Origin of the sequence: Myxococcus sp. AM011 (assembly GCF_013372595.1) — a bacterium.
Classification (GTDB): domain Bacteria; phylum Myxococcota; class Myxococcia; order Myxococcales; family Myxococcaceae; genus Myxococcus; species Myxococcus eversor.
The window spans coordinates 1-48,127 of sequence record NZ_JABXEM010000054.1 but is presented as its reverse complement, the minus strand read 5'-3'; the positions used below and the strand labels follow the sequence as shown (position 1 = coordinate 48,127).

The following is a 48,127-nucleotide window of genomic DNA, read 5'->3' as shown; positions in this document are numbered from 1 at the left end:
GCCCCCACGCCGCGCCCGGCCTCCGAGCGCCCCACCACCACGAACGGCGCGACGCCGACGAACCTCAACGACACCGAGCGCGTCGCGGCGAGCACCGACCGCGCGGCGGTGCAGACGCGCACCCCGTGGATCAGCCAGTACGACGCCGGCCAGGTGGAGCGCGCCGGTGACAAGGCGTGCTTCCGCGCCGCCACCGCGATGGCCCGCCAGGGTGGCGCCACCGTGACGGACCCCTCCCGTCGCATCCAGGTCGCCACGAACGAGGGCCCCAACGGCATCACCGTGGACCGCCAGGCGGCGGAGCGCGGCCGCAACTACATCGACCAGCAGCTCGCCGCGGGCAAGCCGGTCGTCGTGGGCGTCAACCACCGCTCGGACCGCAACGTGGGCAACGCCGACGGCATCACCGACCACTTCGTCGTCATCACCGGTCGTGGCGTGGACCAGCAGGGCCGCGCCTACTACACGTTCAACGACCCGGCGACGCGCAACCAGAGCCGTGGCGCGGACACCAACCCGAACAACCGCTTCTACGTGGACGAGAACACCGGCGGCCTCAACCGCCCGGGGCCCCGCACGGGCAACGTCGTCGGCCGCCAGTTCGACGTGTCGATGATTCGCCCCAACGCGTAGTCGTCACCTGACCTCGCGGAAGAAGCCCGGCGGCCCTCATGGCCGACCGGGCTTCTTCACGTCTGGTGCCCTGAACGAAGTACCTGTCCGTGGGGCTCGACGCGAGGGATGCACCCATCCGCGCGAAGCGTGGGCGTGGGCCCGTTCGGGCGAAGCGCTTCGTGGGATGCACCTGTCCGCGCGAAGCGTGGTGCAGGGGCTCGGCTGACGCCCCCGACTCACGCCCTCGCGCGGGTGCGGCTCACGACGCCCGAGGTGTCACGCGCGCCGCCGACTCGCCCGACGCCAGCGCGCCTCGCAGCGCGCGCACCTCGGTCAGCAGCTCCTGGGCCGCCTCCAGCGTCGACGGTGCCGCCGCTCCGGACTCCGGGCGCGTGGCGAGCTCCGAGGGCTCTCCCAGGCCGGTGTCCCGGTGCCGCCGCACGCACTCCATGATGGCGTCGCGAATCGCCTCGGGGTTGCTCACGCCCCGGAAGCGGGCCTCATGCAGGTGCTCTTGCGTGTCCGTGTCCGATTCGCTGGAGCGAGAGCCGCTGCCTCCGCCCGCTGTCTCCACCTTCACGTCGGCGATGCCCAGCACCCGCTGGATGGGGTTCTGATGGATGGAGACCTGCTGGATGTTGGCGAAGGTCATCGTCTTCTCCCTCAGCGACATGACGCCCTCGCGCACGCGCAGGCTCCGGTCCGTCAGCGCGTACCAGCGCAGCTCGTAGTCGAGCCGGACGACGAAGAAGCTCACCGGCACCACCAGCACCAGGAAGCCCAGCCACGCCACGACCTCCACCGCGAAGAGGATGCTCGTCACGAGCGCCGTGGCGGGAAGGCCGCGCAGGACGTTGGCGAAAATCCGGCCCAGGAAGACCCAGGCCATCACCGCGCCCACGATGGCGAGCACGTGCTTGAAGCCGAGCAACACCCGTCGGTAGCTCAGATACTGGGGCGCCGCGCGGAACACGCGCACAGTGCCCTCCGGAAGCTGGGGTTCGGAGTCCACCTTCAGGAACCGCAGGAGCCACGCGTGGGGCACGTCACTCATCCGCCTGCTCCTTCGCAGTGCGCGCGCCCAACTCCTGCCGGAGCGCGCGGACCTCGGCGGCGACCTCGCGCAACGCGGACGTCAGCGCCTCGGACTCGCCCGACGCCAGCGCGGAGGACTTCGCCTCGGCGGTGCCCCTGTCTCGCGTGCCCCGCATCTTGGAGTAGAGCAAGTCCCTCATCGCCTCGAAGTCCTGGATGCCCTCGATGGTGATTTCCGCCTGCGCGCTGCCGCTCGCCGTCTGAATCTGGATGCGTGCGAGCCCCAGCCACCGCTCCACGACATGGCTGGACAGGTGGATGTCCTGGATGCGCGCATAGGTGAGGGACACCTCGCGCCGGAAGAGGATGCCCCACCGCATGGTGATGCCCTCCTCGTCCAACTCGTAGCGCAGGGTGTGGAACTTGAAGTAGCGCAGCAGCGCGAGGATGGGGAACCCCGGCCCCGCCAGCAGCGAGCCGAGCAGGTAGTTGGTGAGCAGGCTCGAGTGCGGCTGCAGCACGGTGGGCAGCTTCCACTGCGAGGCGGGGCGCGCGGGGACGAGCGCGGGCTTGGGGCCGGGCGAGGAAGTCACGGGTCCGCCGAGAGTCATGAGGGGCTCACCTGGGTATTCCTACAAGAATCGCTCCCTGTCCCCAACGGGTGGGCGCGACACCCATTTCATACGTCGGTCCGCTCCCTCGCGTCATGTCCCCGCCCGGGCACGGTCGCCACCCCGCCTGCCCGAAGGAGCGGTGTCCACGTCCGACAGGCCACGTGGGGCCCTCCTTCCCGGGCAGGGCCCCGTGAGGCACGGTGCCCGTCGACCCGACGACAGCCCTCCGCGCGACGAATCGGCCTGGCTCCACGGGTGCCCACTCCGCGACGTGCGGCCTGTGGAGCACGCCACGGTTCAAAGCCACCGCTGCTTCCTCAAAAACAGACGCGCTGCGTTTGCGCCGTGCAGGCCCTTTGCTCCGTTGCCGCGCACCCTACCGTGGCGCGCATGGACCTGATGCGCTGGCGGAGTCTCGAGGAGATGTTGTCGGGGATTGAAACACCGGAGGGCTGCTCCGCGGAGCAGCTCGCGCGGGAGGACCTCCCTCGGCTGACGGCCCTGCTGGAGAGCTGGTACCCGGACATCCGGGTCGGCACGGAGAGCCGTCACCTGGAGCCCTCGTTCTACGAGCGGGAGTTCTTCCTGCGAGGCGGGTCTCCGGACCGCTCGCTGTACGGCATCCTCGTGCGGGACCGCGCGAGCGGGGACATCATCGGCCTGCTGACGATGGAGCGGAACGTGCGCGGGTTGCAGCTCTCCGCGGCCCTGGGCGTCTTGGAGCCCTCGCGGCGCGGGCTGGGCATCGGCTTCCTGGGCACCGCGGCGCTGGAGGTCGTGGGCCGCAACATCGGCGCGGAGGTGGTGCTCTACTACTCCACGCTGAAGACGGCGCGCGCGCAGCGCAACGCGGAGAACCAGGGCTTCAAGCTGGTGGGCCTGGTGCCCGCCTTCGACGTGGATGCCATCGCCCCCGGCAAGGTGAAGCGCGTCTACGAGGCGCTCTACTCCAAGGTCCTCGTGGCGGAGGAGCGCATCCACCTCCCCGAATGGGAAGCGCTGACGCCCTCCACCCGCGCGCTCTACACGCACCTGTTCGGTCCACATCCGGCGCAGCCCGCCGCCGTCCCCGCTCCGCCGGAGCGCCTGCATGGTTGAGGTGCGGACCTACGAGGGGGACGCGGTGGATGCGTCCCGTTTCGTCAACCGCGTCTGGGGCACGTACTACGCGGCGCGGGGGCCGCTGACGGACTTCCAGCCTCGCATGCTGGACTGGTTTCTCTTCGGCAACAGGCTCGCGACGCGGGAATACCGCCTGGCTGCGTACTCGGGCGGGAAGCTGGCGGGGGTCCTGTTCGCGGAGCCCATCCGGCTCCGGCTGGGGACTCGCGCCGTGGAGGGCACGTACGGAAGCTGGTTCAGCGTGGACCCCGCGTTCCGTGGCATGGACGTCGGGAAGAAGCTGGCGGAGACGATGGCCTCGCGTCAGCGCGAGCGCGGGGCCGCGATGATGCTGGGCTGTCTGGCGGATGGCAGCGCGGGGGAGCGCTTCTGGAAGAAGACCGCCGGCACGCGAACCTTTGGCGCATTGGGCCTGTGGCTTCACGTCTTCGACGCGGCGGCGGTGGCGCGCTGGTCGACGACAGCGGCCGAGCGCGCGCTCTTCACGCTCGCGCGGCCGTGGCTGCGCGGCGGCGCTCCGTCCGTGGACACGGAGGAAGGTGTCCGGCCCTATCGCCCGGGGGACCTGCCGGCGTGCATGGCGCTGGTGGAGCGGATGACGGAGCCGGTGAGCCTGGGGTACGGCTACACTCCCGAGCGGCTCGCGCATCAGCTCCAGTACCGGGACGTGCCCCACACCCTCGTCCTGGAGCGGGACGGCGTGGTGCGGGGATTGGTCAACTACTACACGCTCCAGATGAATGCCCGGGGGCCGCTGACCATCGCCATGGTGGACCTGCTCGCCTTCCACGACTCGGTGCCTCGCGTGGAGCAGAAGCGCCTCTTGCGCGTGGCCATGGGGGACATGGTGAGGCAAGGCGCGGGCTGCGCGGCGATGCTCCGAGGGCCGTGTGTGTCCAGTCGGCTGATGCTCGGCACGGGGTGGGTGCCCTGGGCGGGAGGCACCCGCGCGATGTGCGTGCTGCCGGCTCCGGACGTGGAGTGGCCCACGTCCCCTCGCGTCTTCACGCACCTGCGCTGAAGGGGGCCTCCCTCGTGGGGGTGCCCGCTCCGGGTCCAGGCTGGGGTCCGGCGGGCACCTCCTGGGGAGGGCAGGGGGCCCGTGACAAGGAACTGGGCGCGGGCGCGCATCGCGCTATGGTCCATGGGTACCGGGACTGTCGCCCCGAGGAGCCATGAACTTCGTCTTCATCTCTCCGCACTTCCCGTCCCACTTCTTCCACTTCGTCACCGCGCTGCGCGAGCGGGGTGTCACGGTGCTGGGCATCGGCGACGCGGCCTACGAGTCGCTGCGCCCCGAGCTGCGCGACAACCTGCGCGAGTACTACTTCGTCCCCAGCCTGCATGACGAAGACTCCCTCACGCGCGCGGCCGGCTACCTCACGTGGCGACATGGCCGGCTGGAGCGCATCGACTCGCTCAACGAGTCCTGGCTGGAGGTGGAGGCCCGGCTGCGCGAGGACTTCCACGTCCCTGGCCTCCAGCCGGCGGACATCCACCGCATGCGCTCGAAGTCAGGCATGGCGCAGGTCTTCCATCAGGCGGGCGTGCCCCACCCGGACCTCATCCGCGTGCGCGACGCCGCGCAGGTGAAGGAGTTCGCCAGCCGCGTGGGCTATCCGCTGGTGCTCAAGCCCGACGTGGGCGTGGGCGCGGCCAACACCTTCAAGGTCTCCAGCGACGCGGACGTGGACACCGCCCTGGCCCACCCGCTGCCCACCACGTATGTCGCGCAGCCCTTCGTGCGCGGCACCATCGTCACCTACGACGGCATCGTCGACCGGCACGGCGTCATCGTCTTCACCCTCAGCCACGAGTACAGCGACGGAGGCATGGAGACGGTGGTGGAGCGGCGGGACATCTCCTTCTGGAGTCACCTGGAGATTCCCCCCGCGCTGGACGTGCTCGGACGGCAGGTGGTGGCCGCCTTCGGGCTGCGCGAGCGCTGGTTCCACCTGGAGTTCTTCCGGTTGCCGGATGGCCGCTTCGTCGTGCTGGAGGCCAACCTGCGGCCTCCCGGTGGCTTCATGCCGGACATGATGAACTACACGTGCGACATCGACGTGTACCGGCTCTGGGCGCGGGTGGTGACGGGGGACCCGGTGGCGGACTTCCGCTACACGCCGCGCTACCACATCTGTCACAGCGCGCGCCGTCACGGCCGTCGCTACAAACACACGCACGAGGAGGTCGTGAAGCGGCTCGGGTCCGCGTTCATCCTCCACCGCGAGCTGCCGCCCATCTACCACAGCCTCCTGGGCGAGGAGATGTACCTCAGCCGCCACACGGACCAGGATGCGATGCGGGACTCGGTGCGCTTCATCCAGGCCACGGCCTAGCCGCCGTCAGCGCTCCGTCCACGTGAGCAGGTACGTGGTGTGGCCGTCCTCCACGGACAGCGTCGTCACCTGGGGGGACTCGCCGCCGCCCACGCGAATCATGTGCTCGAAGAGCGACTCCGAATAGCCGGGGCAGTCGAGCACGGAGTTCATCCGCATCTCGTACGTGGTGGGGCCCTTCTCGACGAGCTCCACCTCCGTGTAGTTGTCCGTGCCGCGCAACGTCTGCGGCATCCGCTGCACCAGCCGGCGCGGGCCGAGCAGCCGCATGACGCCATACACGGCGCGCCCGATGAGGGTGCGGCCGTAGCCCTCCACGTGCGCGGCGGCCAGGCGACGGAAGGACTCCTCCAGGGACATGCCGGGCCAGGTCTCCTCGGCGATGACGCGCAGGCACTGCTGCCACATGAGCACGGAGTAGGCGGGCAGCAGGGGTCGGTCCACGTCGAGGCCGACCTGACTCAGCCGCGTCTTGAGGCGAGGGGAGATGCGGCCCTGGAGGCCGTGCTGGATGAGGCCCTCGACGACCTGGACGTAGACCAACCGGTGTTCGAGCGGGACGTGCTTGCCGGCCGTCACGTCAGCAGCCATCGCATCGCGGTGGGCAGTCTGCGCTGCCAGTCCTTCTCGTGGTGCTCGCCCCCGGGCTCCAGCACGAGGGACACCTCGTGGTCGGCGTAGCCCAGGCCCTTGAGGTGCTCGTAGAAGGCGCGCGTGGCCTCGCCGTAGTTGAGCGGGAGGCCATCCGCGTGGATGAACTCCTGGGCGCCGGCGTCCAGGTAGATGCGCGTCCAGCGGCGGGGGTGGGTGCCCCACTCGGAGAAGAGGCGGCCGTCGCTCCACATGACGGTGGGGGACAAGGCGCCGATGCGGCCGAACACCTGGGGGTAGCGGCAGCCCAGGTACAGCGAGATGAGGCCGCCCAGGGAGGAGCCCATGGCCCCGGTCCACTCGGCGCCCTCGCGCGTGCGGTAGTTCTGGTCCACCAGCGGCTTGAGGTGCTCCACCAGGAAGCGGCCATAGGCCTCGCCGCGCGCCTTCACCTTGCCGTGGGAGTCGTCCCAGGGCGAGTACTCCTGGAGGCGCCCGGTGCCGGAGTCCACCGCGACGATGATCCACGGCTCCAGGTGGCCTTCGTCCACGCCCTGCTCGAGCGCGAGGTTGGCGCACCAGGTGTCGAAGAGCGCGGACTCGGGATGCGCGAAGACGTTCTGCCCGTCGTGCATGTAGAGCACGGGGAAGCGATGCCAGGGCATCGAGTCATACGCATCCGGCGTGTAGATGCGCACGGTGCGGGAGAAGCCCTCTTGCGGAGAGGGAAGGTCTCGGACGATGTGGACGTGGCCCATGGATGCGGGGTGGAGCATACATGGATGTCCCCCTGTGTCTCCGCTCCTGGCTGGCCGGTGGTTCTGGAGCCCACACAGTGAGGGAATGAGGGTGGGGCGCCCGTACCGGGAGCGAGCGGGCTGGCGGGAAACAGGAGGCTGTCGGTGGCTGCTGCCATACTGACGATGCAGCGGGCCGCCCCCCTCCGGAGTCCCCTCGATGGAACTGAACCGACTGCGCCTCTCCGCGTTGCTGATGTCGACCGAGGCCGACGTGCGTCGCGCGCGGGCCGCCTTGGATGGAAGCGAGGAGGCGCGCTTGAGGTATGCCGCCGCCCAGGCTCGCGCGGTGGCGGCGAGGTCCGTCACGGAGGAGCTGTTGCTGGCGGCCCCACCCTTCGTCCAGGTGTGACGCGGTTGCGTCTGGCCCGTGGACGGCCGGTCCGGGGCTCGGACGGCGTCGGGGTGGGGTGTGCCTGTAGGGAACGGTGGTCTCTGGCGTGCAGAGCCGGCGCCGCGTGCCTCGGTTCCTCGTGTGGTGTCTCCATGGGTGGTTGGGTTGCTGGCTCCTCGGCGCGTGGCCGGTGTGGGCCGCGCCCTACGAGGTGGAGCCCGAAGTCGACGGTGAGTTGGAGCTGCTCGCGCTGCTGGAGGATGGGACGCTCTCCGCCGAGACGTGGGCCGCGCTGGTGTCGCTGCGGCGAGCGGGCGTGGAGCCCGAGCAGGCGACGCGGGCCGCGCTCTATGCGCTGCCCGGACTGACCTATGCGGAGGTCGATGCCCGGTTGGAGCGCCGGAGTGCCTGGCCCGGGGTCCTCACGGACGAGGAGCGGCGTCGCCTCGCGCCCTTCCTGGTGGGCCGTGCACCAGGGACGCTGTCGGGGGATGCGAGGCTGCTGACGGCCTTCGCTCTCTCGGACTCGATGCTTCCTCCCATGGCCTTGCAGGTCCTGGCGGGTGGGCTCGCGGGGCTTCGCGTGGGCGTGCTCGCGACGTGGGCCCGTCGGAGGTTGGGAACACTTCGACGAGACACTCGCACGCGCTCGCTCGTGGTGGACGCGCCCGGCTCGGCGGTGTTGCTGCCCAAGTTCCACGCGCAATGGACAGGCGCTCGAGCCTCCGTGCTGGTGGGAACCTATCGGCTCGGCTTCGGACAACGTCTCACGCTGGACACGACGGCGCTTCCTTCACCAGAGGGCTTCCTCCCGGACGACGGCGTGAGCCCTCCCGGAACACTGGAGCGGGAGTGCCTGCTGGCGAGCGCCTCCTGTTCAGAGGCCGAGCGCGAGGCGGACGTCACCCCTGACTTCCGCTGGGACGAGGGCTTCCGTGGCGTGGCGGGCACCGTGCGAGGCACCGTGAGTCCTGGCCTGGAGTTGTCGCTCACGGGCTTCGGCTCCTATCAGAGCCGTTCCCTCCAACGGTCCGCGGTCCTGGACCGGGCGACGTGCGGGGCGTCGCGAACGGGCGCGTCGGGCTGCGAGGCTCCAGAGGTGCTCGTCCCCCTGTCGCGCGCTCGGTTGGAGCCGCTCCGGGCGCGCACGTTGCCCGGTGTCTTCCGCGAGTGGGCCGGTGGTGGCAACGCGGCGCTCACCCTGTCGCCGCGAGCGCGAATCGGTGTGACGGGTTGGGCCGCGAGGCCCGTGTGGCCGGTGAAGGGCGCCACGCTCGACTTCCAGTCTGGCGCTCGCTACCCGACGGGCGGTGGCTTCGGCGCGGTGGGACTCGATGCCGCCTGGGGGCTGGGCGCGGTGGACCTCTTCTTCGAGGGCTCGCGCAGCTTCGACTCGGCGCCTGGGGGCGGCGGGAGCTGGGCCGCCCTTCAGCGCACGGTGCTCTCCGGCACGGGGCAGGAGGTGGAGCTGGCGCTGCGCTACTACGGACGCGGGTTCGCCAATCCCTACAGCGGTGCCACCTCGGGACCGGACCTGCTCGAAGGTCAGCGGGTTCGCAACGAGCTGGGTGCGCGGCTGCGCTACCTGTATCGGAACGTGGAGCGCTGGCGGTTTCGCGCGCAGGTGGATGGCTGGACGCTGCCCGCCGATGGCGCGGTGAAGGGCACGGCGGGGCTGACGCAGCTCCGTGCCTCCGCGCGAGTGGACTGGCTGGCCTGGCCATGGCTGCGCCCCGCGCTGCAACTGGAGGCGCGTGAGGCGGGGCTGGGGCAGGCCCTCGCCTGCTCCGACATGGAAGACAGCGCGGAGCTGGAGGAGGTGCCCGCGTGTTCCCGAGGGAGCCGTTGGGGCGTCACCGCGCGGGTCCGCTCGGAGCTCTCGGAGTCCGTCTCCGTGGCGGCGCAGTCCGGTTACGCGCGGGTGGTCGAGCCTGGGAGCCCGAGGGCTCGCGATGACGGACGGGCACTCGTGGAGCTGAAGCTGCGTCCCGTGGAGTCGTTGCGACTGGGAGCCCGCTTGCAGTGGAAGGACGAGGACCTCGCCGAGCGCACCCGGCTTCGACAGGAGGTCCGCACCACGGTGGACCTGGGCTGGACGCTCCTGTCCTCGACGACGGCGCGGGGCCGGTATGCCTGGGTGGTGGACCTGAAGGACGCGCGAGCGGCGAAGACTCCGCCGGACGCGCCGCGACACCTGTTCCACCTGGAAGTGGAGACGCGCTTCTGACGCGTGTCCGTGGAATGAAGTGAATCGAGAGGGGAGGACATCGACGTGAGGGGTTGGGGATGGAGGCTGGGGTGGATGTGTTGGTTGGGGATGGTCGCGTGTGGAGTGCCGTTGGAGGAAGGGGCGGAGGACGCGTGCGCGGAGGTATTGCCGGGGGACCTGGTCATCACCGAGTACCTGAATGACCCCGAGGGCACCGACACGGGGCGGGAGTACGTGGAGCTTCACAATCCCCTCCAGGTGCCGGTGAGCCTGGAGTCGATGACGCTCTATGCGGCGCGCTCGGATGGCTCGCAGGAGAAGGGGTTCTTCTTCGCGGAGCCGCTGTCGGTGTCACCCGGGGACTACCTGGTGCTGGGGGATGTTCGTGAAGGGCCCGTGCCCGCGCATGTGGACCTGTCCTATGGCGAGGCGCTGGGAGCGCTGGGCAACACGTCGGGACGGCTGGGCGTGCGTTGTGGCGAGCGGGTGATTGACGAAGTGCCCCTCACCGCGCCCGCGAAGAGCGGAGCCGCCCGTGGGTATGACGGGCGGCTCGTCCCGGACTCCGCTGGCAACGATGACCCGGCGCGGTGGTGTGACGGCGCGGCCTCCGTGGATGCGGGGGCGTCGCGGGGAAGCCCTGGCGCGGCGAATGCGCCCTGTGCGCCGACGGAAGGCGCGTCCGAACCGAATGGGAGCAAAGAGACCTGTGTCCCCGTGGGCTCCCAGGTTCCTCGGGACGTGAAGCGGCCCCGCGCCGGTGAGCTGGTCATCACGGAGTTGATGGCGAATCCGCTCGGGGACGACACGGTGGGCGAGTGGGTGGAGGTCCTGGCCACCGTGCCCGTGGACCTCAATGGGCTGACGCTGGGCACCGACACCACGGGCACGAAGGTGCAGGGGCCGAACTGTCTGTCGCTGCCGGCGGGAGGGTACGCGGTGCTCGCCCGACGCATGGAGGCCGTGCTCAACGGTGGGCTGCCCATGCCCGTGGCCACGTTCAACGTGGACCTGCGCAACACGGGCGGCGTCGTGCAGGTGCGGTCCGGTGACCTGCTCGTGGATGCCGTTGCTCACGGAGCCGCGGAGGAAGGCGTGGCGACCCAGGTGTCCGTGGGGAAGGCGAACGCGTCCGGCAATGACTCGGCGGAGGCGTGGTGCCGGGCCTCGGAGACGTATGGCTCGCGCGGCAACCTGGGGACGCCGGGGCGTGCGAACCGGGACTGCGCGTCTGGCGAGGGTGGAGGGCCGGAGGGTGGCGCTTCCGAAGGAGGACGCGACGCGGGTGGAGTCACTCCGGATGCCGGGCGTGGTGGTGGCACCGACGCGGGCTCCCCGGATGGAGGAACCCGTGACGCTGGAGGTCTGGACGGTGGAATTCGAGACGCGGGTGCTACGGACGGCGGAGCCCGAGACGCGGGGAGCCCGGTGCCCACGTGCATCGACCGGGTGACGGGCATCCCGCGTCCAGTCCGGTTACCGGAGGTGGGCTCGCTCGTGCTCACCGAGTTCATGGCGGACCCGAGCGCCGTGGCGGACAGCGTGGGCGAATGGGTGGAGGTCCTCGCGACGCGCGAAGTGGACCTCAATGGCGTCACGCTGATGAACGAGGGCGGAGCGAACACGCTGCTCGACGCGACGCTGTGTCTGTCCTTGAAGGCCGGGGCCCGAGGGGTGCTCGCGCGCAGCGCGGAGACGGCGCTCAACGGCGGGCTTCCCTCGGTGCTCGCCACGTTCTCCTTCAACCTGTCCAACGCCACGGGCAATCACTCGCTCCGCCTCGCATTGGGCAGCCGGATGCTGGATGTCATCACTTGGACGAGCGCCGCGACGTCCGGCGTGTCCTGGCAGGTGAGCCCCATGAGCAGCGACCCTCAGCGCAATGACGCGCCAGGGAGCTTCTGCCTCGCGCCCGCGTCGGCGCGTTATGGGCTGGGAGACAGGGGAACGCCGGGACTGGAGAACCGCGCATGCGCGCCCTGAGTCTCGCGTTCGTCCTGGTGGGGCTGCTCGGGGCCTCCTGTGGCCATGAGGCGGGGCCCGGGTGTGGACCGCACACGGGCCGCGTGGCGGAGGTCATCGATGGCGACACGTTGGTTCTCGAGGGCGGGGAGCGCATCCGCTACGTGCTCGCGGACACTCCGGAGAGCACGGCGGGACGTCACGACTGCTTCGGGCGGGAGGCCCTGGCCTTCAACCGGAGTCTCGTGGAGGGCAGGCAGGTGACGCTCGTGGACGCGGAGGCGTGCGAGGACCGCTTCGGTCGGCGGCTCGCCTACGTCGCCGTCGATGGCCATGACGTGAGCGCGCTGCTGGTGGAGCGAGGCTTTGCCTGCGTGCTCCATGTTCCACCCGCCGGCGACTCACGGCGCGCGGAGCTGGAGGCGCTGGAGCTCCAGGCTCGACGGGCGCGGCGGGGCCTGTGGGGCGCCTGCTCGCCGGTGCCCTGTTCGTGATGAGGCACTTCGAGCCCGCTTCCCGGGCGAGGCGCCGCCCAGGCGGCCCGAGAGGGCGGGGAGCCTGGACGACCCGGGCGCCCTATTCCATTCCTGACGGCCATGCCTACGCGCCAATCATCCAGACCGGTCCGCTTTCAGCAGCGGCCGGCGAAGGGCGGGCCAGCGGAAGCGCGCACCCGAGTGGGCGTGCGCTGTCCGACTGGGACGTGCGTGCCATGGTCGCGCGCTTCCGAGGACGTTCACCTTTCCCGGGTGGGGAGGGCGCTCGCGTGAACCCTTGTCCCGAGCCCATCGGTCCCCTGGCGGACCTGCTGACCTCCCGCCGCGAGGAGATCGCCCGGCGCTGGGAGGAGCGGGCGGGGACGCGGCGCGGAGAGGGGCTGCTGCGGCTCCCCACGCAGGCGACGGGCTCGCTGGAGTGGGTGGACTCCGTGATGGACCTGCTGCGGCTGTTCGGTGTCTCGGCCGAGGAGGAGGTCCAGCTCCCTCCACGAGGGCATGGTGCCGAGCGCAACCGGGCTGGCGCGGACATCGCCGCGGTGGTCCGTGAGTACGGCCTGCTCCGGGATGTGCTCGTCGAGGTGTTGGAGGAGTCGGGGTGGGCGCCGGACTTCGAGGGGCTGCGCGCGCTCAATCGCGCCATCGACGCGAGCATCGCGGACGCGGTGGCCCGGCATGCGGAGGGGCATGAGCGGACCCTGCGCGCCACGGAGGCGAAGCTGCACGACATCCTGGAGCACGCGCCGGCAGTCATCTTCGCGAAGGACAAAGCGGGCCGGTATCTCTTCATCAACCGCGCCTTCGAGCGCACCGCGGACGTGAGTCGCGTCGACGTGGTGGGCCACACGGACCGCGAGCTGTTCCCAGCGGTGGTGGCGGACGAGTTCGAAGCGGCTGACCGCTGGGTCCTCGAGACGGGACAGCCCCTGGAGTCCGACGAGCACGTCCAGTGGGCGGACGGCATGCACATCTATCAGTCGCTCAAGTTTCCGCTGCCCGGCCCCGGAGGGAGCGTGGATGCCGTGTGCGGCTTCTCCACGGATGTGACGGAGACGCGGCGCGCCCAACGCGAGCGGGACCAGGCCCGTGAGCGCCTGCGCCGCGTCCTCACCGAGCTGCCCGTGGTGCTGTGGGCCACGGACCCGGAGGGCAACATCACCCTCTTCGAGGGCAAGGGCCTGCCCGCCATGGGCGTGAGCACGAGCGAGGTGGTGGGCCGGAACACCTCGGACGTGTACGCGGGCCGGCCGGAGCTGCTGGACGCCGCGCGCCGCGCGCAGGAGGGAGAGACCTTCTCCCTGGAGCTGGAGATGGGGGGCTCCTGGTTCATGGCCTACGTCTCCCCGGAGCTGGGCCCGGACGGGCGCGTGGTGGGCGTGTCGGGCGTGTCCCTGGACATCACCGAGCGCCGCCGCGCCGAGGAGGTGCTGCGCCAGTCGGAGACGCGCTACCGGCTGGCCACGCTGGCCACGCGCGACGTCATCTACGACTGGGACCTGGCCACCGGCGACATCCAGTGGAGCGAGCTGGCCGCGCGGCAGTTCCTCCTGAGCACGGAGGGGCTGGAGATGGGCATCGACTGGTGGACCCGGTCCATCCATCCAGAGGACCGGGGGCGCGTCGCCGGGAAGATGCAGCAGGTCATCGAGGAGGGCGTGGACCACTGGCGTGACGAGTACCGCTTCCAACGGGGGGACGGCTCGTGGGCCATCGTCGAGGACCGGGGACAGGTGGTCCGGGACGCCGAGGGCCGGGCCCTGCGAATGGTGGGCGCCATGCATGACGTCACCGAGCGGAGGGTCGCCGAGGAGGAGGCCCGGCGTCGCGCGGAGTTCGAGCAGTTGCTCATCGGCATCGTCGGACATGATTTGCGCAACCCCCTCTCCGCCATCACCATGGCGTCCACCACCCTGCTGCGGCGGGACACCCTGGATGAGCGGCAGCGCAAGGTCATCGACCGCATCCTCTCCAGCGCCGAGCGCGCCACGCGCATGCTGCGCGACGTGCTGGACTTCACCCAGGCTCGACTGGGCGGTGGAATCCCCATGCAGCCCCGGCCGTTGGATTTGCACGAGCTGACGCGGCAGGTGTTGGACGAGGTGCGGCTGGCCCACCCCGAGCGCATCCTGGAGCTGGAGTCCGGCGGGGACGGCGCGGGCCTGTGGGACCCGGACCGGCTGGCCCAGGTCATCACCAACCTGGTGAACAACGCCCTCAGCTACAGCCCCATCCACTGCCCGGTGCTGGTGCGCACGCATGGCGCGCGCGGCGCGGTGATGCTCTGTGTCCACAACATGGGGATGCCGATTCCCCCAGAGCTGCTCCCGCGCCTGTTCGAGCCCATGAAGCGCGCCGAGCGCCCGGAGGCGAAGGACGGACGGGGCGGCCTGGGCCTGGGCCTCTTCATCGTCAAACACATCGTGGACGCGCACGGCGGCCGACTGCGCGTGCGCTCGTCGGAGGAGGGAGGCACCCTCTTCATGGTGCGGCTGCCCCGCGTGCTCTCTTCCCCACCGCCCATGAATTCGTGACCTCGAGGGCCCGCCCCCCGCGAGCCGCTCGTGAAGAAGATGTCCAGGAGCGACCTGGCAGGCATCGGCCACTTGCTCCCGGGGGCGCACCCGGCTAGCACGGGGGGTTCAGGCTCAAATCCCTCGGAGGGGTGCATGAAGAAGGTCCTCATCGGGCTCGGTATCGGTTGTGGCGTCATCATCCTCGGCGTCATCGCCACGGTGGTCGTCGGCGGCATGTGGTTCGCGAAGAAGGCGGGCGGCAGCCTCGAGGCCGTCAAGCAGATGCAGGTGCAGCAGGAGGAGCTGGCGAAGCTGAACAAGAGCCACCCCTTCACGGCTCCGGCCGACGGTGAAGTGCTGCCCCTGAAGGAAGAGCGCCTGCTGACCTATCTCTCCGTGCGCGAGTCCGCGCTGCCCGTCTTCAAGACCTACGAGGAGAAGTCGACGGCGTTCCAGGAGAAGCACGACACGAAGAACGAGAACGCGAACCCGTCCTTCGACTCCGCGATGGAGGCCGCCAACCTCATGATGTCGATGATGGCGGACGTGCGCACCGCGTACATCGCCAGCCTGAAGCAGCACGGCATGTCGCCCAACGAGTTCCAGACCATCACCGGCACCGTCTACGCGTCGATGGTGGCGCAGGGCACGGAGGCGATGAAGGGCATGAGCGCCAAGGCCCTGGAGGCCATGGAGAAGCAGCTCAAGGTGGTGGAAGCAAAGCTGGGGAACGACAAGCTGTCCGCCGAGGAGCGCGCGGACCTCGAGGCGTCCCAGGCCGAGCTCCAGGAGCAGATTGGCGCCATGTCCGAAATCGAGGACGGCGCGGGTGACCCGCCCGCGTCCGAGGCGTCGAAGCAGGCCACCGCCGCCAACATGGTGCTGCTCAAGAAGCACGAGGAGCGCGTCAAGGTCATGGCCAACCCGGCCTTCGACGGCTTCGTGCTCGGCGGCGCCACCGACGAGCTGAGCGGCGCGGGCGCCGGCGCGGACGGAGAGCTCGCGGACTAGCGTCGCGTGGGGACTTCCGGCTCCGGCCCCTTCCCGTCGGAAGCGGTCGGACCGGGGTGTTCCCGGGCGTCCCGACGCCGGGCCTTGATGCTCGCGACGACGGAGACGCCCACCAGCGTGGCGATGATGGCCACCGACGGCAGGGGCGGGACGTGGAGCCAGGGCTCCACCACCATCTTCAGGCCCGCGAAGCCGAGCACCCCCGCCAGTCCGTAGTGCAGGTAGCGCAGCTGGCCCAGCGTGCCGGCCAGCACCAGGTACAGCGCCCGCAGCCCCAGAATCGCGAAGGCGTTGGAGCTGTAGAGGATGAAGGTGTCCTTCGTCACGGAGAAGGCGGCCGGCACCGAGTCCACCGCGAAGAGGATGTCCGTCAGCTCCAGGCCCATGAGCGCCAGGAGGAGCGGCGTGGCCACGCGGTGGCCGTCCGCGCGCCGGACGATGAACTTCTTCTCATGCACTTCCTGCGTCACCGGCAGGTGCTTGGACAGCCAGCGCACCGCCCCGTTGTCCTTCTGCTTCGCCGGGTCCTCGCGCGCCACGCGCAGCGCGGTGACGAGCAGGATGGCGCCGAAGACGTAGGACACCCAGCCCCAGCGCTCCAGCGCGGCGGCCCCCACGAAGATGAAGAGCGCGCGGAAGACGAGCGCTCCGAAGATGCCGAAGAAGAGCACCTGGTGCTGCGCTCGCAGGGGCACCGACAGGCTCTGGAAGATGACGAGGAAGACGAAGGCGTTGTCCAGGCTGAGGCTCTTCTCAATCAGCCACGCCGCCACGTACTCCTGGGCCGCGTGCCCCCCGAGCACCGCCCACACCAGCCCGCCGAAGCTCAGGCCCGCGGCAACCCACACACCGCTCCAAATCCAGGCGGCCCGGCGGGACTCGCCGTGGTGCCCCCGGTGCGACAGCAGGTCCACCACGAGCAGCGTCAGCACCGCCGCCCAGAAGACCCCCCAGAGCCATGTGGGAATCGCATGCATGTTCGTCGGCTGAACTTAGGCATCCTCCTCGCGGACGGGGGGAGTTTCCCGCACGCGTCGCGTCAGGAATGGGGTGGGCCAGACACCCCCGGGCAGGGGGATGTGGGCTGACCAACCCATACGGGCAGGCAGGGGGCTTTTCGCTCTCTTTGCGAGCTTCCCTTCACGGGATGTGTCAGCGTCCGCGCGGGGCGGCCCGTGAGGGGAAGCCCGTGACTGTCGCGTGGGGAGGGGCGCGACGAGCCGAAGGAACTGGAGGAGTGGTACCGATGAACAAGGTCATCTTCGCCTGCGTGCGCAACGCTGGCCGCTCGCAAATGGCGGCGGCGTTCTTCAACGTGCTGGCGGACCCGGAGAAGGCGCGCGCCATCTCCGCGGGGACGCAGCCCGGCGAGAGCGTGCATCCGGAGGTCCTCGAGGCGATGCGTGACGCGGGCCTGGATTTGAAGGACGCCCGGCCCCAGCAGCTCACGGAGGAGCTGGCGCGGGACGCCCACTGGCTCATCACCCTGGGCTGTGGCGAGGCGTGTCCTCACGTCACGGGGCTCCAGCGTGAGGACTGGCCGCTGGACGACCCGAAGGGCAAGTCGGAGGTGCTGGTGCACCGCATCCGCGACGAGGTGGCCGCGCGAGTGGCGGGCCTGCTGGAGCGCGAGGGCTGGATGCGCGCCGGCTGAAGCACCGGCCGGTCAGCCGGGCAGGGGAGCCGGCTGGGGTGGAGAGCCGACCGCTCGCCCGCTCCGGCCGTACGGCCCCCGGCCCCCGGCGCATCCTGCGGACGTTTCGAGCCGACGTCCGTCCGAGGTGCGCCGTCATGTCTTCGACTTTTCCGTCCACGCCCGTCATGGCCGCGCCGACCGCGCCGCCGTCCCTGCCGCTGGCCACGCCGCCGTCCCTTCCGCTGGCCACGCCATGGCTGCCCCAGTCGCGCGCGCCGCGCCTCACGCTGGGGGCCGCCCTGGCGCTGGGGGTGCTGGCGGAGGTGCTGTTGGACAGGGCCCTGTGGGGCGTGTCCTTTCCGTTGATGGTGCTGGCGCTGGTGGCGATGCTCGTGGGCCTGGGCGGACGCGAGGGCTGGCAGCGCGCGCGGCCCAATGCGTGGCTGCTCTTGCCGCTGCTGGCGGTGTCGGGCTTCGTGGCGGTGCGCGACAGCCCGTGGCTCACGGTGCTCAACGTGCTGACGGCGGGGACGCTGCTGCTCCTGCTGGCGCACTTCTGGGGCGCGGGCCGCGTGCAGCGGCTGGGGCTGTGGGGCTATCCCCGGGTGGTGCTGGGCAGTGCCTTTCGCGGCATGCTCCATCCGCCCGCGCTGGTGCGCGACTCGGTGGACCTGAGCGCGGCGAAGCGGCACGCGCCCAGCCTCCTCCCCTTCGTGCGGGGGTTGCTCCTCGCGCTGCCGGTGCTGGCGGTGTTCGCCTTGTTGCTGTCGTCCGCGGACGTGGTGTTCGCGTCGGCCGTGCAGCGGGTGTGGGACGTGGACCTGGGCGCGCTGCTGGGCACGTCGGTGGCCCGGGCGGTGGGCGTCGGCTTCTCGGCGGCCGTGGCCGCGAGCGTGCTGGGCCACGCCCTGCGCCGGCGCAAGGGGCGCGAGGCGGGAGAGGAGGAAGTGGCGTCCGCGTCGCCGAGGCTGGGGCTCACCGAGGCGCTGACGCTCATCCTCGCGGTGGACGCGCTGTTCCTCGCCTTCGCGGGCTTCCAGGTGGCGTACCTCTTCATCGGTGACGCGTCGTCTCCGGCGCCCGGGTACTCGTATGCGACGTACGCGCGCCGGGGCTTCTTCGAGCTGATGGTCGTCTCCATGCTGACGCTGGGGCTGGTCATGGCGCTGGCGCGGTGGACCCGTCGCGAGTCACCGCTGGCGAGGGCTGTCTTCCATGCGGGGGCCTCGCTCATGGTGGCGCTGACGCTGGTCATCGTCGCCTCGGCGGTGAAGCGCATGGCGCTCTACGAGGAGGCGTTCGGCTACACGCGGCTGCGCGTCTTCACCCACGTCTTCATGTTCGCTCTGGGTGGGGTGCTCGCGTGGCGCGGGGTGACGCTGTGGTGGCGGCCGGAGCGCTTCGCCGTGGGGGCTTTCGTCGCGGCTCTGGGCGCGGTGCTGGCGGTGAATGTCATCAACCCCGACGCGCTCATCGTCCGCCACAACATCGCGCGGGTGGCCGAGGTGCCGCACGTGGATGATGACTACCTGTACTCGCTCTCCGCGGATGCCATTCCGGAGCTGGCGCGGGGGTTCGCCTCGGGGCAGCTCACGGACTCGGTGGGCCTGGGCCACATCGACCTGGGGAATGCGTGCGAGGGCGCGTCCTGGCCGGAGTGGAACCTGTCGCGCTGGCGGGCGTGTCGGACGCTGGAGTCAGCGACCAGCTCCCGCGTCAGCGCAGGTGGTAGTTGAAGGGCAGCTCCACCGTGACACGCGGGCCGAGCGCGGCGGGCGGAGGCGGGAAGGGGGCCGCCGCGCGCACCGCCGCCTGGGCCGCGTCGCACAGGACGTAGTGAGGACAGGAGCCCACGACGGACAGCTCCAGCAACTGGCCCCGGGCTCCGACGGTGATGCGCAGCGAGAAGCGCCCTTCGATTCCGGCCATGGCGGCCTGGTGCGGGTAGCGCACGTTCTCGAAGCGGTCCCTGAACATCACCTCGAAGTACTCCTCTTCCCAGGCGGTGCGCTCCTCGTGGGAGGGCGGCGGCTGGGCGACGGGGAGCAGCCCCGCGCTGCTCGCGGCGAGGACGCTGTTCACCACGCCGCCGATGACTCCTCCGGCCACGCCCCCGGAGACACCGCCTGAAGAGGCCGTCGCGTGGGCCTCGATGATGGAGTCCGGAGCGGCTGTTTCCGTCGGAGGTGATGCCTCGGGAGTCGGGAGTGGACGAGGCTCCTCCGAGGGCCGGCTGAAGGCCCTGGATGGGCCAGGCTTCGGGAAGGGGCGGGCGCGCCGCGCGGAGGCCCGATGCGGCACGGACGGCGCGCTGGCCGCGGGGGCGGGAGGTGGCGGCGGAGGCGCGGCGAGCAGGCGCAGGACGAGCACGTCGTCGTCCTTCGTGGCGAGCCGGGGAGCGTGGGTGGAGCCGTGCCAGATGGCGTCCAGGCCCACGAGGACGAGCACGTGGATGGCCACCGCGAGGGGGGCGACCCAGAAGATGCGCGTCGTGTGCGCGGCGCCGCGTGAGCGCGCGTGGGCGACGGAGGCGAAAAGCGGCGCCTCGGCGTGGCCGTCCTTCGGACTTTCGTCCGGCATGTCCAGACCCCCTTTCCTCTCGCTTGGAACCGCAGTCTAGCGAGAGGCCCCATCCACCTGACACTGGGGTAGTGCCTGTCTTCGTCGCGGTGAAGGGGACCTGCCCCGGAGCGCCGGGTGATGGTGCTGATTTCCCGCCGGATTCATGAGCGTTCCATGAGGAACGTGTCCACCGGACCTCACTTCAGGACCCGTGAGGGTGGCCGCAGTTCTTGCACTGCATCGCATTGCCGAAGGTGGGGTCGAACTGGCGGCAGTCACAGTTCATGACGAAGCAACCGTGCTGGTTGTCATAGCGCCCGCCAAAGGGGTGCGGGGCGAGCGTCTGCACGGAGACCTTGGGGATGCTGAAGGTCGTCGACCCAGAGGTGTTCGAGTAGCCCACGAAGAGCGGGGTGGGGATGGGGTCTTTCTTCAGGGGTTTGGCGCCCTGACTGCGAGGACCCGGCCAGAACAGGAGCTTCACCTGCACCGCGTCCGTCGTCCCCGCGTCGGGCTGGAAGTACAGCGCCCGCTTCGTCCAATCCTCCTGGCTCTGGAAGTCCCAGAACAGCTCGTTGAGCATGCCGCGGCAGCCTCGGAGGGGCAGGCACACCTCGGTGATGCGCGCGCGAGGTGTGACTCCCGGTGTCCCACTCCGCGAAGCAAGGCATGTACCAGGGACCCGAGGCGGACGGGTCTCGACGCCAGGAGGAAGGGCCCGCGTTCGCGCGAGACGCGCCCGCGTCACGCCGAGGCGCGTGGGGCTTCAGCCCTCCGCCGCGGGGTGTGGTGTCCACGCACTGACGTGGCTCTGTCCCGAGTCATCCCGGGTGACGGTGTACAGGGTGCGAGCCTGCTTGCCGGTGGCCGCGTCGAGCGCATGGTGGACGATGAGCGGAGTGATGGGGACCTCGGGCAGGGCTTCGTGGAGCTTCGCGAGGACGGCCTCGGGGCTCTGCGCCTCGAGGACGAAGACGGTGCCGTGGCCGGTGAGCGCGGAGTTGATGAGCAACTGGAGGTCCTGCGCGCCGCGAGGCTCGTCCGCCAGAATCACATCCGGGTCCTGGCGCAGGAACGAGCGGACCACCTGCGCGAGCGGCGTGGTGTCATTCACCCGCACCACGCCGAGCCGCGCATCCACGGCGCGCGGGTGCTCCAGCGCGGCGAGGACGTTGGTGAAGTCCGGGAGCGCCGCCATCGCCGCGTGGAGCGACGTGGTGCGCCCGGTGCCGCGCGCGCCCGAGAACACCACCGGCCGTCCCTGGAACAGCGTGTCGAGCCGCAGGAAGCGCTCGGTGAGGAACGCGGCCTCGCTCGCGCCCAGGTTCAGCGACGCGAAGTCCGGCTGCGCGGCGCGGAGCTGACGGTCTCTCGCGTATGCGGTGACGCTGGGGGCCAGGGGCCCGTCCTGGAACGTCACCCAGAAGAGGACGTCCGGGTCGCTGGCGTCGGGCGGATGCGCGACGGTGCCACGCGCGGGACGCTCGGCGTCGTGGCCTCGTCGGGACAGGGCGTGGATGGCCTGACTCAGTGACGCATGCAGCGCGGGCGCGAAGGGCTGACGTACCGGCAGCCTGTCCTGTCCGAGCATGCCCGGGTGCTCGGGCCCATCGGCGCGGACGATGAAGAACGAGGCTCCGGCCGTGAGCACGTCTCCGTCCTCGTCGGCCCACACGGAGAAGACGAGGGTGCGCGTCTGCGCGGCGATGGAGAACAGGGCCGCCGCGGCGTCCTCGGCCGAGGTGGGGAGGGGCGGTGGCCTGGGAACGGAGATGCCTTCGGCGGCGAACTGTTCAAGCAGCCCGGCAATCAGCTCGGAGGGGGTCGTGGCGAGTGTGCTCAGGTGGTGGTCTCCCGTGGGGCGCGGATGATGGCATGCGTCACGAGGCTTTGTGGTGACGACAATGAGGCTCGGAGCTACGAAGTGGGCATGAGCCAGGACTGGAATGCGACGAACGCGCCCACGGCGGACTTCGACCCGGGCGCGGAGCATGCGGTGTTGACCCGGTGGGTGGGAGCCTGGGAGGGGCCGACGCGCACGTGGTTCGACCCGTCTGGGGCGCCCGAGGAGTCGCGCACCCATGCGAACATCGAGTCGCTGCTTGGCGGGCGCTTCGTGCGCATCGACTACCACTCCACCGCGATGGGCAAGCCGCACGCGGGCCAGCTCATCGTCGGCTTCGACGGCACGGAGGGGCTCTACACCGCGGCCTGGGTGGACAGCTTCCACATGAGCGCGAACATGATGGTCTCCACCGGCGCGCCGCGGGACGACGGACGCGTGTCCATGCTCGGGAGCTACACGGCGAGCATGTGCGACGAGCAGGGTGTCACGCAGAAGCAGAAGTGGGGCTGGCGCACGGTGATTCACCAGCCAGACGCGGACACCGTGGTGCTCGAGTCCTTCAACATCTCCCCCGAGGGACAAGAGGACCGCGCGGTGGAGACGCGGCTGACGCGGCGTCGTTAGGGTTGGTCGCCAGTCCATTGCCACCCCGCGTTGGACGAGCGCGTCAGCCCGCAGGGCGTGGGCGGAGGTGAGGGCGATGGACAATTGCAGGAAGAGGCGCGCCCATCGGGCGTTGCGCATGGGATAACCCTGTCGGGCGGACGGCGCGCGCGACCGGAGGGACACGCGCGCGGGGGGCCCAGGGCCCGGTGAGAGGACGTGCATGAAGCTGGATGACCTGGTGCTGGCGTTGACCGTCTCGTTGCTGCGCGTGGAGCGCGAGCGGTGGCTGGACGTCCTGACGCGGCTGGAGACGGAGCTGGGGTCGGGGTGGACGCTGCGCCTCTTGGAGGTGCCAGGGACGTACTCGGTGGGCGCGCGCACGCGGGAAGGGCGCGAGCTGCCGCTGGAGGCCTGGCGCGAGGTGCTGGACGAAGAGGAGCTGGTGAGCGTCCGCGCCATGGACCTGGGCGGCCTGGGGCCCGGCGAGCTGCCGGACCATGTGGCCGCGGCCTTCGTCAACTCGGAGGCCCTGGTGTTGGACGTGCGCACGAAGCAGGGCAACAACCTGTACCGGCTGGAGGTCGTCTTCAGCAGCTCCTCGCTCATCGCCCCCCGGCAGTTCGTGGACTTCGCCAGGGCGCAGCCGAACGCGGAGCGCGTGCTGGAGGCACTCTCACGTGTCATCACGGACTCCAATACGTTGAACCAGCGTCCCGCCGTGTCGCCGTCCCAGGTGGCGGACTACCTGTGCTCGCGCGAGGGGGCCTCGCTGTTCGACCTGCTCGGTGGAGACCTGCTCAAGGAGCTCCAGTCCACTGTGCTGCGCACGGGGGGAGCGATGGTGGTGTCCGAGGACTTCCGCCCCTTCTTCCAGACGCTGGACCCGGACGACTTCGAGCGCGGCCTGCTGCCGCCGGAGCGACTGGCGGAGTTCGTGCCGTCGGACGAGCGGGTGTACCTGTCGGGCGACGACTTCGGACGGGACTTCGTGTCGCTGGTGGAGGCGCAGCCCTTCGCGGAGGAGGTCTGGGCGCGCTCGGCGGAGAACCTCAACCGGTTCATCGCGCCGGACGCGACGCCATACACGGCCCCATCGCTGCGGGAGCTGCTCGCGACGGGGGAGCCCGCGGCGGTGCAAGGGGTTCCCGCCGGCAACCTGATGGAGGAGCTGCAGATGTGCTGCAAGGCGCACGGCGCGGAGCTCCTCATCCCGGAGCCGCTGCGCGAGCGCGTGCGGGCGCAGGGCCACACGAAGGAGGAGCGCGCGAAGGACCCGGGACTGATTCCGGAGCGCGAGCGGCTGCGGCTGGTGCCCAATGACTCGCGCTACCAGATGTATCTGTTCAACGCGTTGAAGGTGGCGCGCTCGCCGCTCCTGTCGCCGCGCGCGACGACGGACACGCGGGCGGAGCTGCTGTCGAGCCTGAAGGACGCGGAGGAGTTCGCCAATCGCAAGGGCTCGCCGTTCGCGGAGGCCTTCGGGCTGGCGCGCCTTGTCCTGGAGAACACCGGCTTCCAGCTCCGCGACGCTTCGCCGGCGCGACTGGCGGCCGTGCGCGAGGCGCTGAAGGGCGCGGGGTTGAGCGAGCGGGCGTGGGATGCGTTCGAGCGTCGCTTCTCGCTCGTGACGCTGTTCCAGGTGTTCCCCTCGTCGGAGGAGCGGCTGCGGGGCCTGTTGGCCTGCTCGGTGGCGGATGTCTTTGGAGGCATGGGCTCGTGGAACGACGAGTTCTTCGAGTCCGACGAGGACCAGGCCTGGTACGAGCGGGTGACGCAGCGGCTGTTCCGCGCGCTGCGCGAATTCTTCGTGACGATGGTGAACGCGCGCTGAAGGGGTGCGTCAGGCGTCGCGGTGGACGGTGCCGGGGGAGAAGGCGGGGAGGCAGATGGCGACGTACTCGGCGCCCTCGGGCTCGGGGGTGCTGTAGCGGACCCACTCGCCGGGCTCGCAGATGACGGCCTGTCCGCCGCGCACGTCGAGAAACCCGCCCTTGTGCTCGACGCGCAGGACGCCGGCGAGGACGAGGGTGATCTCCTTGAACTCGGGCTTCTGGCCCGGCTCCTCCCAGCCGCCCGGGCTGTTCATGTGGGCGACGCTGACGTCGGAGGTCTTGGTGGTGGCCCGGCCGACGAACTCATGGATGAGCTTCGGTTTGTTGCCCACGGCTGTCACGCGCATGGGAGCGGGAATCAGGGTTGGCATCGAGGGCTCGGTGAGACCGCGGGGTGGTGTGTCTGGGTCGGGCAGGTTACAGCACGCGGCCCCTGACACCCACCCCTCCCGGTGAATGGCGACTCGACTCCGCGAGGGAATCCAGTCCCGGCGCATCCGTGCAGCGAGAGCAGCGCGATGGCGTTCGTGGACGCGGGCGCGCTCCCTCGGAGCCTCGGAGAAAGACGGTGAGGTAAAGTCTCAGCGCGAAGTTCCGGCGTCGAGGGCGCCGCCATCGAGCCAACTTGCCGGCGTCGTGTCGGAAGGCGCGCCCCAGGTCGAGCCGACAGGCACGTCAACCGTCAACGATCCCGCGTCTTCGAGTGTGCCCGCGTCCGAGGGCTCGAGGTTCAGCCCTGAGCCCGGCTCTCCATCGAAGATGCGACGAAGGATTCGACCATCTACATGGATGGCGTAGGCCGCGCCCGAGTCCAATGGAAGGACCTTGCCGTCACAGGCCGCAGGGTCCACGTCCATCCGGACGAAGACGATGTCGCCCTCTCGGATGAAACGATAGAGGCGAGCATCTTGTCGCTCCCAGCAATGCCCAGGCTGGGTTCTCGAGGGCAGGAGGTCATTGGCCGCGACCATCAGGGCCTTGAGCACCGCTCCATCCAGTTCGACGGGGACGCCCGAGCCGGCCATCCTGTGTGCTGTCTGGGCGAAGAACTCCGGAAAGCGAAGTGATGGGTCCACATCGATGGGGCGAGAGGGCGTGGCTCGCGGACAGCCCGTGACGAGCAGAAGCCATGGAATGAGCAATCGTCTCATCGGACTCTACCGAGTGGGCTCACCACGGACCGAAGTGCGACGCGAGCCCTCACGACGGCAATCCCCACACATCGAGCGAGATATCCGGCGGAGGCCGGTAGTCCTCGAGCCGAGGCATGGGCACGGGCTCGCCCGGTCCACCGGCGATATCCGCGTACGTCAGCCAGCGTCCATCCGGCGCGGTGACGCGCGAGATGTAGTCCCACTCGCAAGAGTCGTTGAAGATGACGAAGCACCACCCGTTGGAGCAGAGAATCGGCGTGTCGCCACCGCCAGAGTCCTCCACGAGCTGGAGCTGCCGCGTCGAAATCGTCACCTCGCCCCGCTCCAGCGCGTACAGCACTTCGAGCACCTCGTCCTCCGTCAGCTTGTGCTCGCTCGGCTGCTCCTGGAACTCCAGCCGGTTCCCGAACGGGTCCTCACCGTGGAACCGCCGCACCTCCGGAACCTCGAAGCTCCACCTCACCGGATGCTTCGCTTCGAGAAACAGTGAGACCAGCGCATCCAACGTCGTCACCCGGAAGGCCGGGTGCGCCTTCTTCGCCGGCAGGAACGGCTCCTCCACGCCAAGGTGCAGCCCTCGCCCGTCCGGCAGCTCGAACCAGAGCCCGCCTCGCTTCGCGAGTTCTGGGGGTTTGGGAATCTCTCGCAGCCCGAGCAGCTCGCCATAGAAAGCACGGCCCCGGGCCTCCTCGCCTCGGGGCATCGCGAGCTGGATGTGATCAATCCCTTGAATCATGTTCGCCGCTCCCCCTGTCGTGGCGCGTGAGTCTGCCGGGACTCCTGGTGCGGCAGAAGGGCCTCGTGCTTGCCCACCAACGTGTCCGGGCGCCCGCGCCGCGAAACGCGCATGGCCGTGATTCCGCGAGGTTCCGCCCTATTGACGATTGGCAGGCGACTTGAAATGGAAGGCGGAGCGGGCGCAGTGTGCCCATCACCGACGCCTCTGTCGGACCCCTTTCCCTTAAGGACGCGCGATGCTTCCCGTCATCCTCGCCCTGCTCCTGTCGCAGACGCCGCCCGCAGCCAACCCGCGCCAGCAGGGCGTGCCCATCGGCAAGGGCAAGACGCTGCCCACCGTGCGCCTCAGCGCCCCTTCCGGCGGCTGGACGGTGGACCGGATGCTGCTCATCGAGGGCACCGTCAGCGACACCACCATCGACCCCATCGTCGTGTCCCTCAACGGCGACCGCTACCTGATGCGCACCTTCAACGGGCGCTTCAGCCGCAAGTTCCCCGCGGCCAGCGGGAAGAATGTCGTCACGGTGATGGCCACCAACCAGGCCGGCACCGCGCGCACCCAGGCCACCAGCTACGCGCAGGTGCCGCCCGTCCCGTTCAAGGTCATCCTCACCAGCGACACCGATGGCGTGTACACCGACCTGCACGTCTACGAGCCCACCGACACCAGCGAGAAGGACGGCCAGCTCGTCATCGGCTCCATGGCCCACGTGTACTGGGCGGACACCTCCAGCCCGTCCGGCGGCACCTTCTTCCTCAACTCGCAGGGCGGTGACTTCGACCAGCCCGCGTACGGCCCGTACCTCTACATCCACCGCGCGCCGCCCAAGGGCGTGTACCTGGTGGCGACCAACTACTGGCCCAGCGGCGACAAGGCCCACACCCTGGCCACGCTCAACCTCGCGCTCTTCGAGGGTACGCCCAACGAGGTCCGCCGCATGGTGCGCATCCCCCTGGCCACGCCAGGCACCACGCGCGTGCTCGCGTGGGTGAACATCCTCGGCGACGGACAGGCGGAGGTCTACGTCCCCTCGCAGGACCCGAAGCCCACGCGCAAGGGCTGGCCCACCAACCTGGACGCCGCCCTCAAGGAGCTCCAGACGAACGGCGACGGCGGCGGCGAGGGCGACTACTGACCCGCGCCGTCTGACGCGCTCCGGTCCACCACGCCATGCTCGCCCTGTCCCTGCTGCTGTTGCTGGAGGCCACCGCGCCCGCCGCGCCAGCTCCCGAGTCGCGCGAGGTGCTGCTGCGTCGGCAGGTGGCGCAGGTCGCGCTCGCGCAGTTGAAGCAGCAGGACGCCGCCTGGCATCCGGACCAGCGCGACTGCGCGGGCCTCATCCGCTTCGCCTTCCGCACGGCCTACAAGCACGTCGCTCCCGAGCGCCTCGCCACGCCGCTGTGGCAGGACGCGCGCGGCAAGCCGTCTGACTTCGCGGACGCGGAGACGTTGCTGCACCACAGCCTGGTGTTCCTGGGCCGTGACGAGGCCACGCGCGACGCGGTGCGCACCGGCGACGTGCTCGCGTTCCGTCAGGAGCAGGACTCGGGCCCCCACTTCCATCTCATGCTGGTGGTGCGCCCGGAGGACCGGGCCCATGCACCGGCGCGCGTCGTCTACCACCCGGGGGAGAAGGGCGCCGCGGTGCGCACCGGGCTCCTCCACAACCTCGCCGACGAGGCGCCACGTGAGTGGCGTCCGGTGCCTGGCAACGGCGCCTTCCTCGGCTTCTTCCGTTTCAAGGAGTGGATGCCATGACATCTCCGTCGAGCCCTCCTCCGGGCACGCCGTCACCGGTGAGCCCACCGCCCAAGCGGGGCGGTCCTCCCAAGGGCCTGTTGATTGGACTGGGCACTGTCTTTGTCGGCGCCGCGGTGGCGGGGGCCTTCGTCCTCGGCCGTCGCACCAGCGGGCCCTCGTTGGGTGGTGGCGACGGCAGCAGTTCGCCTCCGCTCATCAGCAGCGGCGCGAGCGGCACCTCCGCTCCCCCCGCGCAGGTGGAAGGGCTGCCCGAGCCCACCAGCACGGAGCTGGAGGTGCCCGGTGCGAGCGCGCCCATGGCGGTGTGGCTGGACGTGCTCCATCCGCCCAAGGTGCGTGAGGCGCTGTCGCGCAATGCGTGGCTTCGCGCGCAGCTTTCGCAGCCGCTGGGGCAGGGCTTCGTTGGAGGCTGGGCCGGATTCTTCGGCTCCACCGGAGAGGACCTGAAGGCCGACTTCAAGGGCGCGGTGCTGGACCTGCTGGTGGGCCGCGCGGCCAACACGCCGTTCCGCGTGGCGTGGTTCGCCGGTGTCGCGCGCGCGAGCACGCCCGCGTTCATCCTGCCCAAGGCGACGGCGTCCGCGACGGCGGCCTACAACGCGTTGGACGCGGTGGCGAGCCGAGGCACGCTCACGGCGAAGACGTGCCCGGGTGGCACGCCCACCGCCGTCGCCGAGGGGCTGGAGTTGAAGCGCTGGCTGGTGGCGGAGCAGACGCTGTGGGCGGGCAGGACGCCGGACCGGCTCGTCGTGGCGCGGCACCCCATCGCGGTGCTCCAGGGCCTGTGCGCGGAGGTGCCGGAGCTGCGCGGCGAGGACAACGTGGACGTGGAGCTGGGTTTCCAGCCCGAGGCGTTCGGCCGCGACGCGCAGTTGTTCACGCACGTGCTGGGACTGTCGCCGGACACGCGCCTCCAGTTCGGCGTGGAGGGGGACCGTTTGGTGGGGCGGGGCATCGCTGGCGAGCTGATGGAGGGCACCGCGCGCCTGGACAAGGCGCCGCTGTCCGACGACTTGCTGAAGCTGGTGCCGGAGGAGACGCCGGTGCTGCTGGCCATGCAGCTCAAGCTGCCGGAGACGCTGACGGCCGAGTCGCTCAAGGCCTTCTGGAAGTCAGGCGGCGCGGGCGCGACGCGCACGCGGCAGGTGGCGGTGGTGTGGACGCCGCGCGGGGACTCAGCGCTGTTCCAGGAGGTGGCGGTGCTGTGGGGCCGGCCCGAGGACGGGCCCGCGCTGGAGGGCTTCTTCTCCGGAGGCAGCAGCACGCTGATCAAGGAGACGGTGTGCAATCACGTGGTGCTGGCGTCGAGCAGTGAGGAGCTGAAGGCGCTGCGCATGTCGTGCTCGGGCGGCAAGCCGAACATGCTCGCCGCGCCAGGGCCCGTGGTGGCGGGGCTTCGCGAGCCCACCTCGTTGGCCTTCGGGGTGAATCTGGGACGGCTGCTCAGCGGCCTCACCATGGACGGCTTCCTGTCCGAGTCCCGAGTGGGGCGCAACGCGCCGATTCCGAAGTCGGCGCCCCCTGAAATCGAAGCGGCGCGGCGCGACCTGGAGTCGCTGCCGTACCTGGGCCTGCGCGGCACCGTGCAAGGCGATTCGCTGGTTCCTGGAGGTTTCGGGTCATGAGGATGATTGCTCGACTCGCGGTACTGACGGCGGTGGCGCTGTCCGGCGTGGCGATGGCCAAGCCGCTCTACATCACCGTGCCGCGCTCCTATGGCAGCGGCGAGCCGGTGGCGGTGGACGTGGCCTTCGAGGACAAGGGGCCGGTGGAGCTTCGCGTCCTCAAGCCCGACAACGTGGATGCGTTCATCCGCGCGCAGGGCGACTTGCGGCGCGCGTACCAGACGCCTCCGACGATGAACAACCCGGGCCGCGCGCTCAGCCGCGGTGTCAACGCGATGGCCCTGCCGGGCCGGTGGCTGCTCGACGCGCTCGACCAGAACTTCCGCCAGGACGCGCTGAGCGTCCTGCCGCCCGCGCCGGACGTGCCTTTCACCTACGAGCCGTTGGCCAAGGTGGCGGAGGGGCCCAAGAAGCTCGTCGGCGTGCCCCCGGGCTTCACCGTGGCGCGCAGCCAGTGGCTCAACCTGGACCTGGGCGGCGCGGAGCGTGACTTCAGCGTGCCCGGCTTCAACGCGAGCGGTGGCTACGGTTTCCAGGAGCGTCGAGTGCTGTTGGCGCCGCTGCCGGCCGGCACCTACGTCCTCCAGCTCGTGCAGGGGCTCGTCGAGGGCCAGGTGGTGCTCGTCGTCAGTGATTTGACGGTGCAGCTCAAGCAGACGGATGGTGAGGTGTTGGTGCGCGTGGCCGGCAAGGACCAGAAGCCGGCGGTGGGCGCGCAGGTGCAGGTGTACCTGCCCAAGGGCAAGGGCCCGACGGGGAAGACGGACGCCAAGGGCGAGGTGCGGCTGGACGTGACGGAGCCGCGCATCATCGCCACCGCGTCGGTGGGCGGCGACACGGCGATTGTCGACACGGACTTCTACTCCACGCTGGCGGTGGCGCCGGACGTGTTCATCTACAGCGACCGGCCCATCTACAAGCCGGGCCACGAGGTGAGGTTCCGCGGCGTGCTGCGCCAGCCGGACACCTTCCTCGCGCGGCTGTTCACGCCGAAGAAGAAGGACGTGAATGTGAAGCTCGTCTCGCAGGAGGGCCGTGCGCTCACCACGCGCGTGTCCGTGGACGAGTTCGGCGCCTTCCACGGCACGCTCAAGGTGCCCGACGACTTGGGCACGGGCGTGCTGCGCGTGGAGGCGGAGCTGGACGGCCAGCCGCACCAGGGCGAGGCGCGCGTGCAGGACTACGTGAAGCCGACCTTCTACCTGGAGGCGGAGCCCGAGTCGGAGACGGTCGTGCCCGGCCAGGCGCTGCGCGTGAAGGTGCGCGCGCGTCGCTACGCGGGTGGCGTGCCCGCCGGTGCGAAGTACGAGGTGTTCCTGTACCGCAGCCTGCTGGACGCACCCGCGTGGGTGGATGACTCCGGCAAGGGTGGCCAGGGCAGCGACGTGACGTACGGCTCGCAGTCCAGCAACGAGGGCAAGCTGAGCGTGCCCGAGCGGCTGTACTCCTCCGTGGCGGAGCGCGGTGCGAGCGAGGACCCGTGGGCCAGCGCGACCGGCTTCGATGCGAGCGGCGAGGCGGCGATTGAAGTCGCGGTGCCGGAGCTGAAGGCGGGGGAGGAGCGGCTGCCGTATCGCTACTCGCTCACCGTGCGCGCGCGGGATGACCAGGAGACGTTCGCCAACTCGACGACGTCGTTCTTCCTGTCGAAGGTGGAGGTGCTGGGCACGGCGCGCTACTCGGACGCGGTGGTGGCCAAGGGTGGCGAAGCGCAGCTGTCGGTGCGCGCGACGACGCTGTCGGGCAAGGCGTATGGCGTCACGCAGGGCGAGGTGGAGTTCGTGCTGCGCAAGGCGGACGGCGCGGAGAAGAGCCTGGGCAAGCGCTCGTTCACCACGGCGGCGGACGGGACGCACCGCGAGAAGGTGCCCACGTCGGACGTGGGCGCGGTGCTGGCGCGCGTCGTCGTGAAGGACAAGCGCGGCGAGACGTGGCAGGGCGAGGAGTCGCTGCTCGTCATCGGCTCGGCGGACGAGGCCGTGGCGCAGGTGCCCAACCTCACGCTGGCGTCGCTGTCGGGCACGCTGGAGCCCGGGGACTCGGCGCGGCTGGTGGCGCTCCTGCCGGACGGTTGGGGCGCGGGTGGCCGAGACGCGGGCCCGGTGTGGGTGACGCTGGCGGGCGCCAGCCTCTATGACACGCAGGTGGTGGAGCTGACGGGCCGCACGCTGGTGCACAGCTTCAGCGTGGAGAAGCGCTTCGGCGGCGCGGTGTATGCGTCCGTGGCGTACCCCACGTCGACGGGCCGCTGGGAGGAGCGCACGGTGGCGTTCCGCGTGATTCCGCGCGAGCGCACGCTCACCGTGGAGTTGCAGCCGCGTCGCGCCGAGGCCACGCCGCTGACCGAGCAGACCATCGACGTGCGCGTCGTGGACCACGAGGGCAAGGGCGTCGTCGCGCAGTTGTCGCTGGGCGTGGTGGACAAGGCCGTCTACGCCATCCAGTCCGAGTTCCGTCCCAAGGTGCTCGACTTCTTCTACCCGCCGGCGCGCAACAACGTGTCCAACTTCTACTCCTCGGAGTTCCAGGGGTACGGGTACGGCGAGGCGCTGGCGCGGAAGATGGCGGGGCTGCCGGACCACGCCTTCGCGTCCATCAAGCCGCCCAGCCGTCAGGCGAAGGATTTGGAGAAGGACACGGCGCACTGGGACCCGACGGTGGTGACGGACCGTGACGGCCGCGCCACGGTGCGCTTCACGCTGCCGTCCAACCAGACGCTGTGGGTGGTGACGGCGGTGGCGGCGGACACGTCCGGCCGTTTCGGCGAGAGCACGTCCGAGTTCGCCTCGCGCGGCGGCCTCAACCTGTATGCGGCGCTGCCGCAGTTCCTGCGCGAGGGTGACGAGGCGCTGGCGTCCATCCGGCTGTCCGCGGGGGAGAAGTCGCCGGGGAGCCAGTTGCTCCAGGTGAAGCTCGCGTCGCTGGGCGCGCTGAAGGCGGACCAGTCGCAGCACAAGGTGGAGCTGGCGAAGGGCGGCGAGCAGGTGGTGCCGCTGACGCTGCGCGCCGCCTCGACGGGTGATGCGCAGCTCATGGTGGACGTGTCGGGTGGCAAGGACCCGCTGAAGGACCGCAAGCTGTTCCAGGTGGAGTCGGCGGCGGTGGAGGACGTCGTCAAGGTGAGCGCCTGGGGTGGTGGCGCGCTGGAGGTGCCGGCGGCGAAGGAGGCGACGCTGACGCGCGTGGAGCTGGTGCTCCAGCCGTCCATCGTCGACGCGGCGCTGTCCAACGTGCGCGAACTGCTCACGTACCCGTACGGGTGCCTGGAGCAGCTCGTGTCGACGACGGTGCCCAACGTGGCGGTGTACCAGGTGCTCCAGAAGGCGGGCGCGCTGGCGAAGCTGGACACGGACACGCAGGCGCTGCTGGCGGAGGCTCGCAGCCGCTCCGTGCAGGGCACCGCGCGCATCCTCAACCTGTCGGTGAAGGGCGGCGGCTTCACCTGGTTCGGTGGCTACAGCACGCCGAGCCTGCCGCTCACCCTCATCGCGCTGGACGGCCTGGCGTACGCGGCCGAGGCGGGCCTGGTGGACCGCGCGGACCCGCGTCTGGTCGAGAGCGCGCGCTGGTTGGAGGCGCAGGAGGGGCTGCCGCCCGAGTACGAGGCCACGCGGGCCTATGTGCTGGCGCGGCTGGAGGGGCCGAAGCAGGCGGCGCGCGTGCGTGCGCTGGTGGAGGCCTCCGAGTCCGGTGAGCTGTACTCGTTGGCGCTGGCGGTGCTCGCGGCGGAGAAGGCGGGCGTCATCAAGGAGCCGGAGCTCCAGGCGCGCATCAACGCGCTGGTGAAGCGCAGCTCGGAGGGGTTCACGACGCTGGCCGCGTACAAGCCGGGCCAGGAGCTGGAGCTGTCGGAGGCGTTCTTCCGCTTCCCGCTGCGGCGCGTGGGCATGACGGCGATTGCCGCGCACGCGGCGTCGTTCGGCACGCTGGATGTCACCCGCGCTCGCAAGCGCATCCTGGAGATGCTGTCCGAGCCGGACCTGTCCACGTTCGACCGGAGCACCGCGCTGTTGCACTCGCTGTGGCTGTTGGAGCGCGACGCGAAGGCGTTCAAGGGCATGACTCCGCCGGAGGTGAAGGGCACCCAGGGCGCGGTGAAGTTCTCTCCGCGCGGCATGGGCCTCGTCGCGACGCTGGAGCCGGGGACTCGCACGGTGGACGTGGGTGGCTTCGACGGCGTGGCGACGCTTCAGGCCACCGCGCTCACGCCGCTGTCCGCGGTGCGCGCGCAGGCAGAGGGCATGTCGCTCTCGCGTGCGTACTACGCGCTGCGCGAGGGCGGGAAGGTGAAGCTCGGCGCGGGGGACACGGTGTCGCAGGGCGAAGAGGTCTACGTGGAGCTGACGATGGACGCGCGCGGGAGCAACAAGGTGCGTTCGGCGTACTACGTGGTGGAGGACGCGGTGCCCGCGGGCTTCGTGGCGCTCCAGGAGGACAAGGCGTTCCGCGGTCCTCCGCACTCGCTGCCGTTGGTGCCGGAGGCGCTGAAGCGCCGGGTGTTGAGCCCGGAGCGCGCGACGTTCTTCTTCGAGGAGCCGGCGTGGTGGAGCGACAGCCCGCGCACGGTGGGCTACGTGCTGCGCGCGCAGTTCCCCGGCACGTTCTCCGCGCCTCCCGCGAGCATCGAGGACATGTACGCCGCGAGCATCCACGGCCGCACGGCCGCGGACTCGCTGAAGGTGGTTCCGTCGAAGAAGGGCACGGGAGACCTGTAGTCGATGGGGTGGGCCTCCGTGGTGGCCGTGTTGCTGACGGCCACCCCCACCTTCGTCACGCGAGGTGACGTGACGCCCGAGTCGGACCTTCGTCGCGAGGCGGAGGCCGGCTGGGCGGCGTTGGAATCGGTGTACGCGGCGGAGGCGGGTGGGGCGCCGGTGAAGGCCCCTGCCTCCATCATCCTCCAGCGCGGCGTGGCCCTGTCGCCCGAGCGCAACGCGCAGGGCCGGCCGGGACTCGTGGAGCTGCGGCAGAACACGCCGGGCGTGTTGGACGAGCGGTTGCGCGTGGCGTTGCGGCACGAGCTGGCCCATCAGCTCCTGTGGTGGGCTTGTCCGCAGTCGAGCGAGGACCGGCTCTTTCACGAAGCCTTCGCGGTGGCGCTGAGCGGCGAGCTGCCCGCGTGGCGCGAGGGCCCGTATCAATCCCTGTCGCGCGCGGCCTCGGAGCTGGCGGCGGCGCCAGCGGTGGACTCGTCGCGGGCGCGGCGGGCGCTGGCGCGGCTGTTGAGCGAGACGGTGGGGTTTCCCAAGGCGCTGTCGCGGCGGCTGCGCCAGTGTCACGATGGGGCGCGGTGGGTGGTGCCGCTGTCCATCGACGAGCTGGCGGACGTGCAGGTGCGCGCGGCGGGGCCGGCCACGGTGGTGGTGAGTCGTCACTCGGGCGAGGTGCTGTTGTCGGAGGGCGAGGTGCGGCGCGCGCTGCCTTATGGCTCCGTGCTGAAGCCCTTCGTCTACGCGGCGGGTAGCGGGCATCCAGTGTTGGCGCCGCGCGTGGACGTGCAGGAGTGGGCGTGTGGCCCGGGGCTGCCGGCGAAGGTGGACGCGCGCACGGCGCTGCTGCGCTCGTGCAACGGGTACTTCCTGGACTGGGAGACGCAGGGCTCGGCGCCGAAGGGGTTTGGTGCGTGGGAGCCGGTGCTGTCGGTGCTGGGTCTGACGGGGACGCCGGTGGACATGGCGGACGTGGTCGGCCTGCGCTCCACGTTGGCGCTGAGTCCGTGGGGGATGGCGCAGGCCTATCGGTTGTTGGCGGAGGCTCGGCCGGACGTGGTGGGGCTGCTGGCGGACAACGCGGCGCGAGGGACGCTGGCGGAGCTGCCCGCGTCGAAGGCGCTGGTGGGCGTGGCGACGAAGACGGGCACGGTGCGCGACGCGGCGAGCCGTCCGCAGTACGGCTGGATTGCGGCGGTGGACGGGGACCTGGTGGTGGTGGCGGTGCGGCCGGGGAAGATGCCGCGCCAGTTCGCGGAGGAGATTCCGGCGGCGCTGGCGAAGGCGCGCAAGCAGGCGGGGGTGGAGGCGGCGCGGGTGCAGGTGTTGGGGTTGGTGCCCGCGCGCGAGGTGGAAGCGCGTTGCGCGGGTGCGGGCTTCACGGTGGACAACGGGCTGCCGAAGGTGGCGCCGGTGGAGTGGGCCCGGCTGGAGGGATTGACGGCGCGAGGGGCGGCGGTGTGCCTGGGTGCGCCGTGGCGGGTGCGCTTTCCGAAGGGGCCGGAGGAGGGACGGGACTACGCGGGAGTCTTCACGTGGTCGCCACCGCCCGCGTACCGGCCACCCGCGGGAGTGCCCACGTCGCCCAGCGCATTGAAGGCGCGGCGAGGCTCGGACTTCGTGTTCCGCACGACGCGGTTGCAGTACACGGCGGGCGTGGTGTCGGCGGAGGACGTGACGTTGAAGGGCGAAGCGCGGCTGGCGTTGGCGCGGGTGGTGGCGCACAACGAGCAGCACAGCCGTCACCCGGGCCGGGCCGTCTGCGACACGACACACTGTCAGGCCTTTCGAGGCACGGTGCGGGTGCCGCGAGACGATGCGAAGGCGCTGAGACTTCCGGCGCTCAAGTGGCGGGAGTGGTTGTTGTTCTCCCAGGGGGGACAAGAGCCCTGGACTCAGGAGCGGCCGCGAGTGGACGTGGAGCGGCTGCTGGGCAAGGGCCTGGTGTCGCTGCGCTTCGAGGCGGGACGCGTCCAATACCTGCTCACGGAGAAGGAGGGCGCGTCGACCTTCGAGAGCGGGCGCTCACTGCCATGTGAGTTGCTGCGCTCGGGCTTGAAGCTGCCGTCATGTCCCCGCACGGCGTCGTTCAACGGGGACGCGCTGGTGTTCGAGGGACGCGGGCGCGGGCACGGCGAGGGTCTGGACGTCGAGGCGGCGAAGTCGAGTGGACTCCGCAGTGACGCGATTCTCGAGAACGCCTACGGACAGAGCCGCCCCGAGCCTCGGGACGTGGATTAGGGCTTCGCGAGGGGAAGCACGAGCCGGGCGCGGGTTCCTCCCTCGGTGACCCCTTGGAGGGACAACGTGCCTCCGTGGGCCTCGACGATGCGGCGCACGAGCGTCAACCCGAGGCCGGTGCCTCCCGTCTCCCTCGCTCGGCTGCGGTCGGTGCGGAAGAACGGCGTGGTGAGCTTCGGCAGGTCCTCGTCGCTGATGCCGATGCCCCGGTCCTCCACTTCCAGGTGCACCGCGTCGGCTTCCACCTGGGCCCGCAGCGTCACCGGACTGCCGGGCTCCGAGTACTTGCGCGCGTTGTCGAGCAGGTTGTGCAGCGCCCGCCGCACCAGCACCGGGTCGGCCTCCAACGGCGGCAGTTGCTCGGCCAGCTCCAATTGGAGAGGGCACTCGGGCGCGCTCTTCTGGAAGCGCTCGGCGGCGTCCTTCAGGAACTCCGTCAGCCGCAGCGTCGCCCGTTGGATGCGAGGACCCGGCTGTCCCGCCTGATTCGCCTCCAGGTCGAGCCGGGCCATCTGCAACACACCATCCACGAGCTGCTGAAGTTCCCCGATGTCCCGCCGCAGCTCCGGCAATCGCATCGCCAGCTCTTCTGGTTGTCCGTCCTCCACCAGGTCCAGCGTCACGCCCAGCCGCGCCAGGGGCGTGCGCAGCTCGTGCGACACGTTGGCCAGCAACTCCTTCTGGCCTCGGATGAGCGACTCCGTCTGTGCGGCCATCGTGTCGAAGGTGTTCCCCAGCACCGCCACTTCGTTCCGGCCCTTCAGCCGCACGCGCGCGGACAGGTTCCCTCGGCCAAACTCTCCCACCGCGGTGGTCAGTTGCTCCAGCGGGGAGACAATCGCGCGCGCCAGGGGCACGGAGATTCCCGCCAGGAAGAAGAGCACGGCGGCCAGACTGACACTCAGCGCCACGTAGACCCAACGATGGGTGACGGTCCGGTAGATCAGCACGCCTGTCACGACGTCGCCGCGCCACGTGGGGGCGGCCCAGAAGTTGAGTTCGTCCCTCTCGAACCAGTTATTGGCCCTGCGAACTTGTTGCCACTCCGCTTCGTTGAGCGGTCTCAGCGGGGGGTGCGCCGAAGTCAGCTTCACGTTGCCCTGAAGGTCATACAGGGTGGCCTGGACGTTCTTCTTCGCGTTGAGGGACTCAATCATTCGCCCGAGGTCCGGGGAGTCCGAGTTGGCCAGGTCCACCAGCTCCGTGAAGTGGTTGTTGTTGGGTTGGTTGCCATGGAGCTGCAGGAGTTTGGTGATGAGGGAGAAGGACAAGACGGCGCCCCCCAGCATCAACAGGCCATACAGATAGATGCGCCAGAACATCCGACGGGGGCGGAGCCGCTCACTGAGCTTCATGACTCGTCGCCTCGCTCCAGCACATACCCCACGCCTCGTACCGTCTTGAGCATCCGGGGATTGCGAGCGTCGTCCCCCAGCTTCTGGCGCAGCCGGGACACATGCACGTCGATGGCGCGGTCCACGGGGCCGTCCGGGTCGCTGCCCTTCGCCAGCTCCAGCAACTGCTCGCGCGACAGCACCCGTCCCGCGCGCTCCGCGAGCCCGAGCAGCAGCGCGAACTCGTGTCGCGTCAGCGACAACACCTGCCCATCCAGCGACGCCCGCATGTCACCCCGGTTCAGCGTGAGCGCGCCCACACGCACCACCTCGCGCGAGGGCCCCAGCAGTCCCCGGCTGCGCCGCACCAGCGCCTGGATGCGCGCCAGCAACTCCCGTGAGGAGAAGGGCTTGGGCAGATAGTCGTCCGCGCCCAGCTCCAAGCCCATCACCCGGTCCGCCTCCTCGCCGCGCGCGGTGAGCATGAGGATGGGCACCGCCGAGCGCTCCCGCAGCTCGCGGCACACGGTGAGCCCATCCTTCCGGGGCAGCATGATGTCGATGAGGATGGCGTCGAAGGCGCGGCGCGAGGCTTCAAGCAGACCCAGCTCGCCATCCCGCGCGACGCAGGTGCGCACGCCCTGGCGCTCCAGGTACTCGGCCGTGAGGCGCGCCAGGTGCGCGTCGTCCTCGATGAGGAGCACCTCGATGCCAGGTGACGGTGTGGCGGTTCCCATCATGTCTCCCAGTCTAGTGGGACTGGCCCGCGGCGGGCTCGCCGTTGAACCACGGGAGCGCATCACCCACCAGTTGCCTCCTCCAGTTGAGCAGGAGCCTGCCTGTCGTGCAGGCGCCCCCAGGCGTCATGAGCTGCCTCACCCATTCCTGGGGATTCAGCCGGCGCACCTGCCACACGCCGACATCGACGAGGAGCTGTCCGAGCTCCACCACGTCTGTCGTTCGAAGGCTGGACCTCATGTCGAGGCTCGGCGGCATCGCGGCCCGCGACGCGAAGGCGAGCAGCAACAGGACTTGGACGACGAGCGGGGCAACCGCGCGGAAACGTCGGATGGGGCGTGGGGACGACATCGAACCTCCCAGGGCCAGGACCTCGGGGTCCATTGGATGCTGCGCACTTCACCGCCGGGATGTCGCGGGAGGATGTGCGGAATGTAAACGAATGTAACGGGCCTCCAGGGCAGGCGAGCGCATTGGCACGTCCGCTGGAATCGGCGATGTTCGCGAGCAGAGGGGTTGTTCCAATCTGCTTTGGGGAAGATGACATGCACGTCGCATCGCGCCGGTTCGCGCTTTCGTTGCTCTTGAGTGCCTCGCTGTTGTCCGGATGCTCCGAGGACTCGCAAACGCCGCAGGACGGACCCGACACGGAAGAAGGGTGTCCCGCGGTCACCGGCGCCGTCGTGGAGCACCAGGGCACCCTCTCCACCTCGGAGACGTGGGCCGCCGGCAGTCCGCATGTCATCACCAGCAACCTCTCCATCCGAGGGCAGGTCACCGTGGCGGCCTGCGCGACGGTGCGCATCGCGGCGGGGGCCTCGCTCCAGGTGGACAGCGGCGGCGTGCTCCGCGTCGAGGGCAAGCAGGGCCAGCCCGTGCGCTTCGAGTCGCGCGAGTCGGGCAGGCCGTGGGGCCAGGTGCTCATCGGGACGGGAGGCTCGGCGCGGCTGGAGTGGACGGTGTTCTCTGGAGGCGGAGACACGGCGACGGCCCTGGCCACGGTGCGAGTAAACGCGGGCGCTGACCTGCCCGGCCTGACGCCGCTGTTCGTCAATCACGTCACCATCGAGAGCTCGCAGGGGCCCGGCATCCTCATCAATGGCACCTCGGGCTTCGCGACGGGTTCCTCGGACCTGACCATTCGCGGGTCGGGCAGCACGGCCCGGCCGCAGCCGCTCGCCGTCAATCCCAATGCCCTGGGGACGCTGCCGTCGGGCACGTACACGGGCAACCTGGAGGACACCATCTACGTGGGGCCGGCCATCGCGTCGGCCTCGGTGTACTTCCTGGGCGCCAATGCCACGCTGAAGGACCTGGGTGTGCCCTATCGCCTGGGCGGGCTCCAGGTGGGTGGGAACCGGGTGGCGGCGACGCTCACCATCGAAGCGGGCGCGACGCTGCGCTTCGAGCCGGCGACGACGCTGGACATCTACGACGAGACGAGCGCGCTCATCGCCGCCGGGACGACCGCTCGGCCCATCACCTTCACTTCGAGCGAGACGACGCCGAGGGCGGGTGACTGGACGGGCATCCGCTTCGACGGGATGAACGCGGCCAACCGGCTGGAGTCGGTGGTGGTGAGGTACGCGGGTGGGGCGTGCCAGTGCTCCAGCCATGGGTGCAACTACCTGCCGTCCTCGTTCGATGTCAGCTCGTCCATCCTCGTGTTCGACGAGCCGACGGCGCCCTTCATCGCGAACTCGCGCATCGAGGACAGCGCGGGCCACGGCATCCTGCGCGGGTGGAATGGCTCCGACCTCAGCCTCGCGGCGAGCACCACCTTCGCGCGCATCGCAGAGTGCACGGAGACGAACCCGAAGGACCGCGATGGGCGCTGCCCCTCCGAGCCGCCCGTCTGTCCTCGCAGCCCCTGAGGCACCATGACGCCGAGGGACGCCGAGCACCCGGTCGGCGTCCCTCGAGGCTCAGGCCTCGACATTCACGAGGTTTGTGAGACCTCATCCGCGTGCTCCCACGCGCGCTGGAGGGTTTCATGTTCGCGCGTGACGCATTGGCCCGCGAGAAATCGCCAGAGCGACGCGAAGGCCGGCGAGAGCAGCACGAGCAACAACATCGTGCCCCCACGAGTCACCAACGCCACGACGAACCCGAGGATGGCGAGAACGGGCACGCTCACGAGCACGAGACCGAGCGCCCCTGACGCCGCGGGCGTCAGCGTGGTGACCGCGCGGAACTCTCGTTCCGACACGGGCGTCAGCTCGGACGAGGCCTGAATCCAGAGGGACGACAGGAAGTGGTCTCCCTGCTGTTTCCGTTCAAGTCGCATGCTGTTGCTTCCCTGCGTACCCAGATAGGGAAGGGCCGTCCTCCCATCGCGTCCCAGGCGCGTCAGCGACTGTCGTGGGTCCACCCACTCGACGAGCTGCTCGAGCACGGCTTCCGGCCGCGCTCGGGTCGTGAATCGCGCCTCCACGTGCATCGCTGGAAACCGCCACATCGTGCCCTCCCAGGTGAGCCACGGTGCTGACTTATCACTCCACCGTGGGCTTCGGCTGGGGAGGGCTCGATACCTCCTTCACTGGCAGGTGTCGCCGGGGTCCACGTACTGGCAGCGCGCGGACCACGGATACTTGTACGCATGGCAGGGTGAGGGCCGCGGCTCCGCACTGCTCCGCACGAGCGGTCGCACGGGGCGGCCTCCACATGCCACCCAGTGGCCCATGCTCGTGTCCGTCCCGTAGGCGACCGCACGCGCCGCCGTGTCACCCGTGAAGGCGTACACCGCGAGCGCATGCACTCGACGCCACACCGCCTCGCGGTCATGGGCGTTGAGGACGTTCTCCGGGTTGCCCGTGAGCGCCGCGCGAGACATGGGCACGGTGTGGGTGGCGTTGAGCCCGCAGCCACAGGCATCGCTCACCACGTTGTGCCACGCGCGCTCCATCCCCGAGGGCAGCCTGTTCCAGATATCCACGGCGATGGCGTGGTCATTCACGTCGTCATCCGCGTACACCTGGATGACGGCCCGGACGTCGGTGGGGAGCGTCTGGTAGTCGCGGCCCCACGTGTACCAGGGCGCCATCGAGAAGATGAACCGCCCGCGGCTTCCCCAGCCCTGCTCCACGAAGCCCCGCCGCGCCATCTCCGGCGTCGCGCCGCCGCCGTAGCTGTGGCCGAAGAAGCCCACGCGCGTGAGGTCGAAGCGGCCCTGCTGCTGGGCCACCGCCGCCTGGAAGCCCTGCCACAGACAGTCGTAGCGGGCCTCGTTGGGCCGCGTCGTGTCCGGCGTGAGCGGGTAGGGCACGAAGACGACCGCGTAGCCCTGGCTCGCCAGCATCCGGAACATCTCCACGTACAGGTCTGAGTCGGTGGCTCCGAACGCATGCGAGAAGAAGAGCACCGGCACCGAGTCCTGTCCCGTCGGCCGGTAGGTGACCACCTGCCCGCGCGCGACGGGGTGCGGGTTCGTCACCTTCTCCTCCGTCACCGAATAGGTCCCGGGCCGGCCCCAGTCGCTCACGGACATGACGAGGGTGCCCGCCTGCGGCTCTTCACAGGGCGCGGGGAATGGCAGCGTGGAGCAGAGGCTCTCGGTGGCGCCGCCATCCGGAATCACGCCCGCGTCCGCTCCGGCATCCTGGGGACTGCCCGCGTCCGTGCCGCCGTCGCTCATGCTCCCCGCGTCCGTGCCGCTGTCGCTCCCCGCGTCGAGCGTCGTCCCCGAGTCGGGTGGCTCGGCGTCGGGCGAGTCCGGAGTCGAGGAGTCACAGGCCGTGACGATGCACACGCACAACAAACCGAGCAGACCGAGGCGGGACATGAAGAAGGCTCCGAGGTGTCTCGGCCTTCAACCCGCGACCCCTCGGATGGTTGCGGGACGGAGTGAAAACAACGACGCCGGGACCTCCTCGTGGGAGACCCCGGCGCCGAGCCGACAACAGTCCGTGCTGTCGTGAGACGTCCTAGCGGTAGGTCGCCGTCAACTGGTCCGCGCGCGCCGACTGGCCGGCGGTGAACGTGTTCATGCAGTTGTCGTCGGTGTAGTCCATGAAGTTGGTGATGGGGTCGTTGCCCGTGGACGAGCAGGTGTTGCGGCCCGTGGGGCAGCCGTACGCGGGAGAAGCCTCCGCCGGCGTGTCGCTGACCGAGTCACCCGCGCCAGTGCAGCCGCCCTGGAACGTGTGGTACAGGCCCAGCCAGTGGCCGACCTCGTGCGTGCCCGTGTCACCCTCGTTGTAGGGCGCGGCGGTGCCGCCGGGGACGCTGCTGAAGAGGATGACCACGCCGTCCTGCTTGGGCTGCGCGGTGTAGCTGGTGGGGAACGTCGCCCAGCCCAGCAGGCCGCCGCTCAGGTTGGCGGTGTAGACGTTGAGGCTCTCCGGGCCACCCTTGCGCAGGGCCTTCTTCATCGCCTTCTCGTTGGCGCTGCCGTCCTTGAGCGCGAACCACTTCGCGTTCGTCGTGCGGTCCGTGCCCTGGAGCACGAAGCGGAACGGGGTGTTGGCATAGGCCGCGTTCAGCACGTTCATCTGCGCGGTGATCTGCGAGTCCGGGATGTCGCCGTTCGCGATGCCCGTGCCCTTGTTGATGACGTGGAAGTAGGTCGGCACCGTCACCGAGCCCACCGCGCGCATCGCCGTCTTCTGCTCGGCCAGGAAGGCGTCGATGGCGGCGCGCTCCTCCACCGAGGGCTCAATCGTCGCACAGCCACGGTTCAGCGCCGTCTGCTCCACGGCGGGGGCCTCCGGGGTCTGCGCCTCCTCGCCCGTGCACGCGGCGAGGCTCAGCAGGGCACCGGCAAACACGGCCAGACGACCATTCTTCTTCGCGACGCTGCCAATCATTGTCATCTCCGGGAAAGATGGAGATTGAGTGAATAACTGAATGAAACAGCGAGAGTCAATGCCACCATGAGACATTCTGTCGACAGTCCCCGTGTGTCCGACGTCGTACTCAGGGACGGGATGAGACAGGAATGCTCCAGTTTTCGGGTCGACTGTAAAATGTCTTTCATTGTCCCGGTGACTGACGAGCACCCCACGAAAGAGTGCTGCTCGCGGCGGGGGCTGGCGAGCGGGCGGCGATTGCCGGGCCACGGGGGGTGAACCAGCTTCCGGCATTCCCTGTCCAGGAGGACGGCATGGCTCGAAGGATTCTTGGTGGTGGTGGTGGGGCGGCCCTGGCGGCGGCGCTGGTGTTCGGCTCGATGACGGGTACGGCGCTCGCGGAAGACGAGGCCAAGAAGGCCCACAAGGAAGACAAGCGCATCGGTGAGGCGGCGGCCGAGAAGGAGCTGTATGTCGGCAAGCTGGCCCTGTTCGACGCCAAGCAGATTGCCCTGGGCAACATGGCGCTGGAGAAGACGCAGGACCCGAAGGTCCGCACGTTCGCGCAGAAGCTGGTGACGGACCACAAGCAGCACCTGTCCGACCTCAAGGCGTGGGCCGACAGCAAGTCCATCGAGGTGGCGACCATCGACCTGTCCGGGCCTCCCGGGACGGGTGGCTCCGGTGCCACCCCCGGCATGCAGGAGGGCTACGACAAGAAGATGGAGGGAGTGGACGAGCGCCTGAACAAGCGCATCACTGAGGCGGAGAAGGAGCTGGACAAGCTCCGCGAGAAGAACGGCAAGGAGTTCGACAAGGACTTCCTCTCGCGCGTCGCCGATGACGGCAAGCGGGGGCAGGACCTGGCCAAGGAAGGCATGGACAAGTACGAGACCGACGCCGCCTTCAGCGCGCTCCTGAGCAAGACGCGTCGGGGCATCGCGAGCAACGAGAAGATGGCGAAGGAGCTCGAGAAGACCATCCACCGCTGAGCGCGCGGAGCCTCTCGTGAAGCGTCGGCGCGGTGACTCGGGGCGACCCGTGTCACCGCGCCGGCGTTCCAGCAGGTGTGTGGGACGCCGGGAGCGGGCGCATCTGCCAGGTTGACGTCGCGGCGGACGGATGCCTATCCCGGCACATGGCGAACGCCTGGAAGTGGATGCTGGCCTGGGGTTTCACGGTGCTGTGCGCCGCGTGCATGACGTCGGCGCCGCATGTCCCGCCCGTCGCGCCCGAAGGGGCCACACCCGCGGGCCCTTTCCTGCCGGAAGCCCGTGCGCTCTTCGAGGGATGCACGCCCGTTCCCGACAGCACCAACTCGCGCACCTATCAATGTGGTGACGCGACGGTGTGGCTCGTCGAGCGCAAGGACGTGCCCGCCGCGCGAGTGCTCACGCTCGCCCGGGCGCGCCTGGTGGAGCGGCTGGGGGAGGGCGTGGTGGTGGCGGAGGGCGCGCTGCCGCTCGCGGGGCGCTCGTGGCCGGCGGCCCGCTTCGCCGTGTGCGAGGTGGGGGACGCGGGCCTGGAGGGACCGGGCTCCTGTCGCGCGGGCGGCTATCTGGTCTCCGTGGCGGGGCTGCTGGGGCGGCAGCGGGAGCTGGGCTGTGTCGCGAAGGACAACGCGCAGCCCGCGTTGACGCGCTGTCTGGAGCTCTTCGAGTTCCTCGCGTCGCGCGGCAGTCCGGAGGGCGAGTCGCTGGACGCGGCGGCGTTGCTGCTGCCTCCGCGTCTGCCCTGGCGCACGCTCGCGGTGCCTCAAGGCTGCCAGCCGTCGTTGTCCACCAGTCGCGATGGACGCATCCGCTGTGACGACGCGTCGTTGGTGTGGAGCGTGTATCGGCCCGCGCGGGAGGAGGTGACGGTGCGCTGGAGGGACCAGAGCGTCGCCGAATTGAGAGCCGCGCTGCCGGGCGCAAGTCCGGTGGAGGAGGTCGAGTGCCTTCTGGAGGAGCGGCCCGCGCGGTGTCAGCGCTTCACCGCGCCGTCCGCGCGCGGCCCGCTCGTCGTCTGGGCTGGGGCGATGCAGTGGGGGGACCGGGCACTGTTCGCTGCGTGCAGCTTCCTCGCGTCGGCCGAGCCCGCGTTCCCCCCGGTCTGCAATGGTGCCTTCTCCGTACCCTGAACCCACTGCCTTCGAGCGAAGGGGCCGCCTCGTGTATGCCTTGCAGGATGTCTCCAAGCGCTTCGGCACCACGCAGGCGCTGCACGCACTGAACCTCACCCTGCCCACGGGGCGGACCACCGTGCTGTTGGGGCCGAGCGGCTGCGGGAAGTCCACGCTGGTGCGATTGCTCAACGGGCTGCTGCATCCGGACACGGGGCAGGTGCTCTATGGGGGCAAGCCCCTGCCCACGGACGCGAAGGCGCTGCTGTCGCTGCGTCATCGGGTGGGCTACGCGCTCCAGGGGGGCGGGCTGTTTCCGCATCTCACGGGAGAGGAGAACGTCACGCTGATGGCGCAGCACCTGCGCTGGTCTCCCGCGAAGACTCGCGAGCGGAGGGACGTGTTGGTGGAGCTGACGCGGTTTCCCGCGGAGGCGCTCGCGCGCTATCCGGCGCAGCTCTCTGGAGGACAGCGGCAGCGGGTGGCGCTGATGCGCGCGCTCATGTTGGACCCGGAGGTGTTGTTGCTCGACGAGCCGCTGGGAGCGTTGGACCCGCTGGTGCGGCACGAACTGCAAGCGGACCTGCGCGCCATCTTCGCGCGGCTGCGCAAGACGGTGGTGCTGGTGACGCATGACCTCGCGGAGGCGGGGTTCCTCGGAGATGACATCGTGCTCATGCGTGAGGGACGCGTGGTGCAGCAGGGCAGCCTCGTGGACCTGGAGACCCGTCCCGCCGACCCGTTCGTCACGCGGTTCATCCAGGCCCAGCGACTGGCTCCGGGGAATGGGGCCTCGGCATGAGCAAGCATGGAACACGCCCGCCGATGGGCCTCGCGGTGCTCCTCCTGTTCTCGCTGGCGCTGACCGCGTGCGAGCGCGCGAGCACGACCCAGGGCGAGCCCTCCGTGCGCGTGGGCTCCAAGAAGTTCACCGAGTCCGTCATCCTCGGAGAGATGGTGTCGCAGCTCGCGCGGAGCACCGGGGCGAGCGTGCGGCACCGGCGCGAGCTCGGTGGCACCGCCGTGCTCTGGGAAGCGCTGCGCCGAGGCGAGCTGGACGTGTATCCCGAGTACACCGGCACGCTGCGCCAGGAGCTGCTCTCCGGCCGCAAGCTGCCCGACGACGCGGCCCTTCGTGTCGCCCTGGCCGAAGAGGGGCTGCGCATGAGCGCGCCGCTCGGCTTCAACAACACCTATGCGCTGGGCATGAAGGAGGCCGAGGCCGAGCGCCTGGGCATCCGGAGCATCTCCGACCTGCGCGAACATCCCGAGCTGCGCTTCGGCTTCAGCAACGAGTTCATGGAGCGCGGCGACGGCTGGCCCGCGCTCCGCGACAGCTACCGTCTCCCCCAGCGCGACGTGCGCGGCCTGGACCATGACCTCGCCTATCGCGGCATGGAGGCGGGTTCCGTCCAGGTGACGGACCTGTACTCCACGGATGCTGAAATCGCCGCCTATGGCCTGCGCGTCCTCGTGGACGACCTGCACCACTTCCCCGCCTACGACGCCGTGCTCCTCTACCGCGCGGACCTGGAGTCACGCGCCCCGGAGGCCCTCGCGGCCATCCTGCGACTCTCCGGCACGCTGTCGGAGGAGAAGATGGTGAAGCTCAACGCCCGCGCGCGACTGGAGCGCGTGCCCGAAGCCCAGGTGGCCTCCGACTTCCTCGCGCAAGCCCTGGGCGTCTCCACCGTGGTGCACGGCGACAGCCTTGTCTCCCGCGTCTGGCTTCGCACCCGGGAGCACTTGTTCCTCGTCGGCGTCTCGCTGCTCGGGGCCCTGGCGCTCGCGGTGCCGCTGGGCGTGCTCGCCTCGCGCAGTCCCCGACTCGGGCAGGGCGTGCTTGGCCTCGCCGGCGTCATCCAGACCATCCCCTCGCTGGCGCTGCTCGTGATGATGATTCCGCTGCTGGGCATCGGCTTCCGGCCGGCCATCGCCGCGCTGTTCCTCTACAGCCTCCTGCCCATCGTCCGGAACACGGCCTCGGGACTCACCGGCATCCCCCTGGAGGTGCGCGAGTCCGCGGACGCGCTGGGCCTGCCTCCACGCGCGCGGCTGTGGCGCATCGATTTGCCCATGGCCTCGCCCTCCATCCTCGCGGGCATCCAGACGGCCGCCGTCATCAACGTGGGCACCGCCACGCTCGGCGCGCTCGTGGGCGCGGGCGGCTACGGCCAGCCCATCCTCACCGGCATCCGCCTGGACGACACGCGCCTCATCCTGGAAGGCGCGGTGCCCGCCGCGGTGCTCGCCCTGCTCGTCAGCGGCGCGTTCGAGGCCCTGGGTCGCGTCCTCGTCCCCAAGGGCCTGCGGCTGCGCGCGGAGTCGGAGTCCCGCTGACGCGCTACACGGGAGACGCGTGCGTCGGCACCGTCTCCACCACCGGCTCCGCCCTCGGCGCATCGGCCGCGAGCCCCGCCGCGCACAGGCTCACCACCGCCATCCACACGAAGTCCGCCAGCAGCAGGTGCACCAACTGCAACCACACCGGCGCCAGCAGCACCACGTTGACCAGGCCCGCCACCAACTGCACCGAGTAGAGGATGGTGATGATGAGCGCCGCGCGCTTCACCTCCACCGAGGGCCGCAGCCGCGCCATCCATCGTCCCATCAGCACCAGCAGCGCCCCCATGGACACCGCGAGCACCGGGTGAAGGATGCGCCGGCGGATGAAGACGTGCGCCGTGTCGGAAACGTCCTGGCGCAGCCCCTCCATCAGCGTCTCCGAGGGGAACAGCGTGTCACCGAGCGCCGCCACCGCGCCGCTCACGCCCAGCAGCAGCATCCCCGCCACGCTCGTGCCCACCAGCACGC

At 70.2% G+C, this 48,127-nt stretch carries 41 protein-coding genes and 1 pseudogene; 24 read left to right on the top strand and 18 right to left on the bottom strand.

Features of this window, described 5'->3' with window-relative positions; genetic code table 11:
- Positions 1 to 633: pseudogene (locus HUW62_RS14110) on the top strand (peptidoglycan-binding protein LysM); the annotation flags it as partial.
- Positions 634 to 874: 241 nt separating this feature from the next.
- Here the strand turns inward: HUW62_RS14110 and HUW62_RS14105 are convergent.
- On the bottom strand, positions 875 to 1,669 hold the full coding sequence (locus HUW62_RS14105; RefSeq protein ID WP_176434747.1) for a PH domain-containing protein: 795 nt from the start codon (positions 1,667 to 1,669) through the stop codon (positions 875 to 877).
- Positions 1,662 to 2,261: a PH domain-containing protein gene (locus tag HUW62_RS14100; protein ID WP_176434746.1), complete on the bottom strand. Its 600-nt coding sequence runs from the start codon at positions 2,259 to 2,261 to the stop codon at positions 1,662 to 1,664. Before HUW62_RS14100 ends, HUW62_RS14105 begins: the two co-directional genes overlap by 8 nt.
- 393 nt (positions 2,262 to 2,654) lie before the next feature.
- On the opposite strand from HUW62_RS14100, the gene HUW62_RS14095 reads away from it, so the two are divergent.
- The 3 genes from HUW62_RS14095 to HUW62_RS14085 all read left to right on the top strand — a co-directional run bounded on the left by HUW62_RS14095 (position 2,655) and on the right by HUW62_RS14085 (position 5,725).
- Positions 2,655 to 3,362, top strand: coding sequence for a hypothetical protein (locus HUW62_RS14095; RefSeq protein ID WP_255203416.1), 708 nt, complete (start codon positions 2,655 to 2,657; stop codon positions 3,360 to 3,362).
- A complete protein-coding gene (locus HUW62_RS14090; RefSeq protein WP_176434745.1) occupies positions 3,355 to 4,407 on the top strand; it encodes a GNAT family N-acetyltransferase in 1,053 nt (350 codons plus the stop codon). Before HUW62_RS14095 ends, HUW62_RS14090 begins: the two co-directional genes overlap by 8 nt.
- A gap of 154 nt (positions 4,408 to 4,561) precedes the next feature.
- Positions 4,562 to 5,725: an acetyl-CoA carboxylase biotin carboxylase subunit family protein gene (locus HUW62_RS14085; protein ID WP_176434744.1), complete on the top strand. Its 1,164-nt coding sequence runs from the start codon at positions 4,562 to 4,564 to the stop codon at positions 5,723 to 5,725.
- A gap of 6 nt (positions 5,726 to 5,731) precedes the next feature.
- Here the strand turns inward: HUW62_RS14085 and HUW62_RS14080 are convergent, their stop codons facing one another.
- Both HUW62_RS14080 and HUW62_RS14075 read right to left on the bottom strand, forming a co-directional pair.
- On the bottom strand, positions 5,732 to 6,304 hold the full coding sequence (locus tag HUW62_RS14080) for a TIGR02265 family protein (RefSeq protein WP_368670410.1): 573 nt from the start codon (positions 6,302 to 6,304) through the stop codon (positions 5,732 to 5,734).
- On the bottom strand, positions 6,301 to 7,074 hold the full coding sequence (locus HUW62_RS14075; protein ID WP_163863846.1) for an alpha/beta hydrolase: 774 nt from the start codon (positions 7,072 to 7,074) through the stop codon (positions 6,301 to 6,303). The genes HUW62_RS14080 and HUW62_RS14075 overlap by 4 nt, the downstream gene beginning before the upstream one ends.
- 199 nt (positions 7,075 to 7,273) lie before the next feature.
- Between HUW62_RS14075 and HUW62_RS14070 the strand changes: the two genes are divergently transcribed.
- The 6 genes from HUW62_RS14070 to HUW62_RS14045 all read left to right on the top strand — a co-directional run bounded on the left by HUW62_RS14070 (position 7,274) and on the right by HUW62_RS14045 (position 15,639).
- On the top strand, positions 7,274 to 7,465 hold the full coding sequence (locus HUW62_RS14070; RefSeq protein ID WP_163863564.1) for a hypothetical protein: 192 nt from the start codon (positions 7,274 to 7,276) through the stop codon (positions 7,463 to 7,465).
- A gap of 106 nt (positions 7,466 to 7,571) precedes the next feature.
- Positions 7,572 to 9,674, top strand: coding sequence for a hypothetical protein (locus tag HUW62_RS14065; RefSeq protein WP_176434743.1), 2,103 nt, complete (start codon positions 7,572 to 7,574; stop codon positions 9,672 to 9,674).
- Positions 9,675 to 9,764: 90 nt separating this feature from the next.
- Positions 9,765 to 11,639: a lamin tail domain-containing protein gene (locus HUW62_RS14060; RefSeq protein WP_240356177.1), complete on the top strand. Its 1,875-nt coding sequence runs from the start codon at positions 9,765 to 9,767 to the stop codon at positions 11,637 to 11,639.
- A complete protein-coding gene (locus HUW62_RS14055; RefSeq protein WP_163863560.1) occupies positions 11,627 to 12,112 on the top strand; it encodes a thermonuclease family protein in 486 nt (161 codons plus the stop codon). Before HUW62_RS14060 ends, HUW62_RS14055 begins: the two co-directional genes overlap by 13 nt.
- A gap of 272 nt (positions 12,113 to 12,384) precedes the next feature.
- Complete coding sequence (locus HUW62_RS14050; RefSeq protein WP_368670409.1) at positions 12,385 to 14,646, top strand: PAS domain S-box protein; 2,262 nt, start codon at positions 12,385 to 12,387, stop codon at positions 14,644 to 14,646.
- A 135-nt stretch (positions 14,647 to 14,781) separates the two neighbouring features.
- Positions 14,782 to 15,639, top strand: coding sequence for a hypothetical protein (locus HUW62_RS14045; RefSeq protein WP_176434741.1), 858 nt, complete (start codon positions 14,782 to 14,784; stop codon positions 15,637 to 15,639).
- On the opposite strand, the gene HUW62_RS14040 is transcribed toward HUW62_RS14045, so the two are convergent.
- Complete coding sequence (locus HUW62_RS14040; protein WP_163863554.1) at positions 15,636 to 16,616, bottom strand: TerC/Alx family metal homeostasis membrane protein; 981 nt, start codon at positions 16,614 to 16,616, stop codon at positions 15,636 to 15,638. The genes HUW62_RS14045 and HUW62_RS14040 overlap by 4 nt on opposite strands.
- 269 nt (positions 16,617 to 16,885) lie before the next feature.
- Here HUW62_RS14040 and HUW62_RS14035 point away from each other — a divergent pair, with 269 nt between their 5' ends.
- Together HUW62_RS14035 and HUW62_RS14030 are read left to right on the top strand one after the other, a co-directional pair.
- The gene (locus tag HUW62_RS14035; RefSeq protein ID WP_163863553.1) at positions 16,886 to 17,293 is read left to right on the top strand and encodes an arsenate reductase ArsC; all 408 of its coding nucleotides are present in this window, start codon (positions 16,886 to 16,888) and stop codon (positions 17,291 to 17,293) included.
- A gap of 137 nt (positions 17,294 to 17,430) precedes the next feature.
- Positions 17,431 to 19,011 carry a DUF4153 domain-containing protein gene (locus tag HUW62_RS14030; protein ID WP_176434740.1) on the top strand — a complete coding sequence of 527 codons (1,581 nt, stop codon included), beginning with the start codon at positions 17,431 to 17,433 and terminating at the stop codon, positions 19,009 to 19,011.
- Here the strand turns inward: HUW62_RS14030 and HUW62_RS48095 are convergent.
- The 3 genes from HUW62_RS48095 to HUW62_RS14015 all read right to left on the bottom strand — a co-directional run bounded on the left by HUW62_RS48095 (position 18,992) and on the right by HUW62_RS14015 (position 21,488).
- Positions 18,992 to 19,855, bottom strand: coding sequence for a TonB family protein (locus HUW62_RS48095; protein ID WP_217911310.1), 864 nt, complete (start codon positions 19,853 to 19,855; stop codon positions 18,992 to 18,994). The two genes, HUW62_RS14030 and HUW62_RS48095, sit on opposite strands and share 20 nt — an antisense overlap.
- 184 nt (positions 19,856 to 20,039) lie before the next feature.
- Entirely contained in the window at positions 20,040 to 20,420 is a 381-nt protein-coding gene (locus HUW62_RS14020; protein WP_176434739.1) for a hypothetical protein, read from the bottom strand.
- A gap of 183 nt (positions 20,421 to 20,603) precedes the next feature.
- On the bottom strand, positions 20,604 to 21,488 hold the full coding sequence (locus HUW62_RS14015) for an ATPase, T2SS/T4P/T4SS family (RefSeq protein WP_176434738.1): 885 nt from the start codon (positions 21,486 to 21,488) through the stop codon (positions 20,604 to 20,606).
- Positions 21,489 to 21,767: 279 nt separating this feature from the next.
- Between HUW62_RS14015 and HUW62_RS14010 the strand changes: the two genes are divergently transcribed.
- Together HUW62_RS14010 and HUW62_RS14005 are read left to right on the top strand one after the other, a co-directional pair.
- Positions 21,768 to 22,307, top strand: a complete 540-nt coding sequence (locus HUW62_RS14010) for a DUF1579 domain-containing protein (RefSeq protein ID WP_176434737.1) — start codon at positions 21,768 to 21,770, stop codon at positions 22,305 to 22,307.
- A gap of 202 nt (positions 22,308 to 22,509) precedes the next feature.
- Positions 22,510 to 24,120, top strand: coding sequence for a hypothetical protein (locus tag HUW62_RS14005; protein ID WP_176434736.1), 1,611 nt, complete (start codon positions 22,510 to 22,512; stop codon positions 24,118 to 24,120).
- Between the two features lie 9 nt (positions 24,121 to 24,129).
- Here HUW62_RS14005 and HUW62_RS14000 read toward each other — a convergent pair whose 3' ends face one another.
- The 3 genes from HUW62_RS14000 to HUW62_RS48090 all read right to left on the bottom strand — a co-directional run bounded on the left by HUW62_RS14000 (position 24,130) and on the right by HUW62_RS48090 (position 26,011).
- Positions 24,130 to 24,492 (bottom strand): cupin, encoded by a 363-nt coding sequence (locus HUW62_RS14000; RefSeq protein ID WP_141643088.1) that lies wholly within the window; start codon positions 24,490 to 24,492, stop codon positions 24,130 to 24,132.
- 210 nt (positions 24,493 to 24,702) lie between these two features.
- A complete protein-coding gene (locus HUW62_RS13995) occupies positions 24,703 to 25,272 on the bottom strand; it encodes a hypothetical protein (protein WP_176434735.1) in 570 nt (189 codons plus the stop codon).
- Positions 25,273 to 25,321: 49 nt separating this feature from the next.
- Positions 25,322 to 26,011, bottom strand: coding sequence for a hypothetical protein (locus HUW62_RS48090; protein WP_205522577.1), 690 nt, complete (start codon positions 26,009 to 26,011; stop codon positions 25,322 to 25,324).
- A gap of 238 nt (positions 26,012 to 26,249) precedes the next feature.
- Here HUW62_RS48090 and HUW62_RS13985 point away from each other — a divergent pair, with 238 nt between their 5' ends.
- From HUW62_RS13985 to HUW62_RS13965, 5 genes are read left to right on the top strand one after another with little or no spacing between them, the layout of a single operon-like run.
- A complete protein-coding gene (locus HUW62_RS13985) occupies positions 26,250 to 27,149 on the top strand; it encodes a DUF2135 domain-containing protein (protein ID WP_176434734.1) in 900 nt (299 codons plus the stop codon).
- A 35-nt stretch (positions 27,150 to 27,184) separates the two neighbouring features.
- Complete coding sequence (locus HUW62_RS13980) at positions 27,185 to 27,772, top strand: DUF1175 family protein (RefSeq protein WP_176434733.1); 588 nt, start codon at positions 27,185 to 27,187, stop codon at positions 27,770 to 27,772.
- Positions 27,769 to 29,400, top strand: a complete 1,632-nt coding sequence (locus HUW62_RS13975) for a hypothetical protein (protein WP_217911309.1) — start codon at positions 27,769 to 27,771, stop codon at positions 29,398 to 29,400. Before HUW62_RS13980 ends, HUW62_RS13975 begins: the two co-directional genes overlap by 4 nt.
- Positions 29,397 to 34,115, top strand: coding sequence for an alpha-2-macroglobulin (locus HUW62_RS13970; protein WP_176434731.1), 4,719 nt, complete (start codon positions 29,397 to 29,399; stop codon positions 34,113 to 34,115). The genes HUW62_RS13975 and HUW62_RS13970 overlap by 4 nt, the downstream gene beginning before the upstream one ends.
- A 3-nt stretch (positions 34,116 to 34,118) precedes the next feature.
- Positions 34,119 to 36,350: a SpoIID/LytB domain-containing protein gene (locus HUW62_RS13965; RefSeq protein WP_176434730.1), complete on the top strand. Its 2,232-nt coding sequence runs from the start codon at positions 34,119 to 34,121 to the stop codon at positions 36,348 to 36,350.
- On the opposite strand, the gene HUW62_RS13960 is transcribed toward HUW62_RS13965, so the two are convergent.
- Genes HUW62_RS13960 through HUW62_RS13950 form a run of 3 tightly spaced genes read right to left on the bottom strand, consistent with a single transcriptional unit; the run spans position 36,347 to position 38,773 of the window.
- Positions 36,347 to 37,705, bottom strand: a complete 1,359-nt coding sequence (locus HUW62_RS13960; protein ID WP_163863531.1) for a cell wall metabolism sensor histidine kinase WalK — start codon at positions 37,703 to 37,705, stop codon at positions 36,347 to 36,349. The two genes, HUW62_RS13965 and HUW62_RS13960, sit on opposite strands and share 4 nt — an antisense overlap.
- Positions 37,702 to 38,421 (bottom strand): response regulator transcription factor, encoded by a 720-nt coding sequence (locus tag HUW62_RS13955; RefSeq protein WP_163863844.1) that lies wholly within the window; start codon positions 38,419 to 38,421, stop codon positions 37,702 to 37,704. Before HUW62_RS13955 ends, HUW62_RS13960 begins: the two co-directional genes overlap by 4 nt.
- A 13-nt stretch (positions 38,422 to 38,434) precedes the next feature.
- Positions 38,435 to 38,773 carry a hypothetical protein gene (locus HUW62_RS13950; protein WP_176434729.1) on the bottom strand — a complete coding sequence of 113 codons (339 nt, stop codon included), beginning with the start codon at positions 38,771 to 38,773 and terminating at the stop codon, positions 38,435 to 38,437.
- A gap of 194 nt (positions 38,774 to 38,967) precedes the next feature.
- Here HUW62_RS13950 and HUW62_RS13945 point away from each other — a divergent pair, with 194 nt between their 5' ends.
- Positions 38,968 to 40,296, top strand: a complete 1,329-nt coding sequence (locus tag HUW62_RS13945) for a hypothetical protein (RefSeq protein WP_176434728.1) — start codon at positions 38,968 to 38,970, stop codon at positions 40,294 to 40,296.
- A 65-nt stretch (positions 40,297 to 40,361) separates the two neighbouring features.
- On the opposite strand, the gene HUW62_RS13940 is transcribed toward HUW62_RS13945, so the two are convergent.
- The 3 genes from HUW62_RS13940 to HUW62_RS13930 all read right to left on the bottom strand — a co-directional run bounded on the left by HUW62_RS13940 (position 40,362) and on the right by HUW62_RS13930 (position 43,227).
- Entirely contained in the window at positions 40,362 to 40,880 is a 519-nt protein-coding gene (locus HUW62_RS13940) for a hypothetical protein (protein WP_176434727.1), read from the bottom strand.
- 78 nt (positions 40,881 to 40,958) lie between these two features.
- A complete protein-coding gene (locus HUW62_RS13935) occupies positions 40,959 to 42,203 on the bottom strand; it encodes a S9 family peptidase (RefSeq protein WP_176434726.1) in 1,245 nt (414 codons plus the stop codon).
- A gap of 142 nt (positions 42,204 to 42,345) precedes the next feature.
- The gene (locus HUW62_RS13930) at positions 42,346 to 43,227 is read right to left on the bottom strand and encodes a zinc metalloprotease (protein WP_176434725.1); all 882 of its coding nucleotides are present in this window, start codon (positions 43,225 to 43,227) and stop codon (positions 42,346 to 42,348) included.
- A gap of 296 nt (positions 43,228 to 43,523) precedes the next feature.
- Here HUW62_RS13930 and HUW62_RS13925 point away from each other — a divergent pair, with 296 nt between their 5' ends.
- The 4 genes from HUW62_RS13925 (at position 43,524) to HUW62_RS13910 (ending at position 47,653) form a co-directional block, all read left to right on the top strand.
- On the top strand, positions 43,524 to 44,201 hold the full coding sequence (locus HUW62_RS13925) for a DUF4142 domain-containing protein (protein ID WP_163863525.1): 678 nt from the start codon (positions 43,524 to 43,526) through the stop codon (positions 44,199 to 44,201).
- Positions 44,202 to 44,347: 146 nt separating this feature from the next.
- Positions 44,348 to 45,331: a hypothetical protein gene (locus HUW62_RS13920; RefSeq protein WP_163863524.1), complete on the top strand. Its 984-nt coding sequence runs from the start codon at positions 44,348 to 44,350 to the stop codon at positions 45,329 to 45,331.
- Positions 45,332 to 45,362: 31 nt separating this feature from the next.
- Positions 45,363 to 46,115, top strand: a complete 753-nt coding sequence (locus HUW62_RS13915) for an ATP-binding cassette domain-containing protein (protein ID WP_163863523.1) — start codon at positions 45,363 to 45,365, stop codon at positions 46,113 to 46,115.
- Positions 46,112 to 47,653, top strand: a complete 1,542-nt coding sequence (locus tag HUW62_RS13910; RefSeq protein WP_255203415.1) for a glycine betaine ABC transporter substrate-binding protein — start codon at positions 46,112 to 46,114, stop codon at positions 47,651 to 47,653. Before HUW62_RS13915 ends, HUW62_RS13910 begins: the two co-directional genes overlap by 4 nt.
- A 4-nt stretch (positions 47,654 to 47,657) precedes the next feature.
- Here the strand turns inward: HUW62_RS13910 and HUW62_RS13905 are convergent.
- A partial coding sequence (locus HUW62_RS13905) for a COX15/CtaA family protein (protein WP_176434724.1) occupies positions 47,658 to 48,127 on the bottom strand: 470 nt, incomplete at its 5' end.

Excerpts from the sequence above, each read along its gene's own strand:
- HUW62_RS13925 (WP_163863525.1), top strand. The coding sequence starts at position 43,524 with ATGGCTCGAAGGATTCTTGGTGGTGGTGGTGGGGCGGCCCTGGCGGCG.
- HUW62_RS13980 (WP_176434733.1), top strand. The coding sequence starts at position 27,185 with ATGCTCGCCCTGTCCCTGCTGCTGTTGCTGGAGGCCACCGCGCCCGCC.
- HUW62_RS13930 (WP_176434725.1), bottom strand. The coding sequence starts at position 43,227 with ATGATTGGCAGCGTCGCGAAGAAGAATGGTCGTCTGGCCGTGTTTGCC.
- HUW62_RS14070 (WP_163863564.1), top strand. The coding sequence starts at position 7,274 with ATGGAACTGAACCGACTGCGCCTCTCCGCGTTGCTGATGTCGACCGAG.
- HUW62_RS13985 (WP_176434734.1), top strand. The coding sequence starts at position 26,250 with ATGCTTCCCGTCATCCTCGCCCTGCTCCTGTCGCAGACGCCGCCCGCA.
- HUW62_RS13975 (WP_217911309.1), top strand. The coding sequence starts at position 27,769 with ATGACATCTCCGTCGAGCCCTCCTCCGGGCACGCCGTCACCGGTGAGC.
- HUW62_RS14020 (WP_176434739.1), bottom strand. The coding sequence starts at position 20,420 with ATGCTCAACGAGCTGTTCTGGGACTTCCAGAGCCAGGAGGATTGGACG.
- HUW62_RS13995 (WP_176434735.1), bottom strand. The coding sequence starts at position 25,272 with ATGAGACGATTGCTCATTCCATGGCTTCTGCTCGTCACGGGCTGTCCG.
- HUW62_RS13945 (WP_176434728.1), top strand. The coding sequence starts at position 38,968 with ATGCACGTCGCATCGCGCCGGTTCGCGCTTTCGTTGCTCTTGAGTGCC.
- HUW62_RS14040 (WP_163863554.1), bottom strand. The coding sequence starts at position 16,616 with ATGCATGCGATTCCCACATGGCTCTGGGGGGTCTTCTGGGCGGCGGTG.
- HUW62_RS14045 (WP_176434741.1), top strand. The coding sequence starts at position 14,782 with ATGAAGAAGGTCCTCATCGGGCTCGGTATCGGTTGTGGCGTCATCATC.
- HUW62_RS13940 (WP_176434727.1), bottom strand. The coding sequence starts at position 40,880 with ATGTGGCGGTTTCCAGCGATGCACGTGGAGGCGCGATTCACGACCCGA.
- HUW62_RS13935 (WP_176434726.1), bottom strand. The coding sequence starts at position 42,203 with ATGTCCCGCCTCGGTCTGCTCGGTTTGTTGTGCGTGTGCATCGTCACG.
- HUW62_RS13970 (WP_176434731.1), top strand. The coding sequence starts at position 29,397 with ATGAGGATGATTGCTCGACTCGCGGTACTGACGGCGGTGGCGCTGTCC.
- HUW62_RS14100 (WP_176434746.1), bottom strand. The coding sequence starts at position 2,261 with ATGACTCTCGGCGGACCCGTGACTTCCTCGCCCGGCCCCAAGCCCGCG.
- HUW62_RS13965 (WP_176434730.1), top strand. The coding sequence starts at position 34,119 with ATGGGGTGGGCCTCCGTGGTGGCCGTGTTGCTGACGGCCACCCCCACC.
- HUW62_RS13950 (WP_176434729.1), bottom strand. The coding sequence starts at position 38,773 with ATGTCGTCCCCACGCCCCATCCGACGTTTCCGCGCGGTTGCCCCGCTC.
- HUW62_RS14095 (WP_255203416.1), top strand. The coding sequence starts at position 2,655 with ATGGACCTGATGCGCTGGCGGAGTCTCGAGGAGATGTTGTCGGGGATT.
- HUW62_RS13955 (WP_163863844.1), bottom strand. The coding sequence starts at position 38,421 with ATGGGAACCGCCACACCGTCACCTGGCATCGAGGTGCTCCTCATCGAG.
- HUW62_RS14060 (WP_240356177.1), top strand. The coding sequence starts at position 9,765 with ATGGTCGCGTGTGGAGTGCCGTTGGAGGAAGGGGCGGAGGACGCGTGC.
- HUW62_RS13920 (WP_163863524.1), top strand. The coding sequence starts at position 44,348 with ATGGCGAACGCCTGGAAGTGGATGCTGGCCTGGGGTTTCACGGTGCTG.
- HUW62_RS48090 (WP_205522577.1), bottom strand. The coding sequence starts at position 26,011 with ATGATTCAAGGGATTGATCACATCCAGCTCGCGATGCCCCGAGGCGAG.
- HUW62_RS14035 (WP_163863553.1), top strand. The coding sequence starts at position 16,886 with ATGAACAAGGTCATCTTCGCCTGCGTGCGCAACGCTGGCCGCTCGCAA.
- HUW62_RS14085 (WP_176434744.1), top strand. The coding sequence starts at position 4,562 with ATGAACTTCGTCTTCATCTCTCCGCACTTCCCGTCCCACTTCTTCCAC.
- HUW62_RS14000 (WP_141643088.1), bottom strand. The coding sequence starts at position 24,492 with ATGCCAACCCTGATTCCCGCTCCCATGCGCGTGACAGCCGTGGGCAAC.
- HUW62_RS14055 (WP_163863560.1), top strand. The coding sequence starts at position 11,627 with ATGCGCGCCCTGAGTCTCGCGTTCGTCCTGGTGGGGCTGCTCGGGGCC.
- HUW62_RS13910 (WP_255203415.1), top strand. The coding sequence starts at position 46,112 with ATGAGCAAGCATGGAACACGCCCGCCGATGGGCCTCGCGGTGCTCCTC.
- HUW62_RS14005 (WP_176434736.1), top strand. The coding sequence starts at position 22,510 with ATGAAGCTGGATGACCTGGTGCTGGCGTTGACCGTCTCGTTGCTGCGC.
- HUW62_RS14090 (WP_176434745.1), top strand. The coding sequence starts at position 3,355 with ATGGTTGAGGTGCGGACCTACGAGGGGGACGCGGTGGATGCGTCCCGT.
- HUW62_RS14010 (WP_176434737.1), top strand. The coding sequence starts at position 21,768 with ATGAGCCAGGACTGGAATGCGACGAACGCGCCCACGGCGGACTTCGAC.
- HUW62_RS14030 (WP_176434740.1), top strand. The coding sequence starts at position 17,431 with ATGTCTTCGACTTTTCCGTCCACGCCCGTCATGGCCGCGCCGACCGCG.
- HUW62_RS14105 (WP_176434747.1), bottom strand. The coding sequence starts at position 1,669 with ATGAGTGACGTGCCCCACGCGTGGCTCCTGCGGTTCCTGAAGGTGGAC.
- HUW62_RS48095 (WP_217911310.1), bottom strand. The coding sequence starts at position 19,855 with ATGCCGGACGAAAGTCCGAAGGACGGCCACGCCGAGGCGCCGCTTTTC.
- HUW62_RS14075 (WP_163863846.1), bottom strand. The coding sequence starts at position 7,074 with ATGGGCCACGTCCACATCGTCCGAGACCTTCCCTCTCCGCAAGAGGGC.
- HUW62_RS13960 (WP_163863531.1), bottom strand. The coding sequence starts at position 37,705 with ATGAAGCTCAGTGAGCGGCTCCGCCCCCGTCGGATGTTCTGGCGCATC.